The sequence below is a fragment of the Catellatospora sp. KI3 genome, assembly GCF_029948125.1.
In the GTDB taxonomy this organism is placed as follows: Bacteria; Actinomycetota; Actinomycetes; order Mycobacteriales; family Micromonosporaceae; genus Catellatospora.
The window spans coordinates 111,280-168,950 of sequence record NZ_JASAMB010000014.1; the positions used below are offsets into that span (position 1 = coordinate 111,280).

Below are 57,671 nucleotides of genomic sequence, written 5' to 3' on the forward strand. Positions count from 1 at the left end.
CCACCTACCACCGCGTCGGCACCGTCGCCGACCCCGCCGCCCGCGCCGGCCTGTGCTGCACCACCGTGTTCGAGCTGCCGCAGCAGCTCGGCTCGCTGCCCGCGGGCACCCTGCTCTGGGCCGGCGCGGTCGGCCAGGACGCCGCCGACCGCCGCATGGCCCTGCGCGTATGGCGCAGCAGCGACCTCGGCCGCACCTGGACCCACCTGTCCACCGCCGTCACCTCCGCCACCACCGGCGGCCTGTGGGAGCCCGAGTTCTCGCTCGACGCGACCGGACGGCTGGTGCTCCACTTCGCCGACGAGAGCCAGGCCGGCCACAGCCAGCTCCTGGCCCGGGTCGTCACCACCGACGGCTACCAGTGGGGCCAGCGCACCTGGACCGTCACCGGCACCGCGGCCGGGCACCGCCCCGGCATGCCCGCCGTACGCCGCCTGCCCGGCGGCACCTACCTGCTGGCGTACGAGGTCTGCGGCTACGGCGGCCAGTACGACTGCGCCGTGCGCTACCGCACCTCCGCCGACGGCTGGAGCTGGGGCGACCCGGCCGACCTCGGCCCGCTGGCCCGCACCGCGGACGGCCGCTACCTGGTCGCCACGCCCACCCTGGCGCTGACCTCCACCGGCCGGATCCTGCTGATCGGCCAGCGCCTGCTCAACGCCAACGGCTCGACCGCCGCCCTGAACGGCACCGCCGCCCTCACCGCCGGAGCCGCTCTGGACACCTGGTCGCTGGTGCCCGTCCCGGTCGGCGTGCCGGGTGCGGCCCTCGGCGTCTGCCCCAACTACAGCCCCACCCTGGTCCCGCTCGACGGAGCCGGATTCGCACAGGTCAGCACCGATGTTGGCGCCGACGGCACATGCCGGGCCTACGCCGCCGCCGCGCTGCTGCCCCCGCCCGTCGCCCAGACGACCGCACTGACCGCCGTCGGCGGCACCTGCGTGGACGCGGCGGCCGGCGGTGCCGCCAACGGCGCGGCGGTGCAGCTATGGAGCTGCAACAACGGCCCGGTGCAGCGCTGGACCTGGCGGCCGGACGGGTCGCTGTCGGTCAACGGGCGCTGCCTGGACGTGCCCGGCGCGGCGACGGCCAACGGCACCCCGCTGCAGATCTGGGACTGTAACGGCGCCCCCAACCAGCAGTGGCTGCGCCGCCCCGACGGCACCCTGGTCAACCCGCGCACCGGCCGCTGCCTGGACTCCCCGGGCGGCGCCACCGGCAACGGCACCCGGCTGCAGCTGTGGGACTGCAACGGCACGGCCGCCCAGCGGGTCACCCCGACCAGCCCCGCCCTGCCGTTCAAGGCGGGCGACCGGATCTCGCTGCGGGCCGTCAGCCCCGGCTACGCCGACCGGCGGCTGCGGCACCAGAACGGCCTGACCACGATCGCGCCGATCAGCACCGGCAGCCCGCAGCCGGATCGCGGCGACGCCACCTTCGTCGTACGCCCTGGGCTCGCCGACGCGACCTGCTTCTCCTTCGAGGCGGTGGCACCGGCGAACAACTTCCTGCGCCACGCCGACTACCGGGTCCGCCTGTCCGTCGACGACGGATCGGCACTGCTGCGCGCCGACGCGACGTTCTGCGGCGCAGCGGGCGATCTGGGCCAGGTCGTGCTGCGGTCTAGCAACTTCCCGGACCGGCTGATCCGCCACTACTCCGCGCAGGTGTACATCGCGGTCGCCGGCGGGCCGCAGCCGTTCGACGCGGCCGCCGGCTTCGCCGCCGACTCGACCTGGGCGGTCGAGCCCGCCCTCCTCTGACCTGAGGAAAGGAAGGGCCCCTTCTTATCGCCTTCCGTAGAAGAAGGGGCCCTTCCAAACACCTGGGTCGGTCACCGCGCCGGGCGCGGCCGTCGCATTCTGCCGAATGCCTGCTCGGCGACCCCTCGTCTGATGTACTCCGTAAGGAGAGCCCGGGGCCTGGCGGCCCTGGTCAGCCGTGTCGGCACGGGGGTGTGGGATGCGACGGTCGCGAGTGGGCGGCATGGTGCTTTCGCTGGTGCTCGCCGCGGCCGCGAGCGCCTGCGGCCAGACGATGGTCCCGCAGCGGACGGCGCCGCAGCCGACGCCGCCGGCCTACGCCGCCGCGCTAGACACCCAGATCCAGGCCATCGTCGACAACATGAGCGTGCCCGGCGCCGTCGTGATGATCACGTCGCCGGAGCAGGGCGACTGGACGCAGACCTTCGGCAGGCAGGCCGTCGTCGGCAACGCGCCCATGACCGCCGACGACCACTTCCGGATCGGCTCCAACACCAAGACCATGACCGGCACGGTGCTGCTCCAGCTGGTGCAGGAGGGCAAGATCGCGCTGGACGACCCGGTGTCGAAGTACCAGCCGCAGGTGCCCGGCGGGGACGGCATCACCATCGCGCAGCTGCTGGACATGCGCAGCGGCCTCTACAACTACTCCGAGGACGAGCAGTTCAACGCCCGGCTCGACAACGATCCCGGCTACGTCTGGAAGCCCGACGAGCTGCTGTCCATCGCCTTCGCCAAGCCGCCGTACTTCGCCCCGGGCGCCGGATTCCACTACTCCAACACCAACCTCATCCTGGCCGGCCTGATCATCGAGCAGCTCACCGGCGGCACCCTGCGGGAGGCGTTCCAGCAGCGGATCTTCGGCCCGCTCGGGCTGAGCCGGACGACGCTGCCCGAGGCCGCCGACGCCGCCATCCCGACGCCCCATCCGCAGGGCTACATGTTCGGCACGAACGTGAGCACGCTCAAGGATCCCGCGCTGTCCCCCGCCGACCAGGCGGCCGCCGCCAAGGGCGAGCTGCTGCCCCGCGACGTCACCGACAACAACCCGTCGTGGGCGTGGGCGGCCGGGGGCGCGATATCCACCGCCGCGGACCTGACGAAGTACGTGACGGCGCTGGTGGGCGGCGGGCTGCTCGACCCCGCCATGCAGCGGACCAGGCTCGACAGCATCAAGCCGATACCGACCCCGGACAACGCCGACGTCGGCTACGGCCTGGCGATCGTGAAGTTCGGGCCGCTGTACGGCCACGACGGCCAGATCCCCGGGTTCAACTCGTTCATGGCCCACGACCCTGCCACCAGGAACACGGTCATCGTGCTGACCGACCTCTTCGCCTCGCCCGACGGCAAGCAGCCCGCCAACACGATCGCGGTGGCGATCATCAAGGCGCTGTACGGCGAGTCGCTGGTCCCCTCGCCCACCCCGACCCGCTGACCCTCGCTCCCGAACCGGTCGGCGCCTCAGGCCAAGCTGCCGACCGGCTGGTCGAACTGCGTACGGTACAGCTCGGCGTAGCGGCCGTCGCGGGCCAGCAGGTCGGGGTGCGTACCGCGTTCGACGACGCGCCCGGCCTCGATCACGAGGATCTGGTCGGCCTGGCGCACCGTGGACAGCCGGTGCGCGATGACCACGGAGGTACGACCGGCCAGGGCTTCGGCCAGTGCCTCCTGCACGGCCGCCTCCGACGTCGAGTCCAGGTGTGCCGTCGCCTCGTCGAGCACCACCACCCGCGGTCTGGCCAGCAGCACCCGCGCGATCGTCAGCCGCTGCCGCTCACCGCCCGACAGCCGGTAGCCGCGCTCGCCGACGACCGTGTCCAGGCCGTCGGGCAGCTCCTCGACCAGGTCGGCCAGCCGGGCCCGGCGCAGCGCGTCCCACAGCTGCTCGTCGGTGGCCTCAGGGCAGGCCAGCAGCAGGTTGGCGCGCACCGACTCGTGGAACAGGTGGCCGTCCTGGGTGACCATGCCCAGCGTCTGGCGGATCGTCTTGGCGTCCAGGTCGCGTACGTCGACGCCGGCCAGCCGCACTGTGCCGCCGTCGGTGTCGTACAGCCGCGGCAGCAGCTGCGCGATGGTGGACTTGCCCGCCCCGGAGGAGCCGACCAGCGCGACGAGCTGGCCCGGCTCAGCGGTGAACGACACGTCGTGCAGCACCTGCGCGCCGCCCCGAGTATCGAGCACCGCCACCTCCTCCAGCGAGGCCAGCGACACCTTGTCCGCCGCCGGGTAGCCGAAGTCGACGCCGTCGAACTGCACCGACACCGGGCCGTCGGGCAGCCGCTGCGGCTGGTCCGGTTCGGTGATAAGCGGCTTGAGGTCCAGGATCTCGAACACCCGCTCGAAACTGACCAGGGCGCTCATCACCTCGACCCGGGCGCTGGCCAGCGAGGTCAGCGGAGCGTAGAGGCGGGCCAGCAGCAGCGCCAGCGCGACCACCGCGCCCTCGTCCAGCGTGCCGCGCAGCGCGAACACCCCGCCCAGGCCGTAGACCAGAGCCAGCGCCAGCGCGGAGACCAGCATCAGGGCCGTGACGAAGACCCACTGCACCATCGCGGTGCGCACGCCGATGTCGCGCACCCGCCGGGCCCGCGCGGCGAACTCGGCCGATTCGCGCTCCGGCTGCCCGAACAGCTTGACCAGGGTCGCACCGGGCGCGGAGAAGCGCTCGGTCATGTTCGTGCTCATAGTGGCGTTGTGCTCGGCGGCCTCGCGCTCCAGCCGGGCGAGCTTGTTGCCCATCCGGCGGGCGGGCAGCACGAAGACCGGTAGCAGCACCAGCGCCAGCAGCGTGATCTGCCACGACAGCTGGATCATGACGATCAGCGTCAGCACCAGCATGACCAGGTTCGCCACCACCCCCGACAGGGTGTCGCTGAACGCGCGCTGCGCGCCGATCACGTCGTTGTTCAGGCGGCTGACCAGCGCGCCGGTGCGGGTCCGGGTGAAGAACGCGACCGGCATCCGCTGCACATGGTCGAACACGGCGGTGCGCAGGTCGAGGATCAGGCCCTCCCCGATCGTCGCCGACAGCCAGCGGGTGGCCAGGCTCAGCCCGGCCTCGGCCAGCGCGAGCGCGGCGATGGCGGCCGCCAGCCACACCACGGTCGCCTCCGGTCCGCCGTCGGTGATCGTGTCGATCACCCGGCCCGCCAGGATCGGGGTGGCCACCGCGAGCACCGCGCCGACCACGCTGAGCGCGAGGAACGCCACCAGCTGCCGCCGGTGCGGGCCGGCGAAGCCGAGGATGCGCCTCAGCGTCGCGGCTGAGAACGGGCGGCGCTCGTCCTGGGCGTTCATGGCGTGGTAGAGGGAGTTCCACGCCGCCATTTCCATGCTCATCGAGCTGTGCCTTCCCGTCGCGGACCCGTTGCGGGCGGGCCTGGCCCGCCGACGCCACCGTAGAACCTCAAGCGAGGTTGACGTCAAATCCGAGGTCTACCGCACGGGTGCGACACTCCGGCCGCGATGAAGGGTCGCCGCTGCCCGCAGCGGACAGCGGCGACCCTCAGCACTGCGTCAGTTGTAGACTTCGAACTCGTACAGGCGGACGGCGGTGTTGCCGTCCTGGGCCGGGGTGATGATGTTGACCTTCACGTAGCGGCCGGTGGCAGTCACGGTGTGGGTGCTGACGTTGGCCGTGTTGGCCCGCGCCTGCACCACGGTCGTCCAGGTCGTGCCGTCGGTCGAGGTCTGGATGTCGTAGTCGCGGGTGTTCCAGGTCGCCGACTCGCCGCCGGCTCCGGCGTGGCGCAGCGTGAACGACTTGATCGCGTACGACTGCCCCAGGTCGATCTGGAGGAACCTGGTCGTGTCGGTGGTGCAGAACTTGTCGGAGCCGCCGCCGCTGACCGACCCGTTGACCGCCTTCGCCGGTCCCTCGTTGGCGTTGCACGGCGTCGAGCCGGTCGCGGTCTTGTTCAGCGCCACGTTCGTCGAGCCCGACGAGCCGGGCGTGCCGTAGGCCTCGAACTCGTAGATCCGGGTCGGGGTCGCCGCCGACTGGGTGCCGGTGATGACGTTGATCCGGGCGTACCGGCCGGTGGCGGTGACGTTGTGCGTGCTGGCGGCGGCGGTGTTGCCGCGCGCCTGCACCACGGTCGTCCAGGTGCTGCCGTCGGGCGAGGTCTGGATGTCGAAGTCCTTGGTGTTCCAGGTCGCCGACTCCCCGCCCGCGCTCGCGTGCCGCACGGTGAACGACGTGATCGCGTACGACTGCCCGAGGTCGACCTGCAGGAACGCCGAGGCGGCCGCCGAGCAGAACTTGTCCGACGTCCCGCCGGTCCACGACCCGTTGACGGCCTTGGCTGCGGCCTCGTTGGTGTTGCACGCCGCCGAGCTGGTCACCGGCCGGTTGAGCGCGATGTTGGTCGGCCCGGTGCTGGTGGTGTCGAACGACGGCGGGGCGTCGGCGGCCGCGCTGCCCCAGCCGGTGTTGGCGGTGGTGCCCAGCGTGAAGTCGAGCGTGCCGCCGTTGGCCACGAACGACTCGGGCAGCCACGGCCTGGTCGAGGCGGTGCCGTTGACCGACAGCGACTGGACGTAGAACGTCGAGGCGGACGCGTTCGGGGCGTTGATCGTCAGGTTGACGCCGTTGCCCCGGTGGATGACGACCTGCGGGAACAGCGGGCTGGTCAGCAGCAGCTCGGACCGGCCGGGGGCGAGCGGCTGCAGGCCCATCGCCGACCAGGCGTACCAGGCGGACATGGCGCCGAGGTCGTCCTGGCCGGGGATGCCGCCCGGGGTGTTGCTCCACATGGTGTTGAGGATCTGCCGCAGGGTCTGCTGGGCCTTGTACGGCTGCCCCGAGAAGTTGTAGAGCCACGGCGCGCCGATGGACGGCTCGTTGTCGAGCTCGGACTTGAGCCCGCCGGCGCCGCTCAGCGCCCAGCTGCCGTCGGAGTTGTGGAAGAAGGAGTCCAGGCGGCTGTTGGCGGCGGCGTTGCCGCCCATCCTGTCGAACAGGCCCTTCACGTTGTGCGGGATCATCCAGGTGTACTGCGCGGCGCTGCCCTCGGCGAAGCCGTCGGAGTTGGCCGGGTTGAACGCGGGCCAGCTGCCGTCCTCGCGCCGGTTCTGGATGTAGCCGGTCGCCGGGTTGTAGACGTTCTTCCAGTACTGCGACCGGGCCAGGAACGTGCTGGCGGTGCCCGTCTGGCCGAGGCGGGCGGCCAGCTGCGACAGGCCGAAGTCGGCGGCGACGTTCTCCAGGGTCTCCCCGGCGCCGCCCCAGGCGTTGCTGCTCTCCGGGATGTAGTGGATGCTCAGCCACTTGTCCAGCGAGGGCCGCTCCCCCACCACCATGACGTTCCAGCCGTCGCGGCTGAGGTCGGCGGCGGTGACGTTGCTGGCCGCGTTGACCATCGAGGTGAGCGCGGCGGAGGCGTTGAAGTTGGTGCCGCCGAAGGCGTAGATGCTGGGCAGCGCGGCATGGGCCGGGTCGCCGGTCATGACGTGGGTGCCGCCCTGGTTGTGGGTCCAGCGGTCCCACACCCCGCCGTTCTGGTTGGCCTGGTTGAGCAGCGACTGGGCCATGTCGCCGCCGATGTCGGGCCGCAGCAGCGTGACCAGCTGCAGCTGGCCGCGGTAGACGTCCCAGCCGGAGAAGTTGGCGTACTGGGCGGACTGCCCGGCGGTCAGCGAGTGCACCTGCTGGTCCATGCCGGTGTACTGGCCGTTGGTGTCGCTGAACACGTTGGGGTGCTGCATCGCGTGGTAGAGCGCGGTGTAGAAGGTGGACTGCTGGGCGGTGGTGCCGCCGGTGATCTCGGCGCGGCCCAGCTCGGTGTTCCACGCGGCGGTGGCGCCGGCGCGGACGGTGTCGAAGCTGGTCCCGGCCGGGTTCTCGGCGTTGAGGTTGGCGGCGGCGTTGGCGGCGCTCACGTACGAGACGCCGACCCGGACCCCGACGGTGCGCCCGGAGGACAGGTCGAAGCTGACGTAGCCGCCGGAGCCGCGCCCGGCCACCGGCCAGCCGTCGGTGCCGTAGGTGGTGCCGCCGCTGGCGGTGGTGGTCCCGGCCCGCAGCGTGCCGTCCTGCCAGGTGCCGGTGGAGGCGAACGGCTTGTCGAACACGGCGGTGAAGTACAGCGTGTAGTAGCTGCGCCGCCCGACCGCGTTGATGTAGCCGCAGAAGTTTCCGCTGGTCACCGAGCCGCTGATGGTGCGGTTGGCGCTGTCGATGCTCACGGTGGCGGCGCTGGAGCCGACCTCGGAGTTGGACGTGCGCACCAGCATGCTCGCGGTGCCCGCCGGGTAGGTGAACTTGCCGGAGCCGGTGCGGGTGGTGGCGGTCAGCTCGGTGTCGACGCCGGAGCCGAGCAGCACCCGGTAGTAGCCGGCGGTCGCGGTCTCGTTGCTGTGCGAGAAGTTGCTGGCGTAGGTGGCGTCGGTGGTGTCGGCGCTGGGCGACGAGCCGACGGTGCCGACGTAGGGCATGAACGGGATGTCGCCGGAGGCCCCGGCGCAGCCGGTGCCGGACAGGTGGGTGAGGGCGAACCCGCGGATGCGGGTGACGTTGTACGAGTATCCGCCCGGTTCGACGGTGCGGGTCTGGTTGCCGCCGGTGTTCTCGGGGCTCCACTGCACCATGCCGAACGGGGTGGTGGCGCCGGGCAGGGTCTCGCCGCTGTTGCTGCTGCCGATGAGGGTGTTCACGAGCCCGGCCGGGTTGGCGACGGCCGCGGCGGCGGGTGTCGGCGCGCCGGTCAGGACCGCCAGGCCGAGCAGCAGTGCCAGTGGCGCGGGTAGCGCTCTGCGCAGGTGCATAGCTTCCTCCAGGGTGGAGACAACGTTGTCAATCGCGGCCGCGCGCAGGCATCGGACATCGATGCGTGATTGTGCGAGAACCGCCGATCGATCGAAGGTTATCGGTCATGACGCGCGACGGGAAGACCTCTCCCGCCGCGCGTCATGACCGCCTGGATCCGGCGCCGGTCAGAGCGTGGTCGTACAGGCGTAGGGTGTCCAGGCCGAGTAGCCCGCCGCGTTGTAGGACCGGACCGCGAAGCACATGTAGGTGCGCGAGGCCAGGCCGGTGCGGGTGAACACGGTGCTGTTGGCGCCCAGCGTGAACGTGTTGACGCCGTCGTACACCTGGAAGCCGGTCTTGTTGGCCGACCGGTCCTGCCAGGTCACCCGGATCTGCGAGCTGTTCAGCGCGGCGGCGGCCTGCCCGGTCGGCGCCGCCGGGGGCGTCGGCGTCGTCGTGCAGGCGTACGGGGTGTACGCCGAGTAGCCCGCCGCGTTGTACGCCCGCACCGCGAAGCACATGTAGGTGCCCGCCGCCAGGCCGCCCCAGGTGTAGCTGGTGGAGTTCGGGCCGAGCGTGATCGTGCTGACGCCGTTGTAGAGCTGGAAGCCGGTCTCGTTGGCCGACCGGTCCGTCCAGCTGACGGTGATCTGGTTGGCGTTGATCGCCACGGCGGCGCCGATGGCGGGCACCGCCGGGACGGTGGGCGTGGTGTTGCACGCGTACGCCGTCCAGGCCGAGTAGCCGGCCAGGCTGTAGGACCGCACCCGGAAGCACATGTACGTGCCGTTGGCCAGCCCGCCCCAGGTGTAGAACGTGCTGTTGGCGCCGACCACCTGCGAGGTGACCCCGTTGGAGATCTCGAAGCCGATCTCGTTGGCGGACTTGTCCGCCCAGCCGACCTGGATCGCGGTGCCGCTGACCACCACCGCCGTGGGGTTGGTCGGGGCGGTCGGGATCGTCGGCGTGGTCGCGCACGCGTACGCCGTCCAGGCCGAGTAGCCCGCGAGGTTGTAGGACCGCACCCGGAAGCACATGTACGTGCCGTTGGCCAGGCCAGTCCACGTGTACGAGGTGCTGTTGGCGCCCACGACCTGCGACGTGGTGCCGTTGGAGATCTCGAAGCCCCACTCGTTGGCGGACTTGTCCGCCCAGGTCACCTGGATGCTGGTGCCGCTCGGCGCGGCGGCCGCCGGGGTGGCCGGGGCGATCGGGACGGTCGGCGTGGTGGCGCAGGCGTTGCCGGTCCAGGGCGAGTAGCCGCCCAGGTTGTAGGCCCGCACCCGGAAGCACCTCGTGGCGCCGTTGGCGATGCCGCCCCAGGTGTAGGAGGTGGTGTTGGTGCCGACGACCTGCGAGGTGGTGTCGTCGGCGATCTCGAAGCCGGTCTCGTTGCCGGAGTTGTCGGTCCAGCTGATCTGGACGCTGGTCCCGGTCACGACCGTGGCGGCCACGTTGCTCGGCGCGGCGGGCAGCGCGGGGGTGGTGGCGCAGCTGGCGGGCGAGGTCCACGCCGAGGCTCCGGTCGGGTTGACCGCCCGGACCGTGAAGCACGTCGTGCTGCCGGGAGCGAGCCCGCCCCAGGTGTAGCTGGTGGCGTTGGGTCCGACCGAGGCCGTACCGGAGCCGTTGGATATCTCGAAGCCGGACTCGTTGTTGCTCTGGTCCAGCCAGCTGACGGTGACCGCGTTCGCGGTCAGCGGCGAGGCCGTGGCCGCCGCCGGGCGCGCCGGGCGGCCCAGATAGGTGAACTCCCACTGCGGGCTCGGGTACCGGACGCCGTTGCGGATGGTGGTGACCCGCCAGCGGTAGGTGTCGGCGGTCAGCACCGGGTTGAACACGGCCAGCGCCACCCGGGTGCCGGTCGTGGTGGCGGTCAGCGTGTAGGTGCTGTCACCGGGCCGGGCCAGCGCCACCTCGTAGCTGGTCGCGGCCAGGGCGGTGCCGCCCGGGTCGGTCCAGGCCAGCTGCTCGTCGGTGGGGTCGTAGTAGCCGGACTGGACCCCGCCGCAGCCGGTGCCGAGGTAGCCGCTCAGCGACACGCGCGGGTCGCCGCCCTCGGTGTAGAGGCCGAACCGGCGGCTCGGGTCGCCGGGCAGGTCGCGCAGGGTGAACCAGGTGGCCGCGGCGACGACGCTGTCGGCGTAGCCGTCGAGCAGGTTCACCGCGTTGACGAGGTTCTCGCACTGGGTGGTCTGGTCGGGTGTCTCGTCGGCGTCGACGGTGCCGTTGTCGTCGGGCAGGCGGAAGCCGTACTCGGTGACGTACTGGGGCAGGCCGATGGCCTTGAGGGCGTCGATGTAGGCCTTGAGCGGCGCGTGCCGGGTGTCGTTGTCGGCCTTGGGGAAGACGTACGGGTGCACGCCGATGCCGTTGACGGCGGCCGACAGGGAGCTGAACCCGAACTCGGGCAGCGCGTCCCCGACGGCGTCGAGGTAGGTGACCGGGTGGTCGGGCGAGCCGTCCGGCCCCGGAGTCACGCCACCCGTGATGATCTTGTCGCCGCTGGCTGCCGGGCAGGCGCGGATGGCGTTGACGGCGGCGGCCAGCTTCTCCGCGTACGCCCGCGCCTCCAGGTGGGTGTCGGTGAAGTTGGGCTCGTTCCAGACCTCCCAGACGTCCACCTGGCTGTAGGCCGCGTTGCAGGCGACCGCGCCGACCGCGGCGGCGTAGTCGGCGGCGGACCCGCCGACCGAGCCGCCCTTGGCCACCTCGTGCGACAGCAGGCCGATGACCTTGATGTTGTGCCCGGACAGCGCGTCCAGGATCTCCTGGTACTTCGCGGCGATGTCGCCGCAGGCGCCGCCCCCGGCGCCGCGCAGGTCCAGGCGCACCCAGCTGGTGCGGGCGAGCAGGTCGGCGTTGTTGAGCATCCGGTCGGTGTCCGGGTAGCGCTGGCAGGTGTCCCAGTCGACCGACCAGCCCCATTGGATGCCCTGGCTGCCCAGCGCGGCCGAGGCGGGCTGCGGGGCGACGAACGCGCCCAGCAGCACGGTGAGCAGGGTGACCGCCACGGTCGCCAGGGCGCGCGGGAGCCGCGCGCGTGGTCGGCGCGAAGGTGACGCAGGCATGCGAGAAGTCCTCTCGGAAAGGGTCGCGACATGAGCGAAGCGGTGCCCGCCGCAGGACGGGCACCGCTTCGCATCGATGAGCATCGTCAGGTTCGGGCGCGCGCGGGTTCAACCCCCGAATCTGCACCTGACGCCGGTCAGCAGCGCGGCACCGACGGGATGAAGCCGGTGTAGCCGGTGTACGTGTTCACGTCAGGCACGAACCTGCCCAGGTCGATGCGGTTCCAGACGTTGCTGGTGCCCCACTTGCCGGTGACGCTCTGTCCGACCGCCTGGCACCAGACGGTCACGTAGGCGCCGTCGGGCAGGGACCCGACCACGCTGAACGTGGTGCCCGCGCCGGAGTAGACGTTCTGCGGGCCACTCGTGGAGGTGTCGATCCAGCCCGCGCCGGTGCGGTTGGTGCCACCGCAGGCGTTGCTGCTCACGTAGTTCTTGGCGCCGTAGTAGAGGGCGGTGACGCCGTCGAAGGCGACCTGGTTCGGGGTGCCGTTGGCGCGCTGCTCGTAGTGCAGGTGCGGGCCGCTGGAGTTGCCGGTCGAGCCGACCGTGCCGATGACGGTGCCGTACCCCACGACCGAGCCCACACTCACCCACCAGCTGTTGAGGTGCGCGTAGTAGGTGCTGTGGCCGCCCCCGTGATTGATCTTTATGTACTTGCCGTACCCGGTGGCGCCCTGGTCGGCGACGGTCTCCACGGTGCCCGGCGCGCTCGCGATCACCCAGTCGTCCACGTCGTCGGTACGGTTGAAGTCGATGGCGTTGACCGGGCTGTGGTCGGACCGGGTGCTCCCGCCCCAGGTCTCCCCGCAGGGGAAGGGCAGCTTGTACACCGGCGCCGCCGAGGCGGGCGAGGCCGCGACGAGCACGGCCGCCGCCGCGACGGCGGTCACGACGGCGGTGCGTAGGGTCCTGGCGAGCATGGGCGCTCCTTCGAGACTCGGGTCATCGGACGGCGGGCGGCCACCACACCACGGCATTCATTCGACACATGTCGATGCCGTAGCACGATCCTCCGAGACCCGTCCGAAGCCGGGCAACCCCCTAATCTGCACCTGTCGCCGTCATACCGGCGCACCGTCGTACGCCGCGGCGCGCGGATGGCCGATCTCCCGCCAGTAACCCAGCGACGCCACCCGCAGCGACCGCCCGCGCTCCTCGCGCGACAGCGACAGCACCCGCGCGATCCGCAGCAGCGGCTCCCAGCGCCGAGGACGCCGCACCGTGCCGTCACGCCAGTTGTCGATGGCGGTCCGCAGTACCCCGGTCAGCTTGCTCAGCGTCTGCGTGCCCACCCCGGACCGGCGCATGAGCGCACCCAGGTGCTCCGCCAGCTCCGTCACCCCCCCACGGCCGCCACTGTCTTATGTGGACCGATCGACGCGGCGAGTCGCGCATCGGCCGCCACGACCGGCACCGGAGCTTTTCGCATGGTCACGGGCATGGCGGGGAAACAACGATCTTCAACGGCTAGCATCGTCGGCATGGCGACGCGGCTTGTGCAGATCAACATGAAGGCGCTGGACGACGCCGCGCTGGGCGGCTTCTGGGCGCAGGCCCTCGGCTGGGTGGTCTCCAGCGAGGAACCCGGCGTGACCAACCTCGAACCCGCGGGTTTCGCCTACCCCGACCCCGCCGCCGTCTGCATCGACCTCGTCTCCTCGCCGGAGCCCAAGACGGTGAAGAACCGCGTGCACGTCGACCTGGCCGCGAACTCGGCGGCCCACCAGGCGGAATTGGTCGCACGCCTGCTGGACCTCGGCGCGACACCCGCCGACGTGGGCCAGGGCGACGTCCCGTGGACGGTCCTGGCCGACCCGGAGGGCAACGAGTTCTGCGTACTGGACTCGCTCTACGAGGAGACGGGGCCGATCGCCTCCGTGGTCGTCGACTGCGCGGACCCGCAGGCCATGGCCTGCTTCTGGGGCCAGGCCACGGACTGGGCCGTGCACTGGGCGACCGAGCACAGCGCGGTGCTGCGCTCGGCCCAGGGCGTCGGGCCGTACCTGCGGTTCCTGCGCACGCCGGACGTGAAGACCGGGTGGAACCGCGTGCACCTCGACGTCCGCCCGTACCCGGGTGACGACCGCGAGGCCGAGGCGGCCAGGCTGCGGGCGCTCGGCGCGACCGCCGTCGACGTCGACGTCCCGTGGACGGTCCTGGCCGACCCGGAGGGCAACGAGTTCTGCCTCCTGGCCCCGGCCTGACTGCCCCCTCGCCATCCGTCCACGGCGGTCCCCAGCCCGCTGCCACCCGACCCAGGAGCCGACCGGTCATGTCCCGCCCGCTGCGCGTCGCCATCGGCGGCGTCCACATCGAGTCCAGCACGTTCTCGCCGCATCTGAGCACCGCCGCCGACTTCGAGGTCACCCGGGGCGACGCGCTGCTGGCCCGGTACGACTGGCTCGCGCCCGCCCGCCCCTGGGCCGCCGACGTCGAGTGGATCCCGCTCGTGCACGCCCGCGCCCTGCCCGGCGGGGCGGTGGAGCCGGCGGCTTACGAGGCCTGGGCCGCCGAGCTCACGGCCCGGCTGGCCGCGGCCGGTCCGGTGGACGGGATGCTGCTGGACTGCCACGGGGCGATGAGCGTCGTCGGGCGCGACGACGCGGAGGGCGACCTGGTCACCGCCGTCCGGTCGGTGCTCGGGCCGCAGCCGTACGTGTCCGCGGCGATGGACCTGCACGGCAACGTCTCCCGGGTGCTGTTCGACGCGTGCGACCTGCTGACCTGCTACCGGACCGCCCCGCACGTCGACGTGTGGGAGACCCGCGAGCGCGCCGCGCGCAACCTGGTCGAGGCGCTGCGCCGGGGACGGCGCCCGCGCAAGGCCCTGGTCCACGTGCCGATCCTGCTGCCGGGCGAGATGACCAGCACCCGGCAGGAGCCGGCGCGGAGCCTGTACGCGGGCATCCCGGCGGTCGAGGCGCGCGACGGCGTCATCGACGCGGCGATCTGGATCGGCTACGCCTGGGCCGACCAGGCACGGTGCCAGGGCGCGGTCGTGGTCACCGGCACCGACGCCGCGGCGGCGGCGGACGCGGCCCGCGAGCTCGGGGAGCGCTTCTGGGCGGCCCGCGACGAGTTCGCTTTCGTCGCCCCGACCGGTTCGATGGACGAGTGCCTCGACGCGGCGCTGGCCGCGGTCGCCGACCCGGCCCGGCGGCCGTTCTTCATCAGCGACTCGGGCGACAACCCGGGGGCGGGCGGTGCGGACGACGTCACGTTCGCCCTGGACCGGCTGCTGGCGCGGCCGGAGATCCGCGACGGTTCGCGCCGGGCCGTGTTCGCGTCGCTGGTCGATCCGCAGGCCGTGGCGCAGGTCGCCGACCAGGCCCCCGGCTCGCCGGTGCGGGTGACGGTCGGCGGCCGGATCGACGGGCGCGACCCGGGTCCGCTCCTGCTGGACGGGGTACTGGAGTCGGCCGCCGACGATCCGGACGGCGGGCGGTGCGTCAGTGTGCGGGTGGGCGGGCTCAGCGTCTTCGTCACGTCGCGGCGGATGCAGTACCGGCTGCTGGAGTCGTACACCAGGCTCGGGGTGGCGGTCGAGGCGGTGGACGTCGTGGTGGTGAAGATCGGCTATCTGGAGCCCGAACTGTTCGACGCGGCGGGCGACTGGCTGCTCGCGCTGACTCCGGGCGGCGTCGACCAGGACCTGCCGCGGCTGCCGTACCGGAAGGTGACCCGGCCGATGTTTCCCCTGGACCGTGGCTTCACCGCGGAGCTGGCCGTCGTCACCGGATGAGCGCGCGGTCCGCGCCCGGTCAGGCCAGCCGCAGCGTCCGCGGACCGGCTGGCAGCGGCGGGGGAAGCAGCAGCGGGCCGTCGCCGGGCACCAGCGTGCCCAGGACGCGGCCGCCGCGGGCGCCGGTCGCCGACGGCACCGTGCCGGGCAGGCCGTGCGCGGTGTACCAGCCGAGCAGGGCGAACGCGATCGCCTCCTTGGCGTCGCTCGGTGCGCCGAACGCGTCGCTGGTGGAGAGTTCGACGCCGGGCAGGCGCGCGGCGAGCATCGCGGTCAGTGTCGGGTTGGCGCAGCCGCCGCCGGAGGCGACCAGCGTGTCCACGCCGTAGCGGCGGACCTGGTCGGCGACGGTGGCGGCGGTGAGCGCCGTGACGGTCGCCAGCAGGTCGGCGTCGCCGACCGGGCCGAACACCGCCAGCGCCGCCGCCAGGTACCCGGCGTGGAACAGTTCCTTGCCGGTGCTCTTCGGGGCGCCGCGACGGTAGTAGGGCTCGGCGAGCAGATGGTCGAGCAGGCCCTGGTGGACGGTGCCCGCCGCCGCGAGGCGGCCGTCGGCGTCGTAGCCCTGCCGCCCGCCGGTGACCCGCAGCGCGGCGGCGTCGATGAGCGCGTTGGCGGGGCCGGTGTCGAAGGCGAGCGGTCCGCTGCCACCGGGCGGGCGGAGCACGGTCAGGTTCGCGATGCCGCCGAGGTTGAGCGCGGCCGGTCGGCCGGGCAGGCCGGCCAGCAGCAGCGTGTCCATCAGCGACACCAGCGGCGCGCCCTGGCCGCCCGCGGTGATGTCGCGGACGCGCAGGTCGGCGACGACGGGGGTGCCGAGCCGTTCGGCGATCCAGGCCGGTTGGCCCAGTTGCAGCGTGCCCAGCACCCGGCCGTCGTCGACCCAGTGGTAGACGGTCTGCCCGTGCGAGCAGACCAGGTCCACCGGCCCGGCCCGGTCGGCGGCCTGGGCGGCGGCTTCGGCGAACGCCTGGCCGATGCCGGTGTCCAGGGCGCAGACCTCGGCGAAGGTCAGCGACGCCGGGGGCAGGGTGGCCGCGAGCCGTTCACGCAGCCGCGGCGGGTAGGGCGTGCTGTCGCCGTACACGAGTCGGCCGCGCAGTTCGGTGCCGTGCGTGCTGAAGTCGACCACGGCCACGTCGATGCCGTCGTGGGAGGTGCCCGACATCATGCCCATGACCCTCACACACGGCCCCCGGACGTCACGCGGCCGTCGGCGCACCGGCGTCGGCCAGCGCGGCGCGTACGCTGGCGAGCACGGTGTCCTGGTCGGAGCGCACGAAGAAGTGCCCGCCGGGCAGCACGTGCTGGGTGAACGGGCCGGACGTGTGCTCCTGCCAGGGCCGCACCCGGGCCAGGGGCACCTCCGCGTCCTGCTCGCCCGCGTACGCGACGATCGGGCAGGCCAGCGGCGCCTCGGCGCGGTGGCGGTAGGTCTCGCAGAGCTGGAAGTCGGCGCGGATGATCGGCAGCAGCAGCTCCAGCAGCTCCGGCTCGGCGAGCAGCTCGTCGGGCAGCCCGCCGTAGGCGGCCAGTCGCTCGATCAGCTCCGGGTCGGGCTTGTCGTGCAGCGGCTGCTCGCGCCGCAGGTGCGGGGCGGGGCCGCCCGAGGCGAACAGCACCCGCGGTTCGCCGTAGCCGCGGCGGCGCAGGGTGCGGGCGAGTTCGAACGCGAGCAGCGAGCCCATGCTGTGCCCGAACAGGGCGTACGGCACGTCGAGCTCGCCTGCCAGCGCGGTGGCCAGCGCGTTGACCAGCGTGTCGACGTCGGTCACGGCCGGTTCGTGCCAGCGGGTGTGCCGACCGGGCAGTTCGATCGGGCAGACCTCCACCTCCGGCCCGAACAGGGCGGGCCAGCCCGCGTACGCGGAGGAGCTGCCGCCCGCGTGCGGCAGGCAGAACAGCCGTACCGAGGGGGTGGTGCGCCGGGGCGCGCCCACGATCCAGCCGTGGGCGCGCGCCGTACGCGTCGGGGTGTTCGGGTTCACGTGCGGTGTTCTCCTGTCAGAGGGCGAGCCGGGCCTGAGCCTGCTCGTCCGTCATGTTCTCCAACTCGGCGAGCAGCTGCTCCTCGACTGCCAGCGCGGTGTCCTCCAGCGTCGGGCTGTCGAACAGCACCCGGATGGGCACGTCGATGTCGAGCGCCTTGCGCAGGTGGACCACGGCGCGCATGGCCATCAGCGAGTCGCCGCCGAGCAGGAAGAAGTTGTCGCGCACGCCGACGCGGGGCAGGCCCAGCAGCCCCGCCCAGATCTCGGCGATCGCCTCCTCGACGGGGGTGCGGGGCGCCTCGTACGCGGGGGCGTCGAGGTCCGCGGCGTCGTCGGGCACGACCAGGGCCCGGCGGTCGACCTTGCCGTTGGCGGTCAGCGGCAGCGCGTCGAGTTCCAGGTAGACACCGGGCACCATGTAGCCCGGCAGCTTGGCGGTGAGGAACTCCCGGGTGTCCTCGGGGATGGACTGCCCCGCCTGCGGCACCACGAACGCGACCAGGCGCTTGGCCCCCCGCGGCTCGCCCTGCGCCACCACCACCGCGGCCCGGATGCCGGGGTGCTGGGTGAACGCGGCCTCGATCTCGCCGAGTTCGATGCGGTAGCCCTGCACCTTGACCTGGAAGTCCTCCCGGCCCAGGAACTCGATGTCGCCGCTGGGCAGGAACCGGCCGAGGTCGCCGGTGCGGTAGAGCCGCTGCCCGGTCTCCGGATGGGTGATGAACGCGGCCGAGGTCTTGGCCCCGTCGTGGAGGTAGCCCAGGGCCAGGCCGACGCCCCCGATGTAGAGCTGGCCGGGCACCCAGGTCGGCCGGGGGCGCAGCGCGTCGTCCAGGACGTGGAAGGTCTGGTTGCGCATGGGCCGACCGTAGGGGATGCTCGCCCACTCCGGCGGGACGTCTCCGATCGGGTACAGGATGGACCAGATCGACGCCTCGGTGGCGCCGCCCAGGCTGACGATCTCGGGGGCGCCCAGCACCTGCCGGATCCGGTCGGGCAGGCTGACCGGGATCCAGTCGCCGCTCATCATCACCAGCCGGATCGACTTGGCGGTGGCCTCGGCGACGGTCATGTGCTCGACGAACAGCTCCATCAGCGCCGGCACCGAGTTCCAGACCGTCACCTGGGCGTCGGTGACCAGGTCGAGCCACGCGGCCGGGTCGCGGTGGGCGCCGGCGTCGGGCATGACCACGGCGCCGCCGACCGCGAGCGGGCCGAAGACGTCGTACACGGACAGGTCGAAGCTGAGCGACGACAGGGCCAGGACGCGGTCCTGTCCGCCGACGCCGAACCGGTCGTTGACGTCGCGGACGGTGTTCAGCGCGCCCCGGTGGTCGATCATCACGCCCTTGGGCAGGCCGGTGGAGCCGGAGGTGAAGATGACGTACGCGAGGTCGCCGGGCGTGGTGGCGACCGGGGCCGCGTCCTCGGACGGGGGCAGCTCGTCGACGGCCAGCACCGTGCCGACACCGGCGAACCGGCCGCCGGCGGCCAGGCGGGACTGGGTGAGCACCCCCCGGGCCCGGCTGTGCTCGAGCAGGAAGGCGACGCGCTCGTCGGGCAGCTCCGGGTCGATCGGCAGGTACGCGGCGCCCGCGGCCAGGATGCCGAGCACGGCGGCGACCTGCTCCCAGCCCTTCTCCATGACTACCGCGACCAGGTCGTTCGGGCGCAGGCCGAGCGGTGCCAGCCCGGCGGCGACACCCCGGGCGCGGGCGGCGAGCTCGCCGTAGCCGAGGGTGCGGTCCGGGGTGATGACGGCGGGCAGGTCGGGGGTACGGGCGGCGGCGGCGAAGAACGGCTCGTGCAGCAGGCCCGCGGGCACCAGGCCGTCGGTGCGGTTGTACGCCTCCTGCGCGGCCAGCTGCGCCGCGGGCACCAGCGACGGCACCGCACCGCCCCAGCCGGAGTCGTCGTCGGCCAGCCGCCGGACGACCGCCAGCGTCGCCTGGTGCATCGCGGCGACCAGGTCGTCGGGGAACAGCCCGTCGACGGCGTCGATGTCCAGGGTGAGCGCCCCGTCGACCTCGTACACCTGGGCGTCGATCCAGATCTGCGGGGTCTGCGAGATGCTGTAGACGACGTCGCCGATCAGGGTGTGCTCGCCGTGGCTGGCGAACAGGCTGGTGAAGACGACCGGCATGGTGGCGGCGGCGTCGCCGCGCAGCCGCTTGAGATCGCGGGTGACCCGGACGCCGCTGAACAGGCGGTGGTCGAGGTCGGTGACGAGCTGGTCCCGGATCGCGTGGGCGCGGGCCTCGAACGTGGCCGCGCTGTCGGCGTCGATCTCCAGCAGCGTCACCGAGGTGAAGTCGCCGATGATCTCCTCGACCTGCGGGTGCAGCGGCAGCCGGTTGGCCATCGGCAGGTTGAGGGTGAACCGGCGGTTCTTCGACCAGGTGGCCAGCACCTCGCTGTACGCGGTGAGCAGCAGCACCGTCGGGGTGATGCCGCGCCGCGACGCCTGCGCCTTGACCCGCTCCCACCGCTGCCGGTCCAGCTGCCCCTCCCAGCGCCGGAACCGGGGCGCCTCGATCGTCGCCGGGTCGCGGGCCAGCGGCAGGTCGGGCGCGGTGGCCAGCTCCGGGAGCCGCTCGTGCCAGTATGCGGCGGCCCGCTTGAACCGGTCCGTGGACTCCATCGCGGTGGCCGCGACCACGTAGTCGCGGAACGACAGCTCCAGCTCGGGCAGGTCGATCTCGGGGTGGTGGTACAGCTCGGTGAGTTCGCGCAGCACGATGCTGGACGCCCACGCGTCGGTGATCAGGCCGTCGATGCTGTAGTGCAGGCGGGTGCGGTCGTCGAGCACGGTGGCCCGCAGTTCGAACAGCGGCCACCGGTCGGGCACGAACACCTGGTGCGACATGGCGGCGCGGGTCTGGTCGAGCACGGCGGCGGCCACGTCGGCACCCTGACCGCGTACGTCCTCGGTGGCGATGACGTAGTCGGGCACCTCGGCGAGGATCTGCTGCTCGCCGTGCGGGAGCACGATCGCGCGCAGCATGCCGTGGCGGGCGATCAGGCGGCGCAGCGCGTGCTGCAGCCGGGGCAGGTCCAGGTCGGGGACGTCGAACTCCTCGTACCCGTGCATGCCGACGTTGCCGAGGTCGAAGACGCCGGTCCGGCCGATCCAGTAGGCCTGCTGGACGTCGGTCAGCGGGAACGGCACGGCCGACCGCGCCGGGTCGGGCGCCACGGCGGGCATCGCCTCGACCGCCGCGCCCCCGGCCTCCTCGCGCGCCTGGCGTACGGCTCGGGCCAGGCCGCGGATGGTCGGTTCGGCGACGAACGTGCGCAGCGCGATCTCGACGCCGAGGCTCTGCCGCACCTGGGTCACGAACTGGGCCGCGAGCAGGGAGTGGCCGCCCAGCTCGAAGAAGCCCGCGGTGGGGTCGATGTCCGGCTCGCCGAGCAGGTCGGTGAAGATCGCGGCCACCTCGCGCTCGGCGGCGTCGGCGTACGCGACCGCCGACGTGTCCGCCGTCCGGTCGGTGCCGGGCTCGCCGTCGTGGTCGCGCGGGGCGACGACGACGTGGCCGCCGGACACCGCGCCCACCACCCGGGCGACGTCACGTCCGAGCAGGGCGCGGTCGCCGCGGGGCCACGCGATCGTGGTCCAGGTCGCGTCCCCGGCCCGGCCGGTCAGCGCGGTATGGGCTTCGACCAGCCCGGCCAGCCCCGAGGCGGCCGCGTCGGTGTCGGCGTCGCCGACCAGGTGCACCTCGCAGGCGCGGACCCGGCTGTCGTGCACGGCGTAGGTGGCGGCGGCCAGGTTCTGCAGCACCTGCCCGGCCGGCGCGGTCGCGTCGAGCAGCAGCAGCGCGGTGGCCGCGGTCTCGTCCGCGTCGGACACGACGGCGCCGGCCTTGGCCAGCGCCCCGGCGAACACCTGCCCGAGCGTCGGGTTCCCGTGCACCGTGTAGCGGGTGCCCAGGTGCCGGGCCGGGTCGGCGGTGCCGTCGACCGGTTCCAGGCCGGCCACGAACCGGTGGCCGCCCCGCAGCGCCACGACGCTGTCGCGGGCCGCGCCGGTCAGCTCGGCCCGCACCGCGCGGATCAACGCGGTGGTCGGGCCGGTGCCGGGCACGTCGAGCAGGGTCCGGCCGGGCGCCGCGACCGCCCACGCGGCGAGGTCGCCCAGGCCTGGATCGAGGGGTTCGGCGCCGGTGACGTCGAGCGCGCCGGAGGTGACGGCGATGACGCGGGTGCCGCCGGGCAGCGTGGCGGTCAGCTCGTCGAGGGCGGTCCGGGCAGCGGTCGGGCCACCGGACTGAACCGGACAGACCACCGCGGCGATCCGGTCGCCGCCGACGGCGGCCGGATCGGCGCCGGGAGCCAGGGTCCGCACGTCGGCGCCGTCGGCGCGCAGCCGGGCGGCGAGGTCGTCCAGCAGACCGCCGTCGGGGTGGAGGAGCCAGGTGCCGGTGCCCGGCCCGGCGGTGGCCGGCGGGGTGCGGCGGAAGGCGCGTACCGACAGTCCGTCGGGGCTGGTGCGGACGGTCGCGACCGCCGGCGGGTCGATCCAGTAGCGCTCCCGCTCGAACGGGTACGTCGGCAGCACGGTGCGGTTGGGCCGCGCCGGGTGCAGCTCGTCCCAGGCCAGCGGGGTGCCGTGGCGCCACAGGGCACCGGCGGCGGCGAGCAGTTCGGCCTCGGCGTCGCCGTCACCCGGCAGCGACGCGACGGCGGTGAGCCCGGCGGGCCGGGCCAGTCCGGTCAGGGTCCGGCCCGGGCCGGCCTCCAGCAGCAGCGCGTCGGGCGGGCAGACGGCGCGCAGGCCGTCGTCGAAGCGCACGGCGCCGCTCAGCTGCCGCCCCCAGTAGGCGGGGCTGGTCGCCTCGGCGTCGGTGATCCAGGTGCCGGTCACGTTGGACGCGAACGGGATCCGGGGCGGGCTGAGCCGCACCCGGGCGACCTCGGCCTCGAACGCGGCCGCGGCCTGGCCCATGGCCGGGCTGTGGAACGCGTGCGAGGTCCGCAGGCGCCGGTGCGCGGTCCCGCGCGCGGTCAGGGCGGCCTCGAACCGCTCGACCGCCTCGACCGGCCCGGAGACGGTGCACTGGCGGGGCCCGTTGACGGCGGCCAGGGCCAGGTCGTCGGGGAGCAGCCCGGCCAGTTCCGCCTCGGGCAGCGGCACCGCCGTCATCGCGCCCCCGGGGGCCTGCTGCATGAGCTCGCCGCGGACGGCGATCAGGCGCGCGGCGTCCTCGACCGACATCACCCCGGCCAGGCACGCGGCGACGAGTTCGCCGACGCTGTGGCCGATCATCGCGGCCGGGCGCACGCCCCAGGACCGCCACAGCTCCGCCAGCGCGTACCCGACCGCGAACAGGGCGGGCTGGGCCAGGCGCGTCTGGTGGATCGCGTCGGCGTCGGCACCCTCGGCGGGGTGCAGCACGTCGCGCAGGTCGGCGCCGAGGACGGGCAGCAGCAGGTCGGCGACCCGGTCCAGGGCGGCGCGGTAGACGGGTTCCCGCTCGTACAGGCCGCGGCCCATGCCGGGCCGCTGGGCGCCCTGGCCGGGGAACGCGAACACGACCGCCCGCTCGTCGGTGCCGGCGGTGCGGGCCGGCTGCGCCTGCTCTAGCGCGGCGGCGGCCTGCTCGGCGGTCGCGGCCACCACGAAGCGGCGGTACGGCAGCCGCCGGCGGCCGCGCTGCAGCGTGTAGGCCACCTCGGCCAGCGACTCCTCCGGACGCGCCCGCAGGTGCGCGGCCAGGTTCGCGGCGGCGGCGTCGAGAGCGGTCGCGGTCGCGGCCGACAGCGGCAGCACATGGGTACGCCGCCCGGCCCCCGCTCCCGCTCGCGGTGGCGCCTGCTCCAGCACCACGTGCGCGTTCGTGCCGCCGATGCCGAAGGAGCTGACTCCCGCGCGCAGCACGTCGCCGTGCCACGGGGTGCGCACGGCGGGCACGTGGAAGGGGCTGTCGTCGAGGCCGAGCTGCGGATTCGGGGTGCTGAAGTGCAGCGTGGGCGGCAGTTCCCGGGCGCGCAGCGCCAGCACGGTCTTGATCAGCCCGACGACCCCGGCGGCGGTGTCGAGGTGGCCGACGTTGGTCTTCACCGAGCCGAGCGCGACCGGCGCGACGGAGTCGGCGAACACGCTCTTGAGCGCCGCGACCTCGATCGGGTCGCCGATCGGCGTGCCGGTGCCGTGCGCCTCCACGTACGACACCGAGGACGGCTCGACCTCGGCCACGCCGAGGGCCTCGGCGATCACGTCGGCCTGCCCGTCGATGCTCGGGGCGGTGAACCCGACCTTGCGGGCGCCGTCGTTGTTGATCGCCGAACCGCGGATCACCGCGTGGATGACGTCGCCGTCGGCCAGCGCGTCGGCCAGCCGCTTGAGCACCACCACGCCGACCCCGCTGCCGGGCACGGCCCCGCCCGCGGCGGCGTCGAAGGCGCGGACGTGGCCGTCGGGCGACAGGATCCCGCCCGGCTCGTACCGGTAGCCCGCCGTGCGGGCCAGGATGGTCGCGCCGCCGGCCAGGGCCACGTCGCACTCGCCCGCGGCCAGGGCCTGCCCGGCCATGTGCACCGCGACCAGCGAGGTCGAGCAGCCGGTCTGCACGCTGACGCTCGGCCCGTGCAGGTTCAGCTTGTACGACACCCGGGTGGGCACGAAGTCCTTGTCGTTGCCCAACGACGTCTGGAACGCCCCGACCCGGGCGACCAGGTCGGCGTTGGGCAGCAGGTTGTGCAGCAGGTAGGAGCTCTCCCCCACGCCGGCGTAGACGCCGGTCACCGTCTCGGCGGAGTCGGCGGGCAGGCCGGCGTGCTCCAGCGCCTCCCAGGCGCACTCCAGGAACAGGCGGTGCTGCGGGTCGAGCAGCTGCGCCTCGCGGGCCGAGAAGCCGAAGAACCGGGCGTCGAACCCGGCGGGGTCGTCGAGCACCCCGAGGGCGGGCACGTGGTCGGGGTGGGCGATCTCCTCGGCGGTGGCGCCCCCGGCCAGCAGCTGCTCCGGGGTGAGCACGGCGATCGACTCGACGCCCTCGCGCAGGTTGCGCCAGAACTCGTCGGGGGTGCTGGCGCCGGGCACGCGCAGGGCCATGCCCACGACCGCGACCGCGTTGACGGGCATCTGGTTGTCGTCACTCATCAGGGTTCTCCAGCGTCTCGGGCGTGGCGCGCCTGCGTGGCACTCGCCCGCCTTGGTGCAGCTTGCGTGCCTCGGCACGGCGGCGGCCCGCGGTGCCGGATGCGGGCGTCGCGCCCGCGGTCAGGTGCTGGGCCAGGGCGCGTACGGTCGGGAAGCGGAACAGGTCCACCACCGGCACCGGGCGGCCCAGCGTCTCGGACAGCCGGGCCTGGACCCGGACGATGAGCAGGGAATGCCCGCCCAGTTCGAAGAAGTTCGCCTCGGCGTCGACCCGGTCGACCCCGAGCACGTCGCACCAGATCTCGGCGACCGTCCGCTCCAGTTCGCCGGTGGGCACGGCGTGCCCGGTCCGGGCGGGTCCCGTCGGCGCGGGCAGGGCGCGGCGGTCGAGCTTGCCGCTGGCGCCGGTCGGCAGCCGGTCCAGGCTGACCAGCGTCGACGGCACCATGTAGGCGGGCAGCCGGTCGGCCAGGTGCGCCCGCACGGCCGCCTCCGCGACCGGCGGGGCGAGGTACCCGACCAGGGTCGGGCCGCCCGGAGCGTCCTCGTGCAGCAGCACGGCCGCCTCGCGTACGCCCGGGCACGAGGCCAGGGCGCTCTCGATCTCGCCCAGCTCGATGCGGAACCCGCGCAGCTTGACCTGGTGGTCGTCGCGGCCGAGGAACTCCAGCACCCCGTCGGCGGTGCGCCGGGCGCGGTCGCCGGTGGCGTACATCCGGCCGCCGGGCGGACCCCACGGGTCGGGCAGGAACGCGGTCGCGGTGCGGGCCGGGTCGCCGAGGTAGCCGTCGGCGACCCCGGGTCCGGCCAGGTAGAGGTCGCCGGGCACCCCGGCGGGGACCGGTCGCAGCGCCGTGTCCAGGACGTAGGCGCGCACGCCGGGCAGCGGCCGGCCGATCGGGACGGTCGCGGGACCGCCGGTCCCGGGGGCGGGTTCGTGGACGGTGGCGGTGATGGTGGCCTCGGTCGGGCCGTACGCGTTGAGCCAGCGCGGCCGGGTCGGCGCCACCGCCTGCCACCGGGCGAGCCGGCCGCCGTCGACCCGCTCGCTGCCGACCACGACCAGCCGCAGCGACGGGCACCGGCTCGGCGGGTGCTGGGCCAGCACGCCCACCCACTCGTGCCAGTACGACGCGGGCAGGTTCAGCACCGTCAGCCGCTCCTGGCGCACCAGCTCGGCCAGCTCGGCGATGCCGGGCACCGGCCCGCTGGGCAGCAGCACCACGCAGGCGCCCCGGATCAGCGCCGAGAACAGCTCCTCGGCGGCGACGTCGAAGGTCAGCGCCGCGAACTGCAGCACCCGGTCCTCGGGGGACAGCTCGTACCGGTCGGCGACGGCCCGCAGCGTGTGCCCCAGGTTGCCCTGGCTGACGCAGACGCCCTTCGGCCGCCCGGTGGTGCCGGACGTGTAGAGCACGTACGCCGGTGCCGCCGGGGACACCACCGGCAGCGGCGCCTCGGCGACCGGTCCTTCGAGCAGGTCCTCCACGGCGTGCCAGGGCACCGGTCCGGCCGGCGGCGCACCGGCGGCGCGGTCGCCGAGCACCAGGGCGGCGCCGCTGTCGGCGAGCAGGTGCGCGAACCGCTCCTTCGGCGCCCCCGCGTCGACGGGCACGTACGCCGCACCGGCCTTCAGGACGGCCAGCAGCGCGACCGGCCACAGCGGACCGCGGTCGAGCCGGACCGCGACGGTGTCGCCGGGCCTGACGCCCCGCTCGCGCAGGCTCCGGGCCAGGCGGTCGGCGCGGGCGGCCAGGTCGGCATAGGTCAGCGGGTGCCCGTCGTGGGTCACCGCGTCCCGGTCGGGCCAGCGCGCGGCGGCGGCGTCGAACAGCTCGACCAGCGCCGCGCGGGGCGGCGCGGCCGGGGCGTCCAGGTCGGCCACCAGCGCGGCGACCTCCTCTTCGCGCACCAGGGGCAGCTGCGAGACGCGCCGGTGCGGAGCGGCCAGCGCCGCGTCGAGCAGGGTCAGGTAGTGGCCGGCCAGCGCCTCGACGGTGCCCCGGTCGAACAGGTCGACGTCGTATTCGACGCTGCCGCGCAGTTCTCCGTCGGCCAGCGACGCCTCGTCCCACGCCACGGTCAGGTCGAACTTGGCGATGCGGCTGGTCGACTCGCGCACCGTGACAGCCAGGCCGTCCAGCGCCGACACCCGCGTCGGCACGTCCTGCATCGCGAGCATGGCCTGGAACAGCGGGGTGCGGCTGGGGTCGCGCGGCGGCTTCAGCGCCTCCACCACCTGGTCGAACGGCACGTCCTGGTGGGCGTACGCGGCGAGGGTGGTGCGGCGGACCCGGGCCAGCAGCTCGGCGAACGTCGGGTCGTCCGCCCAGCGGGTACGCAGCACCAGGGTGTTGACGAAGAACCCGACCAGGTCGGCCAGCTCCGGCCGGGTACGCCCGGCGACGGGGCTGCCGACGCTGACGTCCTGGCAGTCTGCGTACCGGCCCAGCAGCAGCTGGTAGACGGTGAGCAGGGTCATGAACCGGGTGGCGCCGTGGGCGCGGCTGACCTCGTCGAGCCGCCGCGACAGGCCCGGCGGCAGCTCGATCGGGAACGCGTCGCCGACGTGGCGGGGCACCGGCGGGCGCGGCCGGTCGGTCGGCAGCTCCAGCAGCGGCGGGGCCCCGGCCAGCTCCGCGCGCCAGTGGCCGAGCTGCTGCTCGCGGACCCCGGAGTCGAGCAGCTCGCGCTGCCAGTGGGCGTAGTCGGCGTAGCGCACCGACGGCGCGGGCAGATCGGCCGGGCCGCCGGCGCGGGCGGCGGTGTACGCCGCCGCCAGGTCGTCGATGACGACGCCCACCGACCAGCCGTCGGAGACGGCGTGGTGCATGGTGAGCAGCAGTTCGAACCGCTCGGCGGCCAGCCGCAGCAGCCGCACCCGCAGCAGCGGACCGGCGGCCAGGTCGAACGGGCGCTCGGCCTCCTGCCGGGCCAGGTCGTCGGCGGCCTGGCGGCGGTCGGGTTCGGGCAGGTGCCGCAGGTCCTCGACGGTCACCCGCACCGGGCTGTCGGGGTCGACGACCTGCACCGGTTCGCCGTCGCGGGCGACCAGGCGGGTGCGCAGGGCGGCGTGGCGGCACGCGAGCGCGCGGACCGCGGCGTCCAGGGCGGGCACGTCCAGGGCGCCCGCCAGGGTCAGCACCAGCGGCACGTTGTACAGCGGGCTGCCGGGGGCGAGCTGGTCCAGGAACCACAGCCGCTGCTGGGCGAAGGACAGCCGGTACGGTCCGTCGCCGGCGTCGCCGATCGGCGGCTGGTCGTCGTCCGGCCGCCCGGTGGCGGCACGGGCGGCCAGCGCCCCGACCGTCGGCGCCTCGAACAGGTCGCGGACGTTCAGGGTGACGCCGAGCGCGGCGGCGATCCGGGCGACGGCCCGGGTGGCCAGCAGGGAGTGGCCGCCGAGGGCGAAGAAGTCGTCGTGCGCGGAGACCCGGTCCAGGTCCAGCAGTTCGGCCCAGACCCGGGCGACCAGCTCCTCGGCCGGTCCGGCGGGGGCGACGTACGCCGTCGACACGGCGTCAGCGGCGGTCGGGGCGGGCAGGGCCTGGCGGTCGACCTTGCCGTTGGGCGTGATCGGCAGCTGCGGCACGGCCACGTAGAAGGTGGGCACCATCGCGTCGGGCAGGCGGTCGGCGACGTACGCGCGCAGGCCGGCCCGGTCGACCGGGCCCGGCTCGTCCGGCACCACGTAGGCGACCAGGCGCTTGGCGTCGCCGTCACCGCGTACGTCGACGACGGCGGCGCGCAGCCGCGGGCAGGTCGCCAGCACGGCCGCGATCTCGTCGGGCTCGATGCGCACGCCGCGGATCTTCACCTGGTCGTCGGCGCGGCCGAGGTACTCCAGCTCGCCGTCCTCGCGCCAGCGCACCACGTCGCCGGTCCGGTAGAGCCGTTCCCCGTGCCCGAACGGGCTGGGCACGAACCGCTCCGCGGTGAGGTCGGGCCGGCCGAGGTACCCGCGGGCCAGACCGGGGCCGCCCAGGTGCAGCTCCCCCGGCACGCCGATCCCGGCGGTGCGGCCGCGCCCGTCGAGCACGTACGCGGTGGTCTGGGCGATGGGCCGCCCGATCGGGGCGCGCGGCTCGCCGGGCACGGTGCCGACGTTGTCGCTGGTGGTGGCGATGGTGGTGCACTCGGTCGGGCCGTAGGCGTTGACCAGCCGCAGGTGCGGCGCGACGGCGCGCAGGGCGGCTACCCGGCGGGGGTCGGCCGCCTCGCCGCCGTAGTAGAGCACCCGCAGCGGCGCCAGCCCCTGCGGGGCCTCGTCGACGCACCGGTGCAGCACGACGGTGGTCAGCAGCATCGCCGTGATGCCGTGCGCGGCGACACGCGCGCCGAGCAGGTCCGGGGTGATCGCCTCGTCCTTGGGCACGCCGACGAGCCGGGCGCCGTTGAGCAGCGCGCCCCAGATCTCGAACGTGGCGGCGTCGAAGGACACGTTGGCGACCTGGGCCACGGCGTCGTCGGGGCCGAGCCCGGTGAATTCCGCCTGGTGCACCAGCCGGACGATGCCGCGGTGGGTGACCTCGACGCCCTTGGGCCGGCCGGTCGAGCCGGACGTGTACAGCACGCACGCGCGCTGGTCGGGGTGCACCGGCGGCCGGGTCCACGCCTGCGCGGGCGGGGTCGCGTCGCGGTCGACGCGCAGCACCGGCACGTCGCCGAGGACGAGGTCGCGGTCGGCGAGCACCAGCCGGGCCCGGCTGTCGGCGGCCATGTACGACAGCCGCGCGTCGGGGTGGCCGGGGTCCAGCGGCAGGTAGGCGCCGCCCGCCAGGAGCACCGCCAGCATCGCGGTGACCAGGGCCGCGGAGCGCTGCATGGCCAGTCCGACGACGTGCTCGGCGCCGACGCCGTGCGCGGTCAGGATCCGGGCCAGTCGTTCGGCGCGTTCGCGCAGCTGCGCGTAGGTGAGGGTCTGGTCGTCGAAGACCAGCGCGACCGCGTCGGGGGTCGCCTCGGCGCGGGCGAGGAAGAGCTCCACGACGCCGTGCGGGTGCGGGGTGCCGCCGGTGGTTCCCCAGGCGGTCAGCCGTGCGCGCTCGTCGGCGGTGGTGTGGTCCAGGTGGGACACGGGCGTGCCGGGCGCGGCGAGCGCGGCCTCGAGCAGGGCCAGGTGGTGGGTGGCCAGCCGCGCGGCGGTGGCCTGGTCGAACAGTTCGGGGTCGTAGTCGACCCGGCCGTGCCGGCGCCCGGCCTGGTCCGGCGCCTGGTCCCAGGCCAGGGCCAGGTCGGCGCGCGTACAGGCGGCCGCGGACGCGGTCTGGAACAGCGGGTGGCGGCCGAGCCGCGCGGCGTCGGTGCCGGCCGGGTGAGCGTCGGCGTCGCGGACCCGTTCGAGCAGCCGCGCGAAGGTCGGGTCGTCGGCCCACCGGGTACGCAGCACGGCCAGGTCACCGCGCAGGTCGGTGCCGACGCTGACGTCGTCGGTGCCCGCGTGCCGACCGAGGGTCAGCGCGTACGCCGCGAGCAGCACCACGGACGGGGCCACCCCGTGCTCGCGGCTGACCTCGGTGAGCCGCCGCTCGGTGCCGGGCTCCAACGTGATCGGAACCGTCCCGGTCGCCTGGCCGGGCACGGCGGGGCGCGCCCGGTCGGTGACCAGCTCCAGCGCGGGCGGCGCGCCGTCGGGGCGCCGGGCCGGGGCGGGTTCGTCGGCGGGGCGGCGGGGCGCGGGCAGGGCGGGACGCCCGGCCAGGGTCGCGGGGTGACCCGCGACGGCTGGCCGGAGCGTCCCGGTCGGCTCGTGGATGCTCACGGCGCGGGCACCCCGTCGGTGGCGGGACGGCGCGGCCCCGGTGCGGCCTGCGGCCCGTCGGCGGTCACCACCTGGGCGACCTTGCCCGCCTCCATCGTGATGACCTGGTCGGCGCCGGACAGGGTGCCGCGGCGGTGCGCGATGGTGAGCACCGTGGCTCCGGCCAGCTCCGATTCCAGGGTGCGCTGGATCTGGGCGTCGGTCTCGGCGTCCAGGCTGGAGGTGGCCTCGTCGATGAGGACGACCTTGGCACGGTCGAGCAGCGCCCGGGCCAGGCAGAACAGCTGCCGCTCGCCCGCGCTGAGCTGCGCGTTGCCGCCGCTGACCGGGTGGCTCAGGCCGGACGGCAGGGCCAGCAGCTTGTCGGCGAGGCCGACCTTCTTGAGCGACGCCTCGATCTCCCCGTCGGAGAAGACCCGCACCGGGTCGAGGTTGTCGCGCAGCGTACCGGGCAGCAGCACCGGGTCCTGGGGGATGATCGCGACGCGGCCGCGCAGCTCCTCCAGGCGCAGGGTGCCCACGTCCACCCCGTCCACGACGATGCGGCCCTGCTCGATCTCCACGAAGCGCAGCAGGGACGAGAACAGGCTGGACTTGCCGCTGCCGGTCCGCCCCACGATGCCGACCTTCGCACCCGCGGGCACGTGGAACGACACCTCGTCCAGGGCCAGCGGTCCGCCGTCGTTGTAGCGGAGGCTGACCTTCTCGAACCGGACGTCGCCGGCCGACGGCCAGCCCTGCGGGGCCGGGCTGCCGCCGGCGCGCTCCTCGGGCAGGTTGGTGTAGTCGTGCACCCGCTCGAAGCTGGTCAGCGCCAGGTCCATCGTGTAGATGGTGATCAGGCTCATGGCCAGGGTCTCGGTGAGCATGTACACGAAGCTGATGCCGACACCGGCGAACCCGGCGCTGGCGCCCTGCACCACCAGCAGCGCGGCGCTGCCGAACAGGATCGCCGCGCCCATCAGGTCCAGGCGCAGGTTGAAGTGCCGGGACAGCGAGTTGACGGTGTAGTCGGTGCGGTGGGCGGTGCGCACGCTCGCGCGGTACGCCGCCTCGTATCCGGCCAGCCGGACCGCGCGCCCCTCGATCGAGGTGACACCGTCGATGACCTCGTTGAGCAGCGAGAGCATCGGCTCCTTGGCCTGCTTGGACAGGCGGGACGCCTCGGCGGTGCTGGACCGGGTGCGCCGCTGCCAGCGCAGGTAGATCAGCGCCACGATCGGGGCGAACACCAGGGTGAGCGGGCTGGTGATGGCCAGCGCGATCCACGGGATGAGCAGGCCGACCGCGATGGCCAGCGTGTCGAGGCTGTAGCCGGGCAGCTCCAGGTCGATGGTCTCCATGTCGGCGGAGAACCGGCTGAGGACGCGTCCGGACGGGTTGCGGTCGAAGAACGACAGCGGCGCGCGCAGCACCCGGCGCAGCATCGCCGCGTGCAGGTGCATGCCCGCCTTGACCCCGCGCGAGAACCCGAAGCTGAACAGGGTGCGGTCCAGCGCCAGGCCGACCAGGGCGATGGCGGCGAAGCCGCAGGCGTAGAACAGGGTGTCCTGGCCGGGGTGGGCGGTCCACTCGCCGAGCCAGAACGAGGAGCCGCCGAGCATCGCCTGGCCCAGCAGCGCCAGGCCGATCAGCACGACGACCAGGAAGCCCGGGGTGAGCACGCGCAGGTACTGCCGGTAGGTCTGGGTGATGACCTTGCCGCTGCGTACCGCGTCCTCGTCGAACTCCTCGACGTCGGCCTCGTCGGCTTCGGCGGAGGCGGCCTGCTCGGCCGGGGGCTCCGTCGCGGCGATCGCGGGCAGCAGGTCGGGCATGCTCGCCGCGATCTGCTCGAAGGTGCCGACCGCGAGGACCCGGCCGCCGTCGAGGACGACGACCCGGTCGGCCCGGCGGGCGAAGTCGAGCCGGTGCGTGGCCACCACGCGGGTACGCCCCGCGAGCAGCTTCGCGAACAGGTTGTCCATGATCGAGGCGGCCACGGCGTCGTCGACGGCGCTGGTCGGGTCGTCGACGAGGTAGACGTCGGCGTCCTCGTAGGCCGCGCGGGCCAGCGCGATGCGCTGCCGCTGGCCGCCCGACAGGTTGGTGCCACGCTCGCCGATGACCGTGTCGTCGCGGGCCGGCATGGCGGCCAGGTCCGCCTCCAGCGCCGTGGCGCGCACGACGGCCGCGTAGCGCTGCGGGTCGTCCGGGGAGTAGCAGCGGATGTTCTCCGCGACCGTGCCCTGCATGATCCAGGCGCGCTGCGGCAGGTAGACCGAGGTGCCCCCGACCCGCGCGGCGCCCGAGGCGGTCCGCATCATCCCGGCCATCGCGCCGAGCAGCGCCGACTTGCCGCTGCCGACCCGGCCGAGCACGCACACCAGTTCCCCCGGCGCGATGTCGAGGTCGATGTCGTGCAGCGCCGGGGCCGGGTCGCCGTCCTTGGACGGCCACGCGAACGAGCCGCCGGTGATCGTGACGGTGCCGCTGGGGGCCGAGCCGGACGCGGCCTGCTCGGTCGACTCGGGCGCGTCCAGGAAGGCGGTCATCTTGCGGTACGCGACCCGCCACTCGTTGCGCATGTCCAGGTAGCGCACGAGTTCGGGCAGCTGGGAGCGCATGACGGTGAGCACCGCGATGGCGGAGAACACGTCGGAGGCGTGCAGTTCGTTGCCGAAGGCGGCGTACGTCACCAGCGTGGTCGTGATCATCAGCACCGGTGCGGCGGCGTTGACCAGGTAGAGCGTCGCCAGTCGCCGCTGGCGGCGGACCAGCAGCCGGTTGAGCGTGTCGCGCTCGCGGGTGACCGACTGCTCGGCGTACGACTCCCAGCCGTGCGACCGCAGCGTGCGCATCGCCCCGACGAACTCGCTGACCAGGCCGATGCGGGCACCGTTGGCGTCGCGGATCTGGGGCACCAGCGCGTAGACCCGCTCGTTGGCCACATGCGACAGGGCCAGCCCGGCGACGAGCACCGCGATGCCGACCAGACCGGCCCAGCCCATCAGCACCAGCAGGATGGCGCACGAGCCCACGATGCCCAGCGGCACCGCCCAGGACATGTGCACGAACGCCGACAGGCCGACCTTGCGCGCGTCGGAGGAGGCGTGCGTGATCACCTCGCCGGTGGGGTGGGCCAGGCGGGCGCCGCGGTCCATCCGCAGGTACTTGCGCAGCACCTGGCCGCGCAGCAGCGCGTTGATCGAGTGCGCGGTCTTCCACACCTCCGACCACTGGTGCTTGTGCGAGATGGACTCGACCAGGTGGAACAGGCCCAGCCCGGCCGCGATGGCCAGGCCGGTCCACAGCGCGCCCTGCCGGGTCTGCTCGAACCACTGGATGAGCTCGCGCACCACCAGCGGGCCGACGGTCGAGATGAGCTGGTACGCCAGGAAGATCAGCGCGGCCAGCCAGAAGCGGCGACGGTACGTGTCGTACAGAGCCCGGCGCAGCCCGTCCTTGCCGGTACGCCGCGCGGCGTAGGCCTGCTCGAACACGGGCGTGGCCCGGTCGAGGTCGTCGTACGGCTGCGGTTCGAGGCTGTCGGACAGTTCCAGGGGCCGCTGCGCTCCGATCTTGACGAGAACGGAGGGCCACTGGATGAACACGCGCGAGAAGAACCCGGCGTTCTCTTCGGCGCTGGCGCGGCTGCGCAGGTCTGTATCGGACACGTCGTCTCTTTCAGGCGGTGGTCGGGGTGGCGCTGAGCGGGGCGAAGCCGTACGCCTGCTCCAGTGCGGTACGGGCATTGTCGGGCAGGTACGGCCGCATGGCGTCGAATTCACGCGCGCGGCTGAACCGGCTCGACTCCGGGAACCGGGGACGCTGCTCCAGCCAGTTCGCGACGGTCATCGCGGCCAGGTCCCGGTACTGCTCCCGGGTCACCCCGACGCTCTCACCGGTGCGGGTCTCCAGCAGGAACGGCGCCCCGTCGAAGGCGGCGTCGAACAGGCTGACCCGCTTGACGACCCCGAACAGGTGCGCCAGCGTCTCGGCCTCCGCTCCGATCAGCTCCCGCACCACCGGGCGCAGTTCGGCCGGGACGGCACCGGTCGGGAAGATCTCGGTGCCGTACGCGGAGTGGAACAGCCCCGCGTCGCACAGCTGCGGACGCGAGCCCCAGGACAGCAGCAGGTCGTGCACGCCCTGCAGGTGGGCCAGCAGGTCGCCGTCGGAGTGCGCGAGCGCGCCGGCGCCCTGCCGGCTCAGGAAGCCGATCTTCTCGGCGTGGGTGGCGGTGGTCACGGCCGTCCTCAGGCGCTCGGCAGGCTGCTGTACGAGCCGGTCATCGCCACCAGGACCTTGCGCGGGCCCTCGAAGCTCTTGCGCCCGTGCGACATCAGCATGTTGTCGACCATGAGCAGGTCCCCCTCCTGCCACGGCGAGGCCAGCGTCTCGGCGTCGTAGGCGGCGCGGATCGCGGCCAGGTCGTCGTCGGTGATCGGGCTGCCGTCGCCGAGGTAGGCGTTGCGCGGCAGGTCCTCCTCTTTCATGATCTCCAGCAGGGCGAGGCGGGTCGCCTCGTTGATGCTCGAGACGTGGAACAGGTGGGCCTGGTTCATCCACACCTTCTGGCCCGTCTGCGGGTGCACCGACACGGCCTGGCAGGTCTCGGTGGTGCGCAGCGAGTTGCCGTCCAGCCACTCGACCACGATGCCGCGCTCGGCGCAGAAGCGCTCCACGCCCTCGCGGTCCAGGCCGGGGAACGTCTCCTCCCAGGACACGCCGAGGCCGGCCCGGTAGTTGCGCACGTAGCGCACGCCGTGCTGCTCGAACCGGTCCCGCACGTGGGCCGGGATGCGCTCGTAGACGGCGTTGCTGTCGGCCAGCGGGGTCTCGCCGCCGCGCTGGGCCGGGATCGCGGAGTAGAAGTAGATCTTCGTCGGCCAGGTGCTGGTGTAGGCCATCTCGTTGTGCTGCGAGATGACCTCGGTGGCCGGGTACTCCGTCGAGGTGTAGACGTCGCCGACCTTGCTGCGCGGGGTCGACCGGTAGGTGTACTCGGCCATCTCCTGCCCGAACACCCGGACGAACTGCGAGAAGACCGTGGCGTCGGGCACGTCGAAGCCGCGCAGCAGGCAGGCGCCCGCGGTGAGCAGCCGGGCGTCGAGCAGGTCGGCGTTGGCGGCGGCCCAGGCCACCGGGTCCAGGCCCGGCTCGGTCGCCTCGAACAGCGCCACGCGCTCCCAGTCGGGGTAGAGGAACGATTCCTTCACGTTGTCCATGTCTGTCGTCCTTTCCGTACGGATCAGCGGTCGGTGGGGTCGGCGGCGGCCACGAACGAGCGCAGCGCCCCGACCACGAGGTCGGCGAGCCGCTCGATGCCGGCCCGGTCGTTGAGGTTGCGGCTGAACCGGAAGCCCAAATCCAGCCGGCCGTCGAGGATGCGGCCGTTGACCATCAGCCGGTGCATGCGCTGCAGCTTCGGCATCGGCCACAGGTCGTCGATACGCGGCCCGAACAGCGGCGAGTCCTCCTCGACGTGCTCGACCTCGCCCCAGTTGTTGAGCAGGATCGGCGGCTTGCCCAGCGGCGCGATCGCCTGCGCCGCCTGCGGGTGCGCGCCGAGGTAGCGCAGCAGTCCGAAGCCCAGCCCGGCGCGCGGCACGGCCCGCACCTGCTCGGCCACCGACTCCAGCAGCGCCCGCGGCCCGGCCTGCTGCGGCAGGTGCAGCAGCCGCGGCGAGGTCATCGAGAACCGGCCGATGGCCCGGGACAGGTCCAGGTCGTCGCCGCCCAGTTCCCGGCCGCGCCGCACCAGGTCGATGAGGACCGAGCGGTCGCCCGTCCAGTCGGCGTACCCCTGCAGCACCGCGGCGGCCAGCGCGTCGTTCACGGTGATCCCGTAGTCGCGCGGGATGCTGCGGCGCAGGCTGGTCGTCTCCTCGGCGGTGAGGCCGACGAAGAGCATCTCCTCCGACGTCATGCAGTCGTCGCCGCCGACGTGGTCCAGCGGCCAGGCCGGCACCGGCCGCCTGGCCAGCTCCGTCCAGTAGGCGATGTCCGGGGCGAGTGCCGAGGAACGGGCCAGCCGGTCCAGGTTGCGGGCCCAGGCCATGAACGTCGACGTCAGCGGGGGCAGGTCCGGCCGGCGGCCGGCGGCCAGGGCGACGTACGCGGTCTGCAGGTCGTCGACCAGGACGTCCCAGGAGCTGTTGTCCATCAGCTGGTGGTGGACGATGGCCACGACCATGTCCGGCCGCGCCGGGCCGAACTTCACCAGCGCGAAGTGCAGCAGCGGCCCCTGGTTGAAGTCGAGCTTGCGGTGCAGCTGGTGGTCCAGGCGCAGGAACGCGGCCTCCTGGTCGTCCGGGTCCAGCGCGGACAGGTCGACGCTGGTGAACGGGGTGCGCTCCAGCGACTCGCGGACCCGCACCCGGTACCCGCCGCCCTCGTACGGGAAGCAGATGCGCAGCGAGTCGTGGTGTTCGACGACCGCCCGCACCGCCAGCTCCATGGTCTTCGGGTCGGCGGGCTCGCGCGTCTCGAACATAAAGATGTGCGTGTACAGATGCTTGTCGGCGAAGTCGCGCTCCAGGAAGGCCAGGTGCGACGGCACGAACGGCACCACGTCGGGGTCGGCCTGGGGCGCCGCCGGGCCGGTGGCCGCCTCGGCCGGGACCGCGACGGCGGCCAGTTCGGCGATGGTCGGGTTGGCCAGGAACTGCGCCGGGGTGATGGTGATACCGGCCTTGCGGGCCCGGTCCACCACCCGGATCACGTGCAGCGAGTCACCACCCAGCGCGAAGAAGTTGTCCCCCGTACCCACCTTCGCCAGCCGCAGCACCTCCTGCCAGATGACCACCAGCGCGTCCTCGACGCGGCCGCGGTCGGTGGATTCGCCACCTTCGGTGACGGCCACCGCGGCCAGTTCGGCGATCGTCGGGTTGGCCAGGAACTGCGCCGGAGTGATGGTGATACCGGCCTTGCGGGCCCGGTCCACCACCCGGATCACATGCAGCGAGTCACCACCCAGCGCGAAGAAGTCGTCCCCCGTACCCACCTTCGCCAGCCGCAGCACCTCCTGCCAGATGACCACCAGCGCGTCCTCGACGCGGCCGCGCGGGGCCGGCGCCGCGCCCGGCGCGGTGTCCGATCCGGCCGTCGCCAGCGCGGTCCGGTCGACCTTGCCGTTGGGCAGGCGCGGGACCGCGCCGACCGGCACCAGCGTGGGCACCATGTAGTCGGGCAGCTTCTCGCGCAGCGCGGCCCGCACCTGGTCGGTGGTCGTCCCGGCCCGCAGGACGGTGTACGCGACCAGGCGGCGCTCGTCGGCGGCCTCCTCGACGCAGACCACGGCGCACTCGCCGACCCCGGCCACGGCGGACAGGACCGCGGTGACCTCCTCCGGCTCCACCCGGTGGCCACGGATCTTCACCTGGTCGCCGAGGCGGCCAAGGAACTCCACCGTGCCGTCGGGCAGCAGCCGGCCCCGGTCCCCGGTGCGGTAGAGGCGGCCGCCGGACCCGGACGGGTCGTCGATGAAGCGCCGCGCGGTGAGGTCGGGGTCGCCGAGGTAGCCCTGGGCCAGGCCCGCGCCGCCGATCACGATCTCGCCCGGGTGGCCCGGCGGCACCTGGCGCGACTGCTCGTCGAGCAGGTACACGGCGGTGCCGGGGATGGGACGGCCCAGCGGGACGACCGCGCCGCGCCCGACCCGCTGAGCGGGCACGTCGACGGTGGTCACGATGCCGGTGGTCTCGGTCTGGCCGTACATGTTGACCAGGCGCGGGATCGGGCCGGAGGCGGCGCGGACCGCCTCGGGCAGGTCGTAGCGCAGCGGCTCGCTGGCGGTGAGGATGAGCTCGGGGCGCCACCGGTCGCTGCGGGCCAGCGCCGGTTCGACCACGCGCAGGTACGACGGCACCAGGTCGAGCACCTGCACCCCGTGCCGGGCGGCGTACGCCAGCAGCGCGTCCGGCGCGCTGAGCTGGTCGCGGGTGGCGATGACCACCGTGCCGCCCAGCGACAGCGGCACCATGAGCTGGCGCACCGACGACGAGAACGCGAACGAGGCGGTGTGCAGGAAGACCGGCGCCTCGGGCAGGTCCAGCGCGGCCGGCAGCGCGTCGAGGTACGCCGCCAGGCTGCCGTGGGTGACCACGACGCCCTTGGGTAGCCCCTGGGTGCCGGAGGTGAACACCACGTACGCGGGGTCGTCCGGGGACAGGTCCGGTCGCGGGCCCGGCGCGTCGGTCGGCGCGGGCAGGGCGTCGACCAGCACCAGCAGCCCGGTCGGGCCGGTCGGCGCGGTCGCGGCCAGGCTCCGGCCGGTGAGCACCAGCGCGGGCTGCGCGTCCTTCATGATCGCGGCGATGCGGTCGGCGGGGTACGCCGGGTCCAGCGGCACGTAGGCGCCCCCGGCCTCCAGCACCGCCAGCACCGCCACGACCAGGTCCACCCCGCGGTCCAGGTGGATCGCGACCAGCGAGCCCGGGCCGACTCCGTGCGCGGCGAGCAGGCGGGCCACGGCGCTGGAGCGGCGCAGCAGCTCGCCGTAGCTGACCGTGGTCGCGCCGCAGGTGACGGCGGCGGCCTCCGGCTGCCGCCGCGCCTGCTCGGCGAAGCGCTGCGGGAACGTCCGCGCGCCGCCGGGCAGCTCGCCGGTGCGGTCGAGCCCGGCCAGCCGCTCGCGCTCACCGGGCAGCAGCACGTCCAGCTCGAAGACGGGCTGGGCGGGGTCGGCCACCAGGCGCCGCATCAGCTCTTCCAGCCGCGCCATCAGCTGCGCCACCGTGGCCGCGTCGAACAGGTCGGTGCTGAACTCAGCGTGGCCGGCCAGGCCGTCGTCGGTCTCCCACAGGTCGACGAGCAGGTCGAAGCGGGCGGTGCGCTGCTCGCTCTCCAGGATCGACACGGCCAGCCCGCCACCGGGGTCGGCGGTCGCGGCGGGCGCGTTCTGCAGCGCGAACCGGACCTGGAACAGCGGTGAGTGGCTGAGGCTGCGGGTCGGGGCGACGGCGTCGACGACCATCTCGAACGGCACGTCCTGGTGGGCGTACGCCCCGTGGGTGGTCTCGCGCACCCGCCGCAGCACCTCGGTGAAGGTGGGGTCGCCGGAGAGGTCGACCCGCAGGGCCAGGGTGTTGGCGAAGAACCCGACCAGGTTCTCCAGCTCGGTCAGGGTCCGGTTGGCGATCGGGGTGCCGACCGTGATGTCACGCTGCCCGCTGGTCCGGGCCATCAGCACGTCGAACCCGGCCAGCAGCACCATGAACAGCGACACGTTCTCGCGCCGGGCGAGCGCCGAGATCGCCTCGGACAGCTCCCGCGACCAGCGGATGTCGTGGCCCGCGCCGCGGAAGCTCTGCACCGCCGGGCGGGGCCGGTCGGTCGGCAGCTCCAGCGTCGGCACGCCGGCGAGCTGGGCCTTCCAGTAGCCGAGCTGCGTGTCCAGCTCGGCGTCCAGCCACTTGCGCTGCCAGACGGTGTAGTCGAGGTAGGTGTAGGGCAGCGGGGCCAGCGGGTCCGGCTCGCCCTTGGCGAACGCGGTGTAGAGCGTCACCAGCTCGTCCATGACGATCGACAGTGACCAGCCGTCGGAGACGCTGTGGTGCAGCGTCAGCAGGAACGCGTGCGCGTCGGCGGCGACGCGGACCAGGGTGCCGCGCACCAGCGGCCCGGCGGCCAGGTCGAACGGCGTACGCGCCTCGGTGTTCACCAGCTCGTCGAGCAGCTGCTCCGCGTCGGCGACGTACTCCAGGTCGATCACCCGGTAGGGCACCGGCTCCGCCGGGGCGATCTGCTGCACCGGCTCGCCGTCCGGTGCCGGGAAGCTGGTGCGCAGACCCTCGTGGCGGGCCCACAGTGCGGCGAACGCCCGCGCGAACGCGCCGCGGTGGAACTCGCCGTCGAACCGCATCGCGATCGGCACGTTGTAGAAGGTGCTGTCCTCGGCGAGGCGGCTGAGGAAGTAGAGCCGTCCCTGCGCGTACGACAGCGGCACCGGGGCGGTGCGGGGCACCGGTACCAGCCCCGGTCGGGGGGCCCTGCCGCCCAGGGCCTCGATCCGCGCGGCCAGGTCGCCCAGCGAGGTGGCCTCCAGGAACACCGGCAGCGGCAGGTCCATGTCCAGCGCCTTGCGCAGCCGGGCCATGGCCTGCACGGCCAGCAGCGAGTGCCCGCCCAGGGCGATGAAGTTGCTGTCCCGGCCGACCGAGGCGACGCCCAGGACCTCGCACCAGATGGCGGCGATGACCTGCTCCAGCGGGCTGAGCTGGGTGTCGGCGGCGGCGGGGGCCGGGTCGGCGGGCTCCGGGCGGGGCAGCGCGGCGCGGTCGACCTTGCCGCTGGCGGCCAGCGGCAGCTCCGCCAGGATCGCGAACAGGTCCGGCACCATGTACTCGGGCAGGTCCCGGCGCAGCACGTCGCGCAGGTCGGACTCGGCCGGGGGCGCGTCTGCGTCGGCGGCGGTGACGTACGCGACCAGCTTGGCCTCGCCCGGCAGGTCCTTGCGCAGCAGCACCACGGCTTCCCGGACGGGCTCCAGGCGGGCCAGCGCCGCCTCGATCTCCTCCAGCTCGACCCGGTAGCCGCGCACCTTGACCTGGGTGTCGGCGCGGCCGAGGCAGTCGAGTTCCCCGTCGGCGCGCAGACGGACGAGGTCACCGGTGCGGTACATGCGCGCGCCGGGGACGGTCGCGAACGGGTCGGGCAGGAACCGTTCGGCGGTCAGGCCGGGGCGGTTCCAGTAGCCGCGGGCGACGCCGGCCCCGCCGACGTACAGCTCGCCCACCACGCCCCGCGCGACCGGGACGAGGTTCTCGTCGAGGACGTACAGGCTGGTGTTGGCGATGGGGCGGCCGATCGGCACGGTGGCGGACAGGTCGGTGCGGTCGTCCACCTCGTACACGCAGCAGCCGACGACGGTCTCGGTGGGCCCGTACTCGTTGACGACGCGCAGTCCGGGAGCGCGGGTGCGCCAGGCGGCGACGGTGCCGCCGTGCAGCGACTCGCCGCCCACGACGAGGTAGCCGTCCGCCTCGATCGCGGTCGGCGGGATCGACTTGTCCAGCGCGTCCAGGTGCCCGGGGGTCAGCTTGACCAGGCCGAAGGCGGTGTCGTGGCCGAGGGTGCGGGCCAGGGCGTCCAGTTCCTCGCCCTCGGGGACGAGCACCACGGGACGGCCGGCCAGCAGCGGGCAGAACAGGGTGGTGACGGACAGGTCGAACCGCAGCGGCGACACCAGCGGCGCGCCGCCGCCGTCGGCGACGCGGTACGCCGCGACCGCCCAGTCGAGGTAGTTGGCCAGGCCCCGATGGGTGATGACCACGCCCTTGGGCTGACCGGTCGAGCCGGAGGTGTAGATGATGTAGCAGGCGCTGTCCGGGTGCGCCCGGGGCACCGGCGGCAGATCCACCGGCCGGCCGTCGGCGTCGGCGTCGGCGTCGGCGAGCAGGACCCGCGCCGCGCCGGCGGGTACGGCCGCGGCGAGCCCGCTCGCGGTGACGACGGCGTGCACGTCGGCGTCGGCGAGCATGAACGCGATGCGTTCGGCCGGGTCCTTGCTGTCCAGCGGGAGGTAGACCGCACCGGCCTTGAGCACGGCCAGGACCGCGGTGACCAGGTCGACGCCGCGCTCGAGCAGCAGCCCGACGCGGCTCTGCGGGACGACGCCGGCGCGGCGCAGCCGCGCGGCGAGGCGCTCGGCGCGCCGGTCCAGGTCGGCGAAGGTGACGGTGTCCGGGCCGGACACCAGCGCGGTCGCGTCCGGGGTGCGGGCGGCCTGCCGGGCGAACATCTCGTGCGCCCAGACCAGGCCCAGACCCGGGTCTTCGGTGTCGTTCCAGGCCACGACCGTGTCGTGGTGCTCCCGGTCGGACAGCACGCGGCCGTCGCCGATGCGGGTGTCGGGCGCGGCGGTGAGGTCGTCGAGCAGGTTGCCCAGGTGGGCGATGGTCCGTTCGGCGGTGGCGGCGTCGAACAGGTCGGTGGCGTACTCAAGGTAGCCGCTGAGCACGTCGTCAGGGCCGGGCCAGACCTGCAGCTCGAGCTCGAACTGGGAGGTGCCGTTGTGGTGGTCGACGGTCGTGGCGCGCACGTCGCCGAGGTCGACCGTGAGGGCCGGATCCTCCCGCAGCGCGAACAGCACCTGCGCGATCGGGGTATGGCTCAGGTCGCGGACCGGGTCCACGGCCTCGACCACCCGGTCGAACGGCACGTCGCCGCGGGCGATGCCCGCCTGGGTCGTCTCGCGTACCCGGCCGACGAGCTCCCGGAAGGTGGGCGCGCCCGAGGTGTCGACCCGCAGCGCGATCGAGTTGTTGAAGAAGCCGACCATCGTCTCGAACTCGACGCGCGGCCGGTTGCCCACCGGCGTCATCACCGAGACCTCGCGGTGCGAGGAGTAGCGCGACAGCAGCGCCGCGAACCCGGCCAGCAGCACCATGAACGGGGTCGCGCGCTCCTCGCGGGCGAGGTCGCGGACCCGGGGCCAGACGGCCGCGGGCAGGCTGAAGCGATGGCGGGCGCCGCGGAAGCTCTGGCTCGCGGGCCGGGGCCGGTCCAGCGGCAGCTCGAGGACGGGGACGGCGCCGCGCAGGGTGTCGCGCCAGTAGTCGAGGCCGGCGGCGAGCTCCTCCTGCCGCTGCGGGCGGGCCTCCCAGGCGGCGAAGTCGGCGTACTGCAGGGGCAGCGGGGCGAGCGCGGGCGCGGTGCCCGCGTTCGCGGCGCGGTACAGCTCCAGCAGTTCGTCCAGCACGATGCTCATCGACCAGCCGTCGCAGACGCTGTGGTGGACCGTCAGCACGAACACGTGCTCGGCCGCGCCGACGGCGAACAGGCGCACGCGCACGAGCGGGCCCTGCTCCAGTGCGAACGGGCGCGCGGTCTCCGCGCGCAGGGCCGCGTCCAGGTCCAGGCCGGCGGGCAGCGGTTCGGCGGCCAGCTCGACCGGCAGCTCCGCGCGGATGCGCTGCACGGGGGCACCGTCGACGGAGCCGAAGACGGTACGCAGCGCCTCGTGCCGGGCGAACAGCTCGCGCACGGACCGGGCCAGCAGGTCGACGCGCAGGGCGCCGGTCAGCCGCAGGGCGGTGGAGATGTTGTAGACGGTGGTGCCGGGGTTCAGCTGGTCCATGAACCACAGTCGGCGCTGCGCGGCCGACACGGCGAGGTCGCCGGTGCGCGCGACGGCGGCGATCTCGTCGGCCGGGCTCTGGTGGCGGGCGCCGAGCAGCTTCTCGTACAGGGCCCGCTTGGCCGGGGACATCGAGTCCAGGCGGGCCTGGGAGGCCAGTTGCCGGTCCGTCCCCGACCGGCCGGTGTTCGCCGCGGTCATCGTGCGTTCTCCAGGTGGGCGATCAGGCTGAGCGGCCGCATGTCGGTCCAGTTGGCGTTGACGTAGTCGACGCAGGAAGCCCGGTCGGCGGCACCATGGACGACGGTCCAGCCGGCGGGCAGGACCGCGGACTCGGGCCACAGCGAGTGCTGGCCCTCGGCGTTGACCACCACGAAGAAGCGGCCGTTCGGATCGTCGAATGGGTTGGGCATGGTCCTCACTCTTCGCATGGTCCGTTCGCCGCTCTGCCGGCCGGAGGCCGATCGGGCAGCACTGCCTGGGATTCCGGGTCGGCGCTCGGAGGTGACCCGGGTGTTCTCGCCCCGCGGTCCGGCTCCGGCCACGCCTGTTTCCAGGCATGGCCGGACGGCCTCACGGCGCATTCTCACGCGGTTCGGGATGGGCTCCGACCCGCCTGACGTTCCGGTGTCGTGGCAGGCGGACCGACCGCGACGCCCGGTGAAGGTGTACATCAAGGACTTTTGATTGATCTGTGGCGGCGTGGAGGTGGTGGCAGCGCACCGCGCACCCCTACCGCCGGGGCATCATCGCTTGACCGAACTTCTGGCCAGCACAAACACCGGCTAACTCACCCGCCCGAACCCCCGTTTTGGATCTTCCAGTCCGAGGACTGGGACGCAAGCAAGCCAAAGGAAACCATTGTGGACTGTACGTGTCAACCCTGTTGCGGAGCCTGTCGTTGATTACTCAAATTCGAGGATCATCACTTGATATAGGGTTGACAGATCGCTAGATCATCCCCCGCACGCGTCCCCGCCGCGCCATGCGCCTGGCACGAAAATGCACGACCACCTGCAAATATGGCTCAGCGTGTTCATATCGACACGTTGCACGAGCAAACATTAAATCGACTATCATCGCTCTATCGATCCCGCCCCGCCAGTTCGTTGCGCGGTTATTAAATCGTATTATCGATATGCATTGAATTGACTGTCACCACTTCATTGTCGGGATCCACTTCGGATGACGTGGCGACACGCCCGCACCTCCGGACGGCCCCTCCCGCGAAAGGCGGAGAACGTGCTGTTCAGAGCGGCGGGAATCTAACGCATGGAGATCAACTAGGTGATGATTGTCACGTGCCACCGCAGGCAACCGACCGGGCGCTCAGGAGCATCGCAGCCAGGCCGTCCCGTCGGGCGGATGATCCGGCCGGGCGCCCGGCCCTGCATGCCGCCGGGCGCGAGCGCGCAATAGTGTGGCCGGGCGACCGGCATCCCACCCATCGGAGGCGCGCACATGACCGAGGCCGCCGTCCACCTCGCCACGGCCCCGGCACAGCTGCCTCCCGCCTGGGACGGGCTCACCGGGCCGGACGACGTGTTCCTGACCCGGCGCTGGCTGCGGGTGGTCGAGGCGGTGCACGCCACCGCGCCGCGCTACCTGTGGTGCGAGCGCGACGGCCGGATCACCGCGGGCCTGGCCGCCATCGTGGCCGACGCGTACGCCCCCTGGGTCATGGGCCGGCCGGACGCCATCGTCGCCGGTAGCGCCCGGGCGGGGCGGCCCGGGGCGCAGACGCTGCTGGCCCGCCTCGGCGGCGACCCGGCCGTGCTGCTGCCCAGCCTGGCCCTGGGCGGCCGCCACATTGGCCACACCCGGGTGCTGCACGACGGCACCGACCCGGTCGGCGACACCAGGCTGCTGCTCGCCGCCGCCGCGAGGCTCGCCCGCGAGGCGGGATGCGCGTCCATGGCGGTGCCGTACCTGGACGAGACCGACGAAGCCCTCAGCGCGCACCTGGCGGCGGACGGATGGTCTTCCTGCCAGGTCGGCCGCTACCACCGGCTGTCCGTGCCCCCCACAGGCATGCCGGGCTACCTGGCTCGGCTGACGTCCAGGCGGCGGAGCAGCGTCGCGGCCGAGCGCCGGCGCGTGGCCGCGGCCGGGGTGCGGATCGAGCGGACCACGGTGGCCGGACTGCCGGACCTGGCCGCGGCAGCCCGGCTGGAGGTGGGGCTGCTCGACCGGTACGGCATCGAGTGGCCGGTCGAGCGGGCGGTGTCGATCCTGTCGGTGGTGGGCGAGCAGTTCGGCGGCGACGCGGTCGTGCTCGCCGCGTACGCCGGGTCCGCTCTGGTCGGGTTCACGCTGGTGCTGGCGTACGGCGACCAGTGGTATGCCAGGCAGGCCGGGTTCGACTACTCGTTCCAGCGCACTCACCGCGCGCCCCTCTACTTCGAGCTGTGCTACTACCGGATGCTGGAGCTGGCGGCGGAGGCGGGCGTCCGTACCATCCACTACGGACTCGGCAGCGAGGACGCCAAGATGTGGCGCGGCTGCGTCTCGACCGAGCAGCGCTGCTGGGTGGGGCCGGTGCCCGCGGCCGAGCCCGGAGAGGGCGGTGCGCGGTGACCGGCGTGCTGGCGATGGTGGAGACGAGCCTGGCCCGCTTCGGCCTGACGCCGGTGCTCGCGGCGCACCGGCTCGGCCTGGAGGTGGTGCTGCTGAGCTCGTCCGCGCAGCGGTATCTCGGCTACGGACCCGCGCGCCAGGTGTTCGACGAGTGCGGCGTGGAGGTCCGGCCGGTCGACACCGCCGACGTGGACGCGGTGCTCGACGCGCTCGCGGACCTGCGGCCCCGGCTGCGCGGGGTGCTGTCGGTGACCGACTACAACGTGCACGTCGCGGCCGCCGCCGCGCGGCGACTGGGGCTGCCCGGCCTGTCGCCGCACGCCGCGGCGGCGGCGCGGGACAAGTCCGCCGCGCGCCGGGAGTGCGTCCGGGCCGGGGTGGCGGTGCCGGGGCACGCGTGGGTGCGTACCGAGGCGCAGGTGCGGATCGCGGTCGAGGAGGTCGGGCTGCCGTGCGTGGTCAAGCCGCTGACCGAGTCGGGCAGCGTCGGGGTGGTGCTGTGCCGGACCCTGGCGCAGGCGGTGGCCGCCTGGCGGGCCGTCGACGCCGTGCGCACCGACTACCGGGGGCGGCCCAGACCGCCGGGTGCGCTGGTCGAGGAGTACCTGCTGGGGTACGAGTGCAGCGTCGAGACGGTCGCCGACGACGCCGGACGGCACGTCGTCGGGGTGACCGACAAGCTGCTCGGCGCGCACCCGCACTTCGTCGAGGTCGGGCAGAACTTCCCGTCGGTACTGCCGGAGGCGGTGCGCGCGGACTGCGTGGCGCTGGCGCACGCGGCGCTGGACGCGGTCGGGCACGACTTCGGCGCGGCGCACGTGGAGATGCGGGTCACCGACGAGGGGCCGCGCCTGGTCGAGATCAACCCGCGGCTGCCGGGCGGCATGATCACCGATCTGGTACGGCACAGCCTCGGCGTCGACCTGGTCGCCGCCGTCGTCGCCCTGCACACCGGACAGCCCGCCGACCTGGCCCCGACCCGGGCGGCCGGGGCCGCCGAACGGCAGCTGGTCTCCCCCGCCGACGGGGTGCTGCGCGCGGTGCACGGCGCCGACCTGGCCCGCCGCGTGCCCGGGGTCGTCGAGCTGGAGCTGGAGGCCGAGCCCGGCGAGCGGATCAGCGCGGCCCGCAGCAATGTGGACTACCTCGGGCACCTGCTGGCCGTCGGCGGCAGCGCGGGCGAGGCGGCCAGGCGCGCCGACACCGCGCTGGGGCAGCTCGTGGTCGAGGTGGACCGGCGGTGACCGCCGTCGCGGCGAAGGACTGGGTGCCCCGGGGGCCCGGCGTGGTCCGGTTCGGGCTGGCCGGGTTCGTCAACGCGGTGGGTACGGGCGTGTTCTACCCGTACGCGCTGATCATCCTGACCGCGCTCACCCGGCTGCCGCTGGCGGCCGTCGGCGCCGGCCTGACCGTGACCGCGCTGGCCGCACTGCCGCTGCTCGGACCGGTCGGGCGGCTGGTCGACCGGTGGGGCCCGCGCCGGGTGTACGTCGCGGCCGGGCTGGCCCGCACCGCCGCCTACGCCGGGTACGTGCTGCTGCCCGGCCTGGTGCCGTTCCTGGCCTGCAGCCTCGTGGTGGCGCTGGCCAACCGGGCCGAGCAGATCAGCACCCCGCTGCTGGCGGCCGGGCTGGCCCCGGCCGGGGGCAGGGACCGGTGGCTGGCGCTGAGCCGGGTGGTGTTCAACGCCGGGGTGGCGCTCGGCGTGCTCGCGGGCAGCCTGGCCGTCGGCGCGGGCGCGCGCGGCGCGATGCTGCTGGCCTGGGGTAACGCGCTGAGCTTCGCCGCCGCGGCGGTGCTGGTCTGGACGCTGCCCCGGGTGGCGGCCGAGCCGCGCACGTCGGCCCGGCCCCGGCGGCCGTGGCGCGACCGGCCGTTCCTCGCCGTGAGCGCGGTCGTGACGGTGCTGTGGTTCACCGCGCTGGCGGTGGAGGCGGCGCTGCCGGTGGTGCTGATCGAGCGCCTGGCGCTGCCGCCCTGGCTGGTCGGCGCGCTGTTCGGGCTGAACACGGTGCTGCTGGCGGCGCTGCAGCTGCCGCTGAGCGCGCGGGTCGAGCGGTGGGCGCCCCGCCGGGTGCTCGCGGTCGGGGCGCTGCTGCACGCCGCGCTGCCGCTGGGACTGCTCGCGGTGTCGGCCTCGGCACCCGGCACGGTGGCGGCCGCGCTGGTGCTGGCGGTGGCGATGACCGCGTACACGCTGGGTGAGCTGCTCGGCTCGCAGGCGGGCCTGGTGCTGCTGGTGCGGCTGGCCCCGGCGGAGGCGGGCGGCTCCTATCTGGCCGGCCACCAGCTGCTGATCGGTGCCGCGTCGGCGTTGACTCCGGCCCTGGTGACGGCCCTGCTGGCCGCCCCCGCCGCGCTGTGGTGGGGGTTGGTGGCGGTGACCGTCGCGGCGGCCGCGACGGCGGCGCCGATCGGTGTCGCGGCCGCGGCCCGGCGGGCCGGTAAGGTCAACGCGCAGTGATCTGAGTAAGGGAAAGGCGCAGCATGGACAGCACGCCGGAGCTTCGCGGCTTCCGTATCCACACCGCCAACGTCGGGCTCAAGGACGAGTCCGACGACTTCACGGTGATCGCGTCCGAGGTGCCCGCGGTGTGCGCGGGCGTGTTCACGCAGTCGCGCTTCGCCGGGCCCAGTGTGGTGCTCAGCCGGGAGAGCGTGGCCGACGGCGCCGCGCGGGCGATCGTGGTGCTGTCGCGCAACGCCAACGTGGCCACCGGCAAGCAGGGCCTGGACAACGCCCGCGAGGTGCGCGGCGCCGTGGCCGGCCTCCTCGGGGTCCCCGAGACCGACGTCGTCATCGCCTCCACGGGCGTCATCGGCCGCCAGTACCCGATGCCGGAGATCAGGTCCCGGATGGGCACGATGAGCTGGCCGTTCCCGGGCGCGGACTTCGCCGCGGCGGCGCGGGCGATCATGACCACGGACACGCACCCGAAGCTGTTGTCGGCCCGCTGCGGCGAGGCGACGGTGGTCGGCATCGCCAAGGGCGTCGGCATGATCGAGCCGAACATGGCCACCCTGCTGACGTTCTTCTGCACCGACGCGCAGCTGGAGCAGCCGGTGCTGGACCAGGTGTTCCGGCGGGTGATGGCGCGCACCTTCAACGCCGTCAGCATCGACACCGACACCTCGACCAGCGACACGGCGGTGGTGCTGGCCAACGGGCTGGCCGGGCCGGTCGACCTGGACTCGTTCGAGGCCGCGCTGCACGAGGTGGCGCTGGGGCTGGTGCGCCAGATCGTCAAGGACGGCGAGGGCGCCAGCAAGCTGATCGAGGTACGGGTCACCGGGGCCCGCGACGACGCCCAGGCCAAGCGGGTCGGCAAGACCGTGGTGAACTCGCCGCTGGTGAAGACGGCGGTGCACGGCGCCGACCCGAACTGGGGCCGGGTCGCGATGGCGATCGGCAAGTGCGAGGACGACCTGGACATCGTGCCCGACAACTGCACCATCGGCTTCGGCGACGAGGAGCTGTACCCGGCCGAGGCGGGCGAGCAGGAGCTGGAGCAGCTGCGCGGCTACCTGCGCGGCGACGAGATCGTGATCACGATCGACCTGGGCATCGGCGGCGGCGCGTTCACGGTGTACGGCTGCGACCTGTCCGAAGGCTACATCCGCATCAACGCCGACTACACCACCTGAGCCGTCGGCAGACCAGCTGACCAGGCCCGCAGCAGCGCGCCCCGGACGGCGGCGGTCTGCGCCTGGGCCAGGAAGAACGAGGCCGCCCGGGTCAGCCGGGCGGCCTCGTGCGCGTCGTGGAGTCCGGCGCTGCCCGCCGCGACGGCGGCCGCCCCGGCGGCGGTCTGCAGCAGCGCGGTCGCCTGCCCGCGCAGCTCGAGCCGCCGGGCCGGGTCGCCGTTCGCGTCGGCCAGCGCGTAGGCCTCGCCGCGTACGCCGTCGAGGCGGCCGCGCAGGCGCTCGGCGAGTTCGGCGGCGTCGTCGAGGCGGTCGGCGGCTGATTCCAGCAGCGCCAGCGCGGCCGACGCGACGCCGAACACGCCTGGCGGGGTGTCCAGGACGCGGGCGCGGCTCCAGTCGCGCCACTGCCCGACGGTGCCGACGGCAGCCACGTCCAGGTGCGGCACGGCCAGGTCGGTGCAGGTGAGGCTGACCGTGCCGGTGCCCTCCAGGGCCGCCAGCCGCAGCGGCGGTCCGGCCCGCAGGCCGGGCAGGCTGCGGGCGGGCACGAAGGCGGCGACGACCTGCTGGCGGTCGTCGACGGCCAGCAGCAGCGCCACGTCGGTGACGCCCCAGCCGGTGTAGAAGGGGGCGGTGCCGTCGAGGATCCAGCCGGTCGCGCCGGCGCGGGCCGCCAGCGGCCGGGCGGGCAGGCGGGCCAGCTGCGCCGACGCGATCCCGGCCAGCCGGGTGCGGTCGGCGCCGCGCAGCCGGTAGGGCAGCTGCGCGCCGGGGCCCGACAGCAGGTCGAGCACGGTCTGGTGCTGGGCGTGCACGAACCAGGTGACCGGGCAGGCCGCCGCCAGCAGCTCCTGGACGGCGCGGACGGTCGCGGCGGGGGTGTCGACGGTCAGGTCGAGCAGCCCGGCCCGGGCCAGTTCGTCCACGTGCGAGGCCGGCACGCCGTGCCGGTCGACGTGCGCGGCCGCCGGGCGCAGCACTCGGGCTGCCAGTTCTGCCGCGGCGCCGACGGACTCCGGCTGGCTGGGGTGGGGCATCGGCCGTACGTCTCCCGGTCCGCTGGTTCGGCGACAGCTGCCTTGACGGTCCAATATGCCGCGACTTAATCTTGGCACCGGCCGTTAACATAGGTCGATGCGCCTCTGTTCGCGCATATGGATGCGTTGGCGCGCAACAGATCCGGGACAGAGCGGTCCTTCCCCGATTGATGTCAGCACGACCTGGCACATCGTATCCGAGCACGATCCGGCTACTGCGGAAGGCCAACTCATGGGGGACACCGCCGCGTCGACCGCGACCATGACCGCTGAGATCCTCACCGGTCGCATCGCGCTGGTCGAGTTCAGCGCCGCGCACGAGCAGAATCCGTTCAGCCGCGCCCGGATGCGCGAGCTGCGCCAGACGGTGCTCGACCTGGCCGCCGACCCCGACGTCGGCGCCATCGTGCTCTACGGCGGCGAGAACCGCTCCTTCGGCGCGGGCGGCGACTTCCACGAGGTCTCGGAGTTCACCGGCGGCGACGAGGTCGACGCGTGGATCGATGACATCACCGACCTGTACACGAGCCTGGCGTCGGTGCCGACGCCGATCGTGGCGGCCGTCGACGGGTTCGCCATCGGCATCGGCCTGCAGATCGCGCTGTGCTGCGACTACCGCATCGGCAGCGAACGCAGCCACCTGGTCATGCCGGAGTTCCAGCTCGGCATCGCCTGCAACTTCGGCGGGTTCATGCTGGAGACGGTCGCCGGGCGCGGCGTGATGCAGGCGATGCTGTTCACCTGCGCGCGATGGGACGCCCGGCGGTCGCTGGCCGACCGGCTGCTGCACGAGGTGCACGCCCCGGCGCGGGTGCTGCCGCGGGCGCTGGAGCTGGCCCGGACCATCGCCGGGTACACCACCGCCGCGGTGCAGTCGACGCGGCCGCGGATCAACGGCCCGTTCGTGGCCGGGCTGGAGCGGGTGCGCGCCGAGGGCAAGCTGGCGCACCGGCGGGCGTTCGCGGCGGGCGAGGCGCAGCAGCGGATGCGGCGCGTCATCGGGCGGCAGCCGTGACCCACGCCTGGTTCCTGGCCGCGACGGCCCCGGTCCCGCCGCTGGCGGCGGCCCTGGTGGGCGGCGACGAGGCCCCGTACGTGTACGGCACCCGCCCCGAGCTGCGCGACGGCTCGTCCTGGCGGGCCGGGCCGACCGAGCGCACCGGGGTCGAGGTCGACGCCGACGGCTTCACCGCCACCGCCTCCCCGCTCAACGAGATCCCGCTCTACCTGGTCAATGATCGGTTCCACGGCCGGGTGCTGGTCTGCAGCGACGTGTTCGTGGCCGGGTCGGCCGCCGCCGCGTGGGGCCTGCCCCAGGCCACCGGCGACCGGGCCGCGATCCACCGGGAGGGCAGCACCGCGCTGCACGGCGTGCGGCGGCTGGCACCGGGGTCGGTGACCCGGGTGCGCCGCCTCGGCTCCGGCTGGGCCGTCGACAGCTCCGATCAGGCCGACCCGCTCGACGCGGCGCTGGCGCCGACGCTGACCGACCCGGTCGCGGCCGGGGACGCGTTCGTGTCCGCGCTGGCCGACGCGGTGCGGGTGTACACCGACCCGGGCGCGCCGGTGGCCACGATGCTGTCGGAGGGCATCGACTCCGGGGCGGTGACCACGCTGGCGCACCGCGCCGGGCTGCGGGTCACCGCGTACAGCGCGGGCACGCCGTGGGGGGACGAGTACGCGGGCGCGGCCGAGCTGGCCGGGCATCTGGGCATCGCGCACCGGCGGATCGACCTGACCGCCGCCGAGCTGATCGGGGCGGTGCCGGAGGTGATCCGGGTGCTGGGCCACGCCCATCCGGAGAAGGTCGACATCGCGGTGACCGCGGTGGCGCTGCTGCGCCGGGGGGCGGTGGTGGAGCCGCAGGTGCTCACCGGGTACGGCAGCGACCTGCTGAACCTGGGGCTGCCGGTGTCGACCCGCGACCCGGCCGAGCTGATCGGGATCATCCGCGAGGGCATCGACGACACCCGGTACAGCGGGGAGCTGACCACGGTGTTCGCGACCGCGCGGGGCAAGCGGCTGCTGCACCCGTACTGGCATCCCGACGTGGTCGCCACCGCGCTGGCGGTGCACCCGCACTGCAAGGTGGACGGCGGGCGGGAGAAGGCGTACTTCCGGGCGGCGATGGCCCGGCAGCTGCCCGAGCCGATCGCGTGGCGGCGCAAGGTGGCCGTGCACCACGGCGGCGGCCTGCAGCGCGGGCTCAACGCCTGCTTCGGCGGGGCGCAGGCCAAGGCCGAGGCCTACCTGGACTGCTTCGACACGGTCGCCGCGCGGGTGCGGATCGACCCGCTGGGCGCCGACCACTCCGACGCGGTGGCGCGGCTGCTGGCGCGCGCGCCCGGCATGCCGCGGAGCTGACGTGTGCACGGTCGCGCTGCGGTACGCGCCCGGCACCCGCTGGCCGGTGCTGCTGCTGGCGGTCCGGGACGAGTTCACCGATCGGCCCTGGCTGCCCCCGGCCGCCCACTGGCCGGGATCGCCGCTGCTCGGCGGCCTGGATCTGGAGTCCGGCGGCACCTGGCTCGCGGTCGACCCGGTCACGACCGGTGCGGCGGTCGTGGTCAACGCGGCGCCCGCCTCGACCGGCGGCACGCTCAGCCGCGGTGAGCTGCCGTTACGGCTGCTGTCCGAGCCCGGCGGGCTGTCGGCCGCCTGGGTGCGGCAGGTGCGCGCCGGCTTCCACGCCCTGCGGGTGCGGCCCGAGGCGCTGACCGTGTGGAGCTGGGCCGGCAGCGCACTGCAGCGGGTCGAGGTCGGGGCGGGACGGCACGTGCTGCTGTACCCGGGGCTCGACGACCCCGACCACCCCCGCGCCCGGACCGCTTCGGACTGGCTGGACAGCCTGCCCGAGCCGGACCCGCGACCCGGCCTGGCACCGGCGGCCGCGTGGGGCGCCTGGGCGCGGCCGCCGCGCGACCTGATCATCGACACCGAGCACGGCGGCCGCCGCTACGCCTCCACCTCGGCGGCGCTGGTCGCCCTCGGCGCCGACGGGCTGCTGCGCTACGACTTCACCGCCGACCCCACCGACCCCGGCTCGTGGACGCCGGTCGGCACCGTCCCGCCGCCCGCGAAGGGGGCTGCCGCATGACCGACCTCCAGGTGCCCGTATGGCTCGGCGACCAGGCCCTGACCACCTCGACCAGCCGTGCCCTGACCGGCGCGGACGGGTCGGTGGTCGCCCGGGTGTCGGTCGCGGGCCGTCTGGTCCAGCAGCAGATGGCGCAGCGGGCCGCCCGGGCCGCCCCGGCGCTGCGCGAGATCGACGAGCGGACCTGGTTCGACCTGTTCGCCAGGGCCGGGGCCCGGGTGCGGCGCGAGCTGGCCGACGGCCGCCACGACCGCGAGCTGGACGCCCTGTCGGCGGCGACGGGCCTGCCCCGGCTGCGGGTGGAGCGGGGCGTCGCGGCCGTCGCCGACCACCTGGGACACCTGGACTCGATCATGGCCGCCCAGTCTCCGGACGGGAGCCTGTCGGCGTACCGCGACGGGCGGTGCGGCCGACCGTGGCGGTGGCTGCCCGCCGGGAGCACCTGCATGGTGCGGGTGCCCGCGAACTTCCCCACCATCATGATCGAGTGGTTGCAGGTGCTGGCCGCGCGGCGGCCGACCCTGGTGAACACCTCCGATCAGGACCCCTTCGTGGCCGGGATGTTCGTGGCCGCGCTGTACGCCGAGGGCCTGCCGCCCGGCGCCGTCTCGGTGTGCCACGGCGACGCCCCGACCTGGCTGCGCCTGGCCGACCAGGTGGTGTGGCCGGGCGAGGACGCCCCGCCGGAGCTGTCCCCCGCCCGGTTGAAGACCTACCACTTCGGCCGGAGCAAGACCGTGCTGCCCGGCGGCGCCCCCGCGCCCGGCACCTGGGACCGGCTGGCCCGGCTGGCGTTCCAGGGCTCGGGGCGGCTGTGCACCAACATGAGCGCCCTGGCCGTGCTCGGCGACCGGGCCGAGGCGGCGGCGGCCGCGCGGCGGCTCGCCGAGGCGTTCGCGGCGTACCCGGTGCTGCCGCTGGCCGACCCGGCCGCGCGGGTGCCCGCGTTCCCGCAGCGCAGGCTCGCCGACGACCTGGTCCGGCTGCTGCGCCGCGAGATCGCCGCCGGGGCCGTGGACGCGACGGCCGCCACGAGCCTGGGCCGTGACCTGCTGGTCGAGTTCGACGGCATGGTGTTCCTGCGCCCGACCGTGCTGCTGGTCGAGCCGGGCTCGGCCCTGTTCGGGATGGAGCTGCCGTTCCCGTGCACGGTGGTGGCGCCGGTGGCCCGCGAGCGCGTGGCCGCCGCGTGCAGCCCGTCGCTGATCGTGTCCGTGGTCGGCGACGACCCGGAGCTGGTCGAGCACCTGCTGGCCGAGCCGGGCATCACCAAGGTCTTCACCGGCGGGCACGTCGACCGGGCCTACGAGCCGGTCGATCCGCAGGAGGGCTACCTGGCCGACTTCCTGTTCCAGAAGAAGGCGCTGCACACCGGCGCGCGACACCCCGAGGAGGCCCAGTGCCGCCGTCCACCGGACTCAGGCCGGTGACCGACGACGACGTCGTCCGGATCATCCGCCGCCACCTGCACCCCGACACCGGCTCGCCGTACTGGCGCGACCGCGACGCCGCGCTGGGCTCGGCGGCGTACGAGAAGGTCGGCGGCTTCGCCGACGCGCAGGCGCTGGTGGGCCTGCGCGACGAGGAAGACCAGCTGGCCTACGAGGAGGCGACCCGGCGCCGCCCGGTCGAGGACTTCATCCCCGCCGACGTCGTCGCGGGCGAGCGGTTCCTGTGGGCGTCGCAGACCGGCGGCACCACCGGCCTGCCCAAGCACGGCACGTGGGGGTCGACGTACTGGAAGCAGGTGCGGGAGTTCTCGCACGCGTTCATGGACCGGTACGGCGTGCCCCGCGGCGAGAACTGGCTGTTCGTCGGCCCGATGGGGCCCCACACCACGGGGCGGCTCATCGTCGACTTCGCCGAGAGCCGGGGCGGGCGCTGCTTCTCCATCGACCTCGACCCCCGGATCGTCAAGATCTACGGGGAGGAGGGCATGACCGCCGCCTCGGACCGGTACGTGCGCCACCTCTGGGACCAGATCGAGGCGATCGTGGTCAGCCAGCGGATCGGGGTCATGTTCTGCACCTCGCGGCTGCTGGAGATGCTGCCGGAGTACCTGGACCCGTGCCTGTTCGCCGGGGTGCGGGCGATCGTGCACGCGGGCACCACGATGGAGCCGGAGACCAACCGGCTGCTGCGCGAGTCGGTGTTCCCGGGCGTGCCGGTGATCGGGGTGTACGGCACGTCCACCACCGGGATCAGCTGGCAGAAGCCGTTCGAGGACGCCGACGACCACCGCGTCGTCTACATCCCCTGCTCGCCGTACGTGCTGCTGGACCTGGTCGACGACGAGGGCGCGCCGGTGCCGTTCGGCGACGAGGGCCGGGTGCGGGTGTGGCGGCTCACCGACGACCAGCTCATCCCCGGGTTCCTGGAGCGCGACCGGGGCCGCCGGGTGCGGCCCTACGGCGAGGCGGCCGAGGAGTTCCCGTGGCCGTGGCTGGGCGATCCGTACAGCCCCGAGTTCACGCAGCTGGGCCGGGTAGAAGGCGTCTACTGAGGAGGCGGATGTGCGCATCCTGCTGGTATGGCCGCGCAACCCCCGCGCGGTGCTGAGCGACCAGCTCAGCTGCTGTGAGCCGCTGCCGCTGGAGTACCTGGCCGGCGCGCTGCGGGACCACCACGACGTGCGGATCGTCGACCTGCGGCTCGATCCGCCGCTGGCCGAGTGGGCGCAGTCGCACGAACCGCCGGACCTGGTGGGCGTCGCGGTGCCGTACACGACGAACGTGCATGTGGCCCGCGCGGTCACCAGGGAGGCCAAGCGGCTGTGGCCCGACGTGCCGCTGATGATCGGCGGGCACCATCCGACGGTGTCCACGGAGTGGCTGGACGGGTTCGCCGCGGACTGGGTGGTCGCCGGTGAGGGCGCCGGACCGGTGCGGCACCTGGTCGCGGCGCTGGAGTCCGGGCAGCCGGTCATGCCGACCGTCGGGCTGGCGCCCTACCAGGCGCGGGCCGAGCTGCGGCGGATCACCAAACCGGCGCCGGCCAGCCTCAACGAGCTGCCCCGACCGGACCGGTCACTGCTGGCGCACCACCGGGAGGACTACTTCCACTCGATCTACCGGCCGGTGGCGCTGGCGCGGTTCAGCGCCGGGTGCCCGTACCAGTGCAACTTCTGCTCGCTGTGGCGGATGACCGACCGGCGCTACCTGGTCAAGGAGGCCGAACGCATCGTCGGGGAGCTGAACGACATCCCCAACCGCAACGTGTACGTCGTCGACGACGAGGCGTTCATCCAGCCGCAGCGGATGCTGGAGCTGGCCGACGCTATCGAGCAGGACGGCCTGGACAAGCGCTACCACATGTACGTGCGCACCGACACCGCCACCCGGCGGCCGGACGTGATCACCCGGTGGGCGCAGGTCGGGCTGGACTCGGTGCTGATCGGCGCGGAGTCGATGACCGACAACGAGCTCGACGGCTACCACAAGGGCACCGACTCGGGGCAGACGCGGCAGGCGATGGACCTGTTCCACAGCCTCGACGTGAAGGTCCGGGCGAACTTCATCGTCCGGCCGAGCTGGGACGAGGCCGACTTCGACCGGCTGCACCGCACCATCGACGAGCTGGGCGTGGACATGCCCAGCTTCTCGGTGCTGACCCCGCTGCCCGGCACCGATCTCTACGACGAGGTGCGCCACGACCTGATCAGCGACGATCCGGAGCTGTTCGACTGCTACCACACGCTGTTCCCGACCCGCCTGGACCCGGCCCGCTTCTACGAGCGGGTAGCCGGCCTGCTGATGGCGGCGAGCAACCGCAGTGGTGGCGGCGACGGGCCGGGGGTCTTCTACTTCAGCACCGACGACGCGTTCGGCCGGATGGTCGAGTCGGTGCGGCAGGGCCATCTGCTCGCGGAGGCCCAGCCCGCCTGACGTACCAGTGGACCTCAGGAAGCGCACGGAGATCACTACAGTTTCGGGGAGACTGCCGGAATGGCCCGCAAGATTCCAGCAGTCTCCCCGAAACTGCACGCCGAACCCGGCGGGCGCGGCGCGCGCGGCGGGTTCAGTCCGTGTAGCAGACGCGCCAGCCTGCGCGTTCGTCGGAGAGGGA

Annotated in this window: 30 protein-coding genes (2 of these 30 only partly in view); 14 read left to right on the plus strand and 16 right to left on the minus strand. The window is 73.8% G+C overall.

Annotated features, from left to right (window positions below; genetic code table 11):
* On the plus strand, positions 1 to 1,763 hold the 3' portion of the coding sequence (locus tag QEZ54_RS22310; RefSeq protein WP_281306635.1) for an AbfB domain-containing protein. 238 nt of this gene lie to the left of the window's left edge; the window shows 1,763 of its 2,001 coding nt (coding positions 239–2,001); the start codon falls outside the window, past its left edge; it ends in the stop codon at positions 1,761 to 1,763.
* Between the two features lie 223 nt (positions 1,764 to 1,986).
* Positions 1,987 to 3,201 carry a serine hydrolase domain-containing protein gene (locus QEZ54_RS22315; RefSeq protein WP_281306636.1) on the plus strand — a complete coding sequence of 405 codons (1,215 nt, stop codon included), beginning with the start codon at positions 1,987 to 1,989 and terminating at the stop codon, positions 3,199 to 3,201.
* Positions 3,202 to 3,227: 26 nt separating this feature from the next.
* On the opposite strand, the gene QEZ54_RS22320 is transcribed toward QEZ54_RS22315, so the two are convergent.
* The 5 genes from QEZ54_RS22320 to QEZ54_RS22340 form a co-directional block, all read right to left on the minus strand.
* Positions 3,228 to 5,063, minus strand: a complete 1,836-nt coding sequence (locus tag QEZ54_RS22320) for an ABC transporter ATP-binding protein (protein WP_281306708.1) — start codon at positions 5,061 to 5,063, stop codon at positions 3,228 to 3,230.
* Between the two features lie 219 nt (positions 5,064 to 5,282).
* A complete protein-coding gene (locus QEZ54_RS22325; RefSeq protein WP_281306637.1) occupies positions 5,283 to 8,531 on the minus strand; it encodes a GH92 family glycosyl hydrolase in 3,249 nt (1,082 codons plus the stop codon).
* A 168-nt stretch (positions 8,532 to 8,699) separates the two neighbouring features.
* Positions 8,700 to 11,585 carry a fibronectin type III domain-containing protein gene (locus QEZ54_RS22330; protein WP_281306638.1) on the minus strand — a complete coding sequence of 962 codons (2,886 nt, stop codon included), beginning with the start codon at positions 11,583 to 11,585 and terminating at the stop codon, positions 8,700 to 8,702.
* 137 nt (positions 11,586 to 11,722) lie between these two features.
* On the minus strand, positions 11,723 to 12,508 hold the full coding sequence (locus QEZ54_RS22335) for a peptidoglycan DD-metalloendopeptidase family protein (protein WP_281306639.1): 786 nt from the start codon (positions 12,506 to 12,508) through the stop codon (positions 11,723 to 11,725).
* 141 nt (positions 12,509 to 12,649) lie between these two features.
* Positions 12,650 to 12,928: a helix-turn-helix transcriptional regulator gene (locus QEZ54_RS22340; protein ID WP_281306640.1), complete on the minus strand. Its 279-nt coding sequence runs from the start codon at positions 12,926 to 12,928 to the stop codon at positions 12,650 to 12,652.
* Between the two features lie 141 nt (positions 12,929 to 13,069).
* Between QEZ54_RS22340 and QEZ54_RS22345 the strand changes: the two genes are divergently transcribed.
* Together QEZ54_RS22345 and QEZ54_RS22350 are read left to right on the plus strand one after the other, a co-directional pair.
* Complete coding sequence (locus QEZ54_RS22345) at positions 13,070 to 13,792, plus strand: VOC family protein (protein ID WP_281306641.1); 723 nt, start codon at positions 13,070 to 13,072, stop codon at positions 13,790 to 13,792.
* Positions 13,793 to 13,860: 68 nt separating this feature from the next.
* Positions 13,861 to 15,330 (plus strand): M81 family metallopeptidase, encoded by a 1,470-nt coding sequence (locus tag QEZ54_RS22350; protein WP_281306642.1) that lies wholly within the window; start codon positions 13,861 to 13,863, stop codon positions 15,328 to 15,330.
* 19 nt (positions 15,331 to 15,349) lie between these two features.
* On the opposite strand, the gene QEZ54_RS22355 is transcribed toward QEZ54_RS22350, so the two are convergent.
* The 9 genes from QEZ54_RS22355 to QEZ54_RS22395 are packed head-to-tail and all read right to left on the minus strand — an operon-like array spanning position 15,350 to position 43,663.
* A complete protein-coding gene (locus QEZ54_RS22355) occupies positions 15,350 to 16,507 on the minus strand; it encodes an anhydro-N-acetylmuramic acid kinase (protein WP_348650563.1) in 1,158 nt (385 codons plus the stop codon).
* Between the two features lie 25 nt (positions 16,508 to 16,532).
* Positions 16,533 to 17,318 (minus strand): alpha/beta fold hydrolase, encoded by a 786-nt coding sequence (locus QEZ54_RS22360; RefSeq protein WP_281306643.1) that lies wholly within the window; start codon positions 17,316 to 17,318, stop codon positions 16,533 to 16,535.
* Positions 17,319 to 17,334: 16 nt separating this feature from the next.
* Positions 17,335 to 24,426 (minus strand): non-ribosomal peptide synthetase/type I polyketide synthase, encoded by a 7,092-nt coding sequence (locus tag QEZ54_RS22365; RefSeq protein WP_281306644.1) that lies wholly within the window; start codon positions 24,424 to 24,426, stop codon positions 17,335 to 17,337.
* Complete coding sequence (locus QEZ54_RS22370) at positions 24,419 to 30,187, minus strand: non-ribosomal peptide synthetase (protein ID WP_281306645.1); 5,769 nt, start codon at positions 30,185 to 30,187, stop codon at positions 24,419 to 24,421. Before QEZ54_RS22370 ends, QEZ54_RS22365 begins: the two co-directional genes overlap by 8 nt.
* Complete coding sequence (locus QEZ54_RS22375; RefSeq protein WP_281306646.1) at positions 30,184 to 33,843, minus strand: ATP-binding cassette domain-containing protein; 3,660 nt, start codon at positions 33,841 to 33,843, stop codon at positions 30,184 to 30,186. The genes QEZ54_RS22370 and QEZ54_RS22375 overlap by 4 nt, the downstream gene beginning before the upstream one ends.
* A 10-nt stretch (positions 33,844 to 33,853) precedes the next feature.
* Entirely contained in the window at positions 33,854 to 34,417 is a 564-nt protein-coding gene (locus QEZ54_RS22380; RefSeq protein ID WP_281306647.1) for a DUF6817 domain-containing protein, read from the minus strand.
* An 8-nt stretch (positions 34,418 to 34,425) separates the two neighbouring features.
* Positions 34,426 to 35,397 (minus strand): TauD/TfdA family dioxygenase, encoded by a 972-nt coding sequence (locus QEZ54_RS22385; RefSeq protein WP_281306648.1) that lies wholly within the window; start codon positions 35,395 to 35,397, stop codon positions 34,426 to 34,428.
* 23 nt (positions 35,398 to 35,420) lie between these two features.
* The gene (locus QEZ54_RS22390) at positions 35,421 to 43,451 is read right to left on the minus strand and encodes a non-ribosomal peptide synthetase (RefSeq protein ID WP_281306649.1); all 8,031 of its coding nucleotides are present in this window, start codon (positions 43,449 to 43,451) and stop codon (positions 35,421 to 35,423) included.
* A complete protein-coding gene (locus QEZ54_RS22395; RefSeq protein ID WP_281306650.1) occupies positions 43,448 to 43,663 on the minus strand; it encodes an MbtH family protein in 216 nt (71 codons plus the stop codon). Before QEZ54_RS22395 ends, QEZ54_RS22390 begins: the two co-directional genes overlap by 4 nt.
* A gap of 1,048 nt (positions 43,664 to 44,711) precedes the next feature.
* On the opposite strand from QEZ54_RS22395, the gene QEZ54_RS22400 reads away from it, so the two are divergent.
* From QEZ54_RS22400 to argJ, 4 genes are read left to right on the plus strand one after another with little or no spacing between them, the layout of a single operon-like run.
* Positions 44,712 to 45,827 carry a GNAT family N-acetyltransferase gene (locus QEZ54_RS22400; protein ID WP_281306651.1) on the plus strand — a complete coding sequence of 372 codons (1,116 nt, stop codon included), beginning with the start codon at positions 44,712 to 44,714 and terminating at the stop codon, positions 45,825 to 45,827.
* Positions 45,824 to 47,071: an ATP-grasp domain-containing protein gene (locus tag QEZ54_RS22405; protein ID WP_281306652.1), complete on the plus strand. Its 1,248-nt coding sequence runs from the start codon at positions 45,824 to 45,826 to the stop codon at positions 47,069 to 47,071. Before QEZ54_RS22400 ends, QEZ54_RS22405 begins: the two co-directional genes overlap by 4 nt.
* Complete coding sequence (locus tag QEZ54_RS22410; RefSeq protein ID WP_281306653.1) at positions 47,068 to 48,291, plus strand: MFS transporter; 1,224 nt, start codon at positions 47,068 to 47,070, stop codon at positions 48,289 to 48,291. The genes QEZ54_RS22405 and QEZ54_RS22410 overlap by 4 nt, the downstream gene beginning before the upstream one ends.
* 23 nt (positions 48,292 to 48,314) lie before the next feature.
* Positions 48,315 to 49,472, plus strand: a complete 1,158-nt coding sequence (argJ, locus tag QEZ54_RS22415; RefSeq protein WP_281306654.1) for a bifunctional glutamate N-acetyltransferase/amino-acid acetyltransferase ArgJ — start codon at positions 48,315 to 48,317, stop codon at positions 49,470 to 49,472.
* On the opposite strand, the gene QEZ54_RS22420 is transcribed toward argJ, so the two are convergent.
* A complete protein-coding gene (locus QEZ54_RS22420) occupies positions 49,460 to 50,509 on the minus strand; it encodes an acyl-CoA dehydrogenase family protein (protein WP_281306655.1) in 1,050 nt (349 codons plus the stop codon). The two genes, argJ and QEZ54_RS22420, sit on opposite strands and share 13 nt — an antisense overlap.
* Positions 50,510 to 50,741: 232 nt before the next feature.
* On the opposite strand from QEZ54_RS22420, the gene QEZ54_RS22425 reads away from it, so the two are divergent.
* Genes QEZ54_RS22425 through QEZ54_RS22450 form a run of 6 tightly spaced genes read left to right on the plus strand, consistent with a single transcriptional unit; the run spans position 50,742 to position 57,490 of the window.
* Positions 50,742 to 51,524 carry an enoyl-CoA hydratase/isomerase family protein gene (locus tag QEZ54_RS22425; protein WP_281306656.1) on the plus strand — a complete coding sequence of 261 codons (783 nt, stop codon included), beginning with the start codon at positions 50,742 to 50,744 and terminating at the stop codon, positions 51,522 to 51,524.
* Entirely contained in the window at positions 51,521 to 52,873 is a 1,353-nt protein-coding gene (locus QEZ54_RS22430) for an asparagine synthase-related protein (RefSeq protein ID WP_281306657.1), read from the plus strand. Before QEZ54_RS22425 ends, QEZ54_RS22430 begins: the two co-directional genes overlap by 4 nt.
* 1 nt (position 52,874) lies before the next feature.
* On the plus strand, positions 52,875 to 53,606 hold the full coding sequence (locus QEZ54_RS22435) for an NRDE family protein (protein WP_281306658.1): 732 nt from the start codon (positions 52,875 to 52,877) through the stop codon (positions 53,604 to 53,606).
* Entirely contained in the window at positions 53,603 to 55,036 is a 1,434-nt protein-coding gene (locus QEZ54_RS22440) for a hypothetical protein (protein WP_281306659.1), read from the plus strand. Before QEZ54_RS22435 ends, QEZ54_RS22440 begins: the two co-directional genes overlap by 4 nt.
* Entirely contained in the window at positions 55,033 to 56,109 is a 1,077-nt protein-coding gene (locus tag QEZ54_RS22445; RefSeq protein ID WP_281306660.1) for a hypothetical protein, read from the plus strand. The genes QEZ54_RS22440 and QEZ54_RS22445 overlap by 4 nt, the downstream gene beginning before the upstream one ends.
* 10 nt (positions 56,110 to 56,119) lie before the next feature.
* Positions 56,120 to 57,490 (plus strand): radical SAM protein, encoded by a 1,371-nt coding sequence (locus tag QEZ54_RS22450; RefSeq protein ID WP_281306661.1) that lies wholly within the window; start codon positions 56,120 to 56,122, stop codon positions 57,488 to 57,490.
* 133 nt (positions 57,491 to 57,623) lie between these two features.
* On the opposite strand, the gene QEZ54_RS22455 is transcribed toward QEZ54_RS22450, so the two are convergent.
* Positions 57,624 to 57,671 carry the 3' end of a hypothetical protein gene (locus QEZ54_RS22455; RefSeq protein WP_281306662.1) on the minus strand. It continues 387 nt past the right edge of the window, so only the last 48 of its 435 coding nucleotides appear in the window; its start codon lies off the right edge, out of view; its stop codon occupies positions 57,624 to 57,626.

Bases quoted from the DNA above. Each gene is read 5' to 3' on its own strand.
- QEZ54_RS22315 (WP_281306636.1), top strand. From the start codon at position 1,987: ATGGTGCTTTCGCTGGTGCTCGCCGCGGCCGCGAGCGCCTGCGGCCAG.
- QEZ54_RS22320 (WP_281306708.1), bottom strand. From the start codon at position 5,063: ATGAACGCCCAGGACGAGCGCCGCCCGTTCTCAGCCGCGACGCTGAGG.
- QEZ54_RS22325 (WP_281306637.1), bottom strand. From the start codon at position 8,531: ATGCACCTGCGCAGAGCGCTACCCGCGCCACTGGCACTGCTGCTCGGC.
- QEZ54_RS22330 (WP_281306638.1), bottom strand. From the start codon at position 11,585: ATGCCTGCGTCACCTTCGCGCCGACCACGCGCGCGGCTCCCGCGCGCC.
- QEZ54_RS22335 (WP_281306639.1), bottom strand. From the start codon at position 12,508: ATGCTCGCCAGGACCCTACGCACCGCCGTCGTGACCGCCGTCGCGGCG.
- QEZ54_RS22345 (WP_281306641.1), top strand. From the start codon at position 13,070: ATGGCGACGCGGCTTGTGCAGATCAACATGAAGGCGCTGGACGACGCC.
- QEZ54_RS22350 (WP_281306642.1), top strand. From the start codon at position 13,861: ATGTCCCGCCCGCTGCGCGTCGCCATCGGCGGCGTCCACATCGAGTCC.
- QEZ54_RS22355 (WP_348650563.1), bottom strand. From the start codon at position 16,507: ATGGGCATGATGTCGGGCACCTCCCACGACGGCATCGACGTGGCCGTG.
- QEZ54_RS22365 (WP_281306644.1), bottom strand. From the start codon at position 24,426: ATGAGTGACGACAACCAGATGCCCGTCAACGCGGTCGCGGTCGTGGGC.
- QEZ54_RS22385 (WP_281306648.1), bottom strand. From the start codon at position 35,397: ATGGACAACGTGAAGGAATCGTTCCTCTACCCCGACTGGGAGCGCGTG.
- QEZ54_RS22390 (WP_281306649.1), bottom strand. From the start codon at position 43,451: ATGACCGCGGCGAACACCGGCCGGTCGGGGACGGACCGGCAACTGGCC.
- QEZ54_RS22395 (WP_281306650.1), bottom strand. From the start codon at position 43,663: ATGCCCAACCCATTCGACGATCCGAACGGCCGCTTCTTCGTGGTGGTC.
- QEZ54_RS22400 (WP_281306651.1), top strand. From the start codon at position 44,712: ATGACCGAGGCCGCCGTCCACCTCGCCACGGCCCCGGCACAGCTGCCT.
- argJ (WP_281306654.1), top strand. From the start codon at position 48,315: ATGGACAGCACGCCGGAGCTTCGCGGCTTCCGTATCCACACCGCCAAC.
- QEZ54_RS22420 (WP_281306655.1), bottom strand. From the start codon at position 50,509: ATGCCCCACCCCAGCCAGCCGGAGTCCGTCGGCGCCGCGGCAGAACTG.
- QEZ54_RS22425 (WP_281306656.1), top strand. From the start codon at position 50,742: ATGGGGGACACCGCCGCGTCGACCGCGACCATGACCGCTGAGATCCTC.
- QEZ54_RS22440 (WP_281306659.1), top strand. From the start codon at position 53,603: ATGACCGACCTCCAGGTGCCCGTATGGCTCGGCGACCAGGCCCTGACC.